Source organism: Streptomyces sp. NPDC058335 (assembly GCF_042723915.1).
Taxonomy (GTDB): Bacteria; Actinomycetota; Actinomycetes; order Streptomycetales; family Streptomycetaceae; genus Streptomyces.
Window position 1 is genome coordinate 57,672 of the sequence record NZ_JBHXHX010000014.1, and the last position, 44,822, is coordinate 102,493.

Here is a 44,822-nt window from a genome sequence, read left to right on the forward strand (position 1 = left end):
TGCCCTGCGAGGTGGGTCTCGGGCAGCTCTCCCCAGCGCAGCCCACCTCGCCCAGGCGCCTCCCCGACGTCCCGCTCGCCTTGCGTCCTGCCCGCGCCGCCCTGGTGCAGGGGCGACGCGGCCTCGTCAGCCTCCAGGCGGCGGCCAACGTCGCCGGGCGCGGCGCGGGCGGCGACCTCGTCCAACTGCTCACCGCACCCGTCGCGGTCGTCTGCGCGGCGGGCGGCCACCTCGTCTCCGCGCTCCAACTCCGCGCCGTACACCAGCAGAAGGGTGCCGTCCGGGCCGACCCCGTCGACGGGCGGCGGACCGAGGCCGGGGCGCCTCGTCCAGCCGGGCGACCGGCCGTTCGGCGAGACCGGCCACCTCACCGGCGGCGAGGTCACGGGCGGACTGGAGAAGCTCGGGGAGCCGGGAGAGACCGTCGGCCAGGATGCGGTCCCTGCGGCGAGCGTAGGCAGGGGGCGGGCCGCCGCACCCGGTCCGCTCGCGTGGAAGTGGACCGCCGGGGAAGTTCACCGTTTCGTCACAGTACGGTCTGCGCTACAACCGAAGCCCCGGGAGACGGGTCTAGTTGGTGGAGTCGCCGGAATCGGGCCAGGGAGAGGGCAGTGGCAGTCATGGGGGACATACGCAGACGAGGAGCCGTCGTGCTCGGGGTCACGGGGCTGATCGCGCCGCTGACGCTCGCGCTGGGCGCGGCGCCCGCACAGGCCGCGAGCTGCACCACGCAGGCCGGGCCGTACCAGAAGCAGGTCGAGAAGTTCCTCGGCCGGCCGGTCGACGGCAGGCAGTCGTCGACCGATTGCAAGGCCATCCAGGCCTTCCAGAACAAGCACGGCATCAGGCCGAACATCGGCTACGCGGGCCCCGTCACCTGGGGTGTGATGGATCTCATGAACAAGCAGAAGGCGGTGGGCAGCAAGCCCAACAAGGCCGGCAAGTGCCCGACCAACAAGGGCCGCATCGCCTGCGTCAACCTCACGCTCCAGATCAGCTGGATCCAGGACGGCAGCCGCCTCGTCTACGGGCCGGTCCCGGTCCGCACCGGACGCAACGGTTACGAGACCCGCACCGGCCTGAAGAAGGTCTACTGGCGCAACATCGACCACGTGTCGAGCATCTACGACGTGCCGATGCCGTACAGCCAGTTCTTCGACGGCGGCCAGGCCTTCCACTCGGTGGGCGTCAGCATGTGGAACCCGCCCGGCTCGCACGGCTGCGTCAACATGACGAAGACCGCCGCGAAGAAGTACTGGTCCCTGCTGAAGACCGGCGACGACGTCTTCGTGTACGGCCGCAAGCCGGGCACCTGACAGGGAGCAGGGCGAGCGGATACGGGCAAACGGACGTGATCAGTGACACGTCCGTTTTGTCTGTTTAGGGCGTGTATTACTCACGTCGCCTTCACCTCCGGCCCCGTAAGATTCACACCATGTCCACCACTGTTGAACCCCTCTCCGAGCGATCGGCCGCGGAGGTCAACGAGGAGATCCGGGCCCTGTGGCTCCGGTCGGGCGGGACACTGACGGGCGAGCAGCGCGAGGAGTACCGGCGGCTCGTCCTGGAGTGGGCCGCCGTGGCCCCGCACTCGGTCGAGGCGGCCTGACAGCCGTCCGGCCGCGGGGCCTCCCGCCTCGCAGCTCCGCCCCAGCAACTCCGTCCGGGCACCCCGCGTGGGTGCCCTTCTCGTTGTCCGGCGACACCACCGTGTCCGGCGTCACCTCATCCCCAGGTCGCCGAATAGCGCCGCTGGTACGCCTTGCGGTCCTGTTCCGCCCGGATGTACCGGGTGGCCACCAGCGCCACCAGACTGCCCGCGATCACCAGCAGGCCGGGGCCGATGTTGCGCGGATCGGTGAGCCGCGCCGCCAGTGACACGGCGCTCGTGCCGCCCGTCACCGGAGTCGTCGAGCCCGGCGTGACCGACCCCGGGGCCACCGCCGCCTGCGTCGGCGACGACGACGGCTGGGGGGCGCCCGAGGACGGCGCGGCCGAGGCGCCGTTCCGGGCGGCGTCGGAGGGCGCCGCCACGATCAGCTGTACCCCGAGCTGCGCCAGCGCCTTCGTCACCGGCTGGAAGAACGTCGTACCGCCCGTCGTGCAGTCGCCGCTGCCGCCCGAGGTGACGCCGAGCGCGACGCCCTCGGAGAACATCGGGCCGCCGCTGTCGCCGGACTCGGCGCAGACGTTCGTCTCGATCAGGCCCGAGACGGTGCCCTCCGGGTAGTTGACCGTCGCGTCGAGGCCGGTCACCTCGCCGTCGCGCAGTCCGGTGGTGCTGCCGCTGCGGAACACCCGCTGTCCCACGGCCGCGTCGCCCACTCCCGTGATCCGCACGCCGTTGCCGTCGCCGATGGCCACGATGTCCGCCCCCGCGCCGGCCTTCCCACCGGCGTACTGCACGAGCGAGAAGTCGGAGCCGGGGAACGTCGAGTTGACCGTCCGGCCCACCTGCTGGGCGCCCTGGTTGTCGGCGAACCAGTTGGATCCGGTGGGGCCGCAGTGCCCGGCGGTGAGGATGAAGTCGTTCGATCCGTTGGTCACGTTGAAGCCCGCCGAACAGCGCCCGCCGGTCGACAGGATGGGCTGCGCGCCGTTCAGCCGGGTGGTGAACGTGCCCTCGGTGCGCTCCATGCGGACGAAACTGCCGATGCCCGACGCCACGTCCGTCATCCGCCCCCAGTCGGAGGCGGACACCGTGCTGTCGCCGCGCACCACGACCTGATTGGACCTGTAGTCCGTCACCCATGCGGTCCCGGCCACCCGGGGCGCCGAACGCAGCGCCGCCGCGGCCGACTTCAGCTCGTTCATGCTGTGGCCGACGACCTTCGCCTCGGCGCCCGCCGCACGGACCGCCGCGGCCGAGTCCTCGTCGGTGACCGCGACGACCGGACGGCCCTCGGCGTCGACCCAGGCGCCCGCCGTCCGGGCGGTGCCGAGCCGCTTCACCAGGTCCGCACCCGTGCTCGCGACGGACTGCGCCGCACCGCCCGGCACGGTCTTCGTAGCGGGCGTCTCGCCCGCCATGGCGGCCTGCGTGACCATGACGCCTCCGAGGAGGAGCCCGCCGACGGCCGCCAGCCGTGTCGCTCGCCGGACGGTCCGTCGTCGTACGTGCCTCATGCATGGCTCCCGAAACAGCGAACGCGCGGTCCCAACACCGCGGGGTTCTCCCGTCGTTGAGAACCCTCACTCCCTTACGTGCCGGGACCCGGCCGCGTTCAGCCCGGAAACGATCACCTCACGGCTTGCGGGCCACCCCGCCGAACATGGCGACCTCCTCCGGCTCCGTCCCGTCGCCCTCCTCCGGGCGCCAGCGCGAGCACGACACCACGCCCGGCTCCAGCAGCTCCAGGCCGTCGAAGAACCGCGCCACGTCCTCGGGCGTGCGCTGGGTCAGCTTCGGCGTGCCGTGCTCGTTCCAGAACTTGACGGCCTCGTCCACGTCCGGCATCGACGGGCTGGTGATGGTGTGCGACAGCACCAGGTGGCTGCCCGCCGGCAGCCTGTCGACCAGTCGGCGCACCAGGGAGTACGGGTCCTCGTCGTCGCCGACGAAGATGACCACGCCGAGCAGGATCAGCGCCACCGGCTTGCTGAAGTCCAGGGTCTTCGCGGCGTGTTCCAGGATCGCCTCGACGTTGCGCAGGTCCTCGTCGAGATAGTCGGTACGGCCCTCGGGCGAGCTGGTGAGCAGGGCGCGGGCGTGCGCCAGGACCAGCGGGTCGTTGTCGACGTAGACGATCCGCGCCTCCGGGGCGGCGGCCTGGGCGACCTCGTGGGTGTTGTCCGCGGTGGGCAGACCGGTGCCGATGTCGAGGAACTGGCGTATGCCCACGTCGTGGACCAGGTGGCGCACGGCGCGGCCCAGGAAGAGACGGTCGGCGCGGGCGTACTCGCCGATGCCCGGGTGCAGTTGGCGGATCTGGTCGCCGGCCGCGCGGTCGACCTCGTAGTTGTCCTTGCCGCCCAGCCAGTAGTTCCAGATGCGGGCGGTGTGCGGCTGGCTGGTGCTGATGCGGTCGCGCAGTGACTGCGCCGCCTCGTCCACGGCCGGCGGGTTCTCGGTCACGGATCTGCTCCTGGGGGCCTGGTGCGTGCGATGTTTCGGGTCAAGGAGCAATCTAGACCCGTGAGTTGATCTCCGTGCGCCGTCCCCCGTTCTCCGCCGCCCTCCGGGGCGCCCGCCGCTGGCCCGTTCAGGTCGTCCCCGCTCACACCGCGGCCCCCTATCTTGTGGCCATGACCAGGATCCCGCACGACACGTCCGGTGAACCGAATCCGCTGCGCGCCCTCGGCCTCGACCGCCTCCGGCGCCGTACGAGCATGAAGTGGCGCACCTACCCCGACGACGTCCTGCCGCTGTGGGTCGCCGAGATGGACGTCCCCCTCGCCGAGCCCGTCGTCCGGGCGGTCGGTGACGCGCTGGCCCTGGGCGACACCGGCTATGCCGCCGGCACCGGGTACGCGGAGGCGCTGGCCGCGTTCGCCGCCAAGCGGTGGGGGTGGCACGGTCTCGCGGTCGAGCGGACGGCGATCGTGCCCGACGTGATGCTGGGCGTCGTCGAGATGCTCAAGCTGGTGACCGGGCCCGGCGATCCGGTCGTCGTCAACCCGCCGGTGTACCCGCCGTTCTTCCTGTTCGTCGAGCACATGGACCGGCGGATCGCCGAGGCGCCGCTCGGCGTGGACGGGCGGCTCGACCTCGACGTGCTGGAGGCGGCCTACCGGCGGGCCGTCGCGGGCGGCGGGCGGGCCGCGCACCTGCTGTGCAGCCCGCACAACCCGACCGGCACGGTCCACACCGCCGGGGAACTCGCCGCCGTGGCCGCCCTCGCCGACCGGTACGGCGTCCGCGTGGTCGCCGACGAGATCCACGCCCCGCTCACGGCCGGCGGCGTCGACTTCGTGCCGTACCTGAGCGTGCCCGGCGCGGACAGCGGCCTGTCGCTGATGTCGGCGTCGAAGGCGTGGAACCTGGCCGGTCTCAAGGCCGCCCTCGCCGTCGCGGGCCCCGCCGCCGAAGCCGACCTGGCCCTGCTGCCGGAGGAGGTCGGCCACGGCCCGAGCCACGTCGGCGTCATCGCCCACACCGCCGCCCTGCGTGACGGCACGGGCTGGCTGGACGCGCTGCTCAGCGGCCTCGACGACAACCGACGGCTGCTCGCCGATCTCCTCGCCGACGAACTGCCCGGCGTCGTGCACCGGCCCGGCGAGGCGACGTATCTGGCCTGGCTGGACTGCCGGGCGCTGGACCTCGGCGACGATCCGGCCCGCGCCTTCCTGGAGCGGGGCCGGGTCGCCCTCAGTCCCGGCCCGGATTTCGGCACCGGCGGCACCGGGCACGTACGGCTGAATCTCGCGACCTCGCCCGAGATCCTCGCGGAGGGGGTGCGACGGATGGCGTCCGCGCTGCGCTGACCCCGTGCACGGGTGCCTAGACTGCGGGGCATGGACGACAAGGCGCTCGACCGGCTCGGAGCAGGGAAGTACCTGCTGATCACCAGCTATCGGAAGAACGGGACCGGGGTCGCCACCCCCGTGTGGGTGGTGCGCGACGGGGACACGCTCGGGGCCTGGTCGGCCGCCGACGCCTGGAAGGTGAAGCGGATCCGGGCCCGCGGCGACGTCATGGTCGGGCCCTGCGACGTCCGAGGCAACCCCACCGGAGAGCAGATCCCGGCCACCGCCGAGATCTGCGACGCGGAGACCACCGCCCGCTACCGCACGCTGATCGCCCGCAAGTACGGCGTCGTCGGCCGCCTCACGCTGCTCGGCAGCAGGCTCCGGCGGGGCCTGACGGGGACGGTCGGCATCCGCGTGACCCTGTGAACGGACGAGGGGGCAGGGACCGTCCGGTCCCTGCCCCCTCACCGCACCTGTGCGGTCCACGACACCGGCACGCTACGACGCGTCCGTCACCGTTCCCGTCAGGACGGGGCGGCCGGGGAGCGGCTCGGCCTCGTCGTCGGTGAGCGCCAGGCGCACCGACTCGACCGGCTCCGCCACCTGGTCCGCCACCGTCACCACCGAGAAGTCGGCGGTGGTGGTCCCGGCGGGGATGCCGGTCCACGCCCACACGTTCGCCTCGGACAGCGGGCGCTCCGGATCGGGCAGGGTACCGGCTTGATCCAGCAGCCACTGCGGGTCGACGTCCTTGGTGGACAGCTCGGCGCCCCCGGTGGCCGGCAGCACCAGCACCGGCTGCCAGAACATCGTCTCGGCGGCCTCGGACAGGGAGATCCGCCAGGTCAGCGTCCCGCCCTCGGTCACCCGGTCCGTGACCGGGGTCAGGGTCACCTCGGGCGCGGGGTCGTCGTTCTGCGCGGTGACACCGCCCCGGTAGGAGCCGATGACGGCGCCGTGCACGGCCTTGGCGAGGACGTCGTGCTGTTCGTCGTAGCCGAAGCGGGTGTCGCCCTTCACCTCGACCGGGACGTCGACGGGGGTGGTGCCGGGCCGCACCGTGACCAGCTTGTCCACGGCCTGGCCGGTGTCCGGGTCCAGGACGGAGAAGCGGACCTCGCCGCTGCCGTGCCCGGAGACCCGCACCGGGACGTGGTAGGTCAGGTTCCCGGAGTCGCCCTCCTTGACCGTGAGGCGGCCGATGTCGACGCGCGGCAGAGCCGCCGCCGTCACCGCCGGGGTGCCGGGCGCCCAGCCCCAGGCGTCCATCAGCCAGGCCTGCCCGGACCCCGAACGCGGGGTCAGTTCCAGCGACTTGACGTGCCTGAGGTCGAGTCCGGCGCGGCTGGCCGCGGTCAGCGGGACGCGCACCTCGCGCGCCCAGTAGGAGGCGGTGCGCTCGCTGCCGGGCAGGCCGTCGACCGTGACCCGGCCGAGCCGGGCCCGGTGGCCGGCCGAGTCGGTGACGGAGACGTCCAGTTCGGTGCCGGTCGTGTTCGGCGGCACGAACACGCGCAGCGCCAGGCTCTTCGCGCCGGTGAGGGAGAGCGGCGCGGCCGGGCGGATGCGCGCCGCGGTGCCCGGTGCCGTCCAGTTCAGCGCGACCGCGCTGCGGCCGGCCTCCTTGTCGGTCTGCCACCAGGCGAAGTGGGGCGACGACCCCGTGGTCCCGGCGGGCAGACAGGCCTCGGCGGGGTCGGGGTCGATCGCCGCGCACAGCCTGCCGCCGGTCACCTGCACCCCGCCGTCGGGCAGGAACCCGGCCGTGCGACGGGCGCCGACGGCGTGGGTGAGCACCCGGGCCGGATCCGCGGACGGGGCGCGCCGCCCCGAGCCGTCGAGCAGCGGGCGCACCCGGTCGTCACCGGCGACGAACAGGCGGGCAGCGGCGGCGATGTAGGTGGCGCCGGCCTGGTGCTGCCGGTCGGCGGTCAGCCGGGTAGGGGCGCCCGCTGAGCACACCGGGTCGGGCTGCTCCGCGTCGTCCCAGAAGTCGTCGGAGGAGGGCGCCTCGGACAGGCCCGGCGTCCACTCCGAGTTGAAGTAGTTGTGGTTGGCGCCGACCACGTACACGGCGCTGTGCAGGGCGGTGCCGCGGCTGATGCCGCGCGTGCCGTCGACGTACACCTCGCCCTGGAGGTCGGACACGTCGCCGTCGCAGCCCGGCAGGATCGTCACGGACGGCACGTCGGCCACCGGATTCTGGCCGAAGATCGTCGGTCCGACGAGGACGGTGCCACGGATCTTCCAGCGCACCGGGCCGCGGTAGCCGTCCTGGGCGGCCGGCGGCGGGTACAGGCTGTCCATCGCGGCGCGGTTGACGCCCTCGCCGCCGCGCGAGTGCCCGACGAGCAGGACGCGGGACAGGTCGGCCCTCGGGGCGCCGCGTACGGCCGCGGGGGCGCTGCCCGGGTGGGCGGCCCAGCCGGCCCACTTCGCGAGATGCTGCCGCACGAGTGAGGAACGGGCCTGCGCGCCGCCGTCCTCGGCCTCCCAGTCCTGGCCGTTGATGCCGTTGGCGGAGATCGACACCGTCACATAGCCCTGCGAGGCGAGGAGTTGCTGGTCCTTGAGGTAGCCCTTGTGGCTCGGGATCGCCTTCATACCGGCCGGGCAGGGCCAGTCGCCGGTCACGTCGTCGCCGCCCGGCTGGTAGCAGGTGCCGTGCCGGCCGTGGAGGAAGAGTGCGAGCGGCCGCTTGCCGGTGACGCCCCTGGGCGCGACGACCACGGCCTCCATCTCGACCGGCTGGGCGAAGCCGGGCAGCTTCACCGGGTCGAGGCCGTACTCGCCGGTGACCGTGCGGTACGCGCCCGGTCTGCCGGGGTCCACGGAGTTGGCCGGGAGCGCGGCCGGGGGCTCGACGGCGGACAGCGCGTCGCGCCGTTCGCGCGCGGTGCCGCCGGCGGGCACGTCCAGCCGGCGTCCGCTCGACAGGACTTGGAGGTCCTTCAGGGGCGTGTCGCCGACGGCGCCGAGGGACAGCCGGAACGTACGGCCGTCGTTCTCCGCCTTCGGGGCGCCGAGCAACCGGTCGCCGGCGTGGAACTCCACGCGGGCGTCGCCCATGGGCACGGGCCGGGGCGAGCGCCACACCAGCTCGCGTCCGGCGCCCTCCCCGCCGATCTGCCAGCCGGGCGGCAGGGCACTGCCGGAGGATGTGGTCGACGGTCTTGTCTCGGACGGTTGCTGGGCTTGTGCCAGTCCCGGTGTTCCCGCCAGGGCCGCGAGCGCGGCCACGGCGGTGACACCTATTCGCCGGGCACGGATCAAGGGTCCACTCCTCAACGTTCGGAGCGCGGGAGCCCCGTCCGTATCCGGAGCCCCTCGCGTCACGAAGGAAGCGAAAAGGGACCTGTGGGTTGCCTGTGGTGACGGATCCGCGGCGGATTCTGCCCGCCCATGACAAGAATCCGGACACTGTCAACTGCCCTCGCCGTGTCCGGACTTGACCCGGCCGCAGGGGAGCGCCGCCGGGTCAGTGCCAGGCCCGGTACGGCTCGTCGATCAGCTGGAAGACCGGCTCGCCCCGCACCGGGTCCTTGGCCGTGGACAGCCGGACCCGGTCACCGCTGTGGATGCCGATGAGCGGGCCCATCACCCGGCCGCGCACCACGAAGCCCTCGGCCATCTCGACCAGGGACACATTGCGCGCGGAGGGGGTGTTGCGGTGCACCACCGTGGTGTGGCGGACCGTGCCGGTGCCCTCGCTGCGCTCGGTGCGCAGGTCGCTGCCCTGGCAGACCGGACACAGCAGCCGGTGGTACATGGCGGTGCCGCACCAGGTGCAGCGCTGGAAGAGCATCGCGTCCGTGTCCGTGGTGGCCCGGCGGTCGAGCAGACCCGCCGAGGAGCCCGCCGCCTGCTGAACGGCGCTTCCTGAGTGGTGGTACACGCTGGTCAACTCCCTGCACTTCGGCCGGAATCCCCCGTACGCGGCTCACCCGGGCACGGGCGTGCGCGGTTCGCCGTGCCACCGTGCACGCCCACAGAGTATGGCACTCAGTGCCACCCGTAAAGGTACTGCGTACCCCCAATCTGGCGGGAATGACGCAGGGGAGAACCCCGCCGCCTACTCGCGCCCGAGGGTCGTCTCGATCTCCTGCACCATCCGCCACAGCGGCGCTCCCCGCCGTGACACGACGACCACCACGTCATCGGGATGCTCCGGGCGTCCGGGGTGTCCGGGGTGTTCCTGGACCGGGGCGGCGGGCGGGGCGCCGAACGCGGACTGCACGTACCCCAGCGCGTGGTCCACCGTGGTGCTCGCGTCGCCCTTCCCGTCCGAGCGCAGCCACGAGCGCAGCGCGTTGTTGTGGGCGGCGACCACGGCGGCCGCGATCACGTCGGCCCGCAGCGTCCCGTCGGGCCGGCCGGCGAAGCGGCCCCGGAGGTACTCGGCGAGGGCGCGCTCGTAACGCCACACCACCGACAGTTCGTACGCGCGCAGTCCGGGCACCTGCTTGGTGAGGCGGTAACGCTGCACGGAGAAGGACGGGTTCTCGGCGTACATGCGCAGCACCAGCCGGGCCGCGTCGCACACCCGGGGCACCGGCTCGTGCCCTTCGTCGCTCGCGGCGAGGAAGGCGGTCATGTCGGCCAGGCAGCGCTCGTGGTCGGGGAAGACCACGTCCTCCTTGGAGGGGAAGTAGCGGAAGAAGGACCGCCGTCCCACGCCCGCGAGCGCCACGATGTCGTCGACGGTGGTCTGCTCGTAACCGCGCTCCAGGAAAAGCCGGAAGGCCGCCGCGACCAGGGCGTCCCGCATGGGCGGTTTGGCGCCGGCCGCCTCGGCGCTGTCACTGGAGCTCATGACAGGGAACGTAACACCCGACCGGCTGCGATGGCACTCAGTTCCCTCCTGCGGGGAACTGAGTGCAGCCGCCGGGGGAGCACCCTCAGAAGCGCTCGGCCGCCTCGACCACGTTGGTCAGCAGCATCGCCCGGGTCATCGGGCCCACCCCGCCGACCGGCGGCGCGAACGACCCCGCGACACCGCTCACGTCCGGGTGGACGTCCCCGAGGATGCCCTCGACGGTGCGCGTGAGGCCGACGGACAGCACGGTCGCGCCCGGCTTGATCCAGTCCGGCATGACCATGTGCGCGACACCGGCCGCCGCCACGACCACGTCCGCCACGCGCGCGTGTGCGGCGACGTCCTGCGTGGCCTCGTGGCACAGGGTCACGGTGGCGTGCTCGGAGCTGCGCGTCAGCATCAGGCCCAGCGGCCGGCCCACCGTGACACCGCAGCCGATGACGCAGAACTGCTGGCCGGTGATGGCCACGTGGTTGCGGCGCAACAGGTCGATGATGCCGCGCGGGGTGCAGGGCAGCGGCGCCGGTATGCCCAGCACCAGCCGGCCCAGGTTCGCCGGGTGCAGACCGTCGGCGTCCTTGACCGGGTCGATCAGCTCCAGCACGGCGTGCGTGTCGATGTGCGCGGGCAGCGGGAGCTGCACGATGAATCCCGTGCACGCCGGGTCGGCGTTGAGCCGGAGCACCGCCGCCTCGACATCGGCCTGCGAGGCGGTCACGGGCAGCTCGACACGGATCGACGCGATGCCGACCTGGGCGCAGTCGCGGTGCTTGCCGCCGACGTAGGAACGGCTGCCCGGATCGTCGCCGACGAGGATCGTGCCGAGCCCCGGCGTGATGCCGTGCTCCTTCAACGCCTGCACGCGCAGGGCGAGTTCGCTCTTGATGTCGGCCGCGGCGGCCTTGCCGTCCAGGAGTGTTGCGGTGGTCACGGGAGTCGCGAGCCCTTCGGGAGTACAGAACACGTACAGGAGAGACGACGGGGAGAGACGACGCTGTCCCGGACCGGTCGGACGATCCGATACCCGACCCTGTCATCGTACGTCCCGCCCGCCCCACGCCCGCCGCGCCCGGAACGCCGACGTAGGCTGCCGGCATCCCCACCGTCGTCGATCCGCACCGCCCGTACCGCCGAGGAGTCCCGCATGTCCGCCCGCCCCCGCCTCCTCTATGTCACCGACCTGGCCTACGAGGCCCGCGGGCGCCGCTACGGCGACGAGGACGTCTTCCTCGCCTCCCGGCTGCGCGCCCACTTCGACCTCGCCCTGTGCCACCCGCTGGACGCGGCCGCGCTGATGGACGCCTTCGACGCCGTCGTCATCCGCAACAGCGGACCCGTCCTCGGCCACCGCGAGGCGTACGACGCCTTCCGTGAGCGCGCGCTGAGCGCCGGCACCCGCGTCTACAACCCGCTCACGGGCCGTGCCGACATGGCGGGCAAGCAGTACCTCCTCGACCTGAGCGCCGCGGGCTTCCCGGTCATCCCCACCGTCGACCGCCCCGAGGACCTGCACCGGCTGCCCGCGTCCGACCGCTATGTGGTCAAGCCCAAGCTCGGCGCCGACTCCATAGGCCTGCGGATCGTCGCCCCGGACGCCCTGCCGGCCCTGGCCGACGGTGCCACCCTGATCCAGCCGTGCGTCGACTTCGCCCACGAGATCTCCTTCTACTTCGTGGACGACGACTTCCAGTACGCCCTCTACGCCCCGCACCCCGACCGCCGCTGGCAGCTGGAGCCGTACGACGCCACCGCGCGGGACCTGGAGTTCGCCCGCCGTTTCATCGACTGGAACGGCCTCGCGCACGGCATCCAGCGGGTGGACGCCTGCCGCGCCCCGGACGGCGAGCTGCTGCTGGTCGAGCTGGAGGACCTCAACCCGTACCTGTCCCTGGACCTGGTGGACGACAGGACGCGGGACGCCTTCGTCGCCGCCATGGCCCGGTCGCTGCACCGCTTCCTCGCGGGCTGAACCGCGCCGCCCCCGGGCCCGTATCTCTCCCCGGGGACCCAGGGATCCCGGTACCGAGGGAGAGCAGCGTGCCGACAGCGGACGAGCCCGGAAAGCCGCACGAGCGCCCGGTCCTGGAACCCGTCCGGGTCCTCAGGCCGCGCAACACCGACGCCCTCGCGGAGCTGTTCCGCGAGATGACCGAGCACACCGAGGACCCGGAGAACGCCGAGGGCTACGAGAGCGTCCCCCTGCCCACGCCTGAGGCGCGGACACAGGAACTCCCGCCGGTCCCGGCGGTGAAACGGCCCGCACGCCGTACCGGGCCCCGCCGGGGCGCCGTCGCCGCGGGCGCCGTGCTCACGGCGGCGCTCGTCGGCTTCGGCTGCGCCCTCCTGCTGCCGGACGGCGACCGGGAGAGCACCGCCCGGACCCTCCCGGCCACCCCGCCGGCCACCACCGCGTCCCCGGCCGACCCCGACGGATCCGGCACCCTCCGCGAGGGCGCCACCGGCCCCGAGGTCACCGACCTCCAGCAGCGCCTGCGACGCATCCCGGACGTCTACGACGACGGCGCCACCGACGGCCGCTACGACACCGTCCTCACCGAGGCCGTGGCCCGCTTCCAGCTCTGGTACGGCATCCGCGGCGACGAGAGCGGCGTCTACGGCCAGGACACCCGCCGCGACCTGGAGTCACGCACCGGCTGACGGGACCGCGCCGTCTACCGCGCGGCTTCCTCGCCCTCCGCGGGCACCCGGATGTCCAGCACGCACACGTCGTCCCGCCGCTCCGGCTCCAGCAGAGTGCCGAGCAGCCGGTCCAGCGGGGCCGCCCCGCCCGCGCCCGGTACCGCGGCGGCGCGGGCGAGCCGCTCCAGACCGCGGTCGATGCTCTCCGAGGGTTGCTCGACCAGGCCGTCGGTGTACAGCACCAGCCGGTCACCGGGCGCGAGGCGGCACTCCGCCTCCTCGTAGCGCGCGCTGTCGCCCGCGCCGAGCAGCATCCCGAAGGGCCGGTCGAGGTAGCGGGCCTTCCCGTCGCGCAGCAGCAGGGGCGGCGGATGGCCCGCCTGCGCCCACACCAGCCGGCGTTCGCGGGGGGTGTAGCGGGCCAGGACCATGGTCGCCGTGCCGTGCGGATCGCGGGAGTGCAGCAGCAGGGCGTTGAGCCGGCCGAGCGCGCCGGTCAGTGAGGAGCCGGTGATGACCATGCCCTTGGCGGTGAACCGCAGCAGGGCCATCGCTGCGACGGCGTCGATGCCGTGCCCGGCCACGTCGCCCACCACGAACAGGGCGTCGCCGTCGGGCAGTTCGATGGCGCTGAACCAGTCGCCGCCGACGTTGAGCCCCGACTGGGCGGGCAGGTAGGCGATGTCGACCCGCAGTCCCGCCAGCCGCACGGGCTGCTTCGGCAGGGGGAGCAGCGCGTCCTGGAGCCTGGCCGCGACCGTGCGCTCGGCCTGGAGCACCCCGTGCTGGGTGAGGACGGCCCGTTCGCTGGCGACCAGAGCGAGTTCGGCACTGCGCTGCGCGGTCACGTCCTGGACGAAGCCGTGCACCTCGACGGGGGTGCCCCGGTCGTCCGGCACGGCCTCGGCGACCGCCCGCAGATGCCTGATCCCGTCGCGTGCGACGACCCGGAACGGCACGTCGCACGGCCGGCCCTTCCGCATCAGCTCGGTGACGGCGCGGGCCAGCGCGGGCATGTCCTCGGGCAGTGCCAGGCCCGGCAGCCGCTCCAGCGGCACGGCGCCCTGCGCTGGATCGCGGTCGAAGATGGCGAAGACCTGGGAGGACCAGTTCACCTCGCCGCTGACCAGGTGCCAGTTGGCCCAGCCGAGGTTGCCCAGCCGCTGCACGTCCGCGAGGCGCTGCTCCTGCCGGTCCGAGGGATCGTGCCGGCTCCAGTTGACGACCAGTCCGTCGCCCAGCCGTGCCACCCGCGCCGAGTAGGTGGACAGCTCGCCGACCCCGGCCACGACGTGCTGCCGGGCGAAGGGCTCGCTCTCGTAGGGCCGTCCGGAGACCAGGGTGTCCAGGCAGCCCTGCCACAGCGGTTCGTCGGCCGGCACCGGCCAGCACTCGAGGAAGCGCAGACCGAGCAGTTGGCGGCCGCTGCGGCCGACGGCGTCGGAGGTGTCCGCGGTGGCGGCGTCGATGCGGAAGTCCTCGACGTCCCCGGACGGGTCGCGCAGCGGGGTGAGGAGGACCGCGGCTCCCGGCAGCCGTTCGAACACCGTCCGTACCGCCTCCGTCGCCGTGCCGACCGCGGTGTCCTGCCGGATGCCGAACATGCGCAGCGGGCCCGCGCACAACCGGGCCGCAGCCAGCAGGCGTCCACGGACCTCGGGGGTGAACGGTCCCCCGCGGCGCCGGAGTACGCCGACGGCGAAGTCGGCCGACTTCCCCGTGGCCACCGGCAACCAGGCGCGGGTCGGCCACTGTTCGGCGGGGTTCCCGATCAGCAGGTAGTGCCGCCGGTCCGCGCTGATGTCCTCCAGCCAGCGTGCCTCACCGGCGTCGAGGGCGTCGAGGGCGGCGATCCCGGTCAGCGGCGGCACCCGGCTCCACTGCTGGACGAGCAGGTCGTCGACGCCCGCGTGCCCGACGAGTTCGAGTCCGCCGGCGGGCAGCCGCGCGAAGATCAGGACGGCGTCGGCCCCGGTGTCCGGCGGGAGGTGGTCGAGCAGGCAGCGGGCGAGGTCCTGCGGTCCGCCGACCCGGACCAGCGCCCGGCCGAACCGGGCGAGCGCCTCGCCGTCGGGCTCCGCCGGGAACGGGGCGGACCGCGGCGGGCCGTCGGTGACCTCGTCGGCCGGGGACGGCTGCGCGACGGCACGGTCCTGCGAGCCGAGGCTCCCGAGGGTGATCCAGCACTCCTCGAGGAGCGTCCGCCGTCCCTCCTCGGCCCGCCGCTGGAGCTCCTCGTGGGCGGCGTCCGGGGGGCAGCCGGTGCGGGCCATCACGGCGCCCTTGGCGCGCTCCAGGACCACCGACGCGGCTGCCGCGTCCTGGAGCCGGTCGAGTTCGGCTCGCTGGCGGGCGACGACCTTGGTCAGGGCGGCCAGATCGGGTACGGCACCGGCCTCCGGGGGCTGGGCGGCTTCGCTCGTCACGCCTTGAGCATGGCACACCGGCCGTGGTCCCAGCACGGTCTTGCGTCATCGCTCCCGCCAGCGACGATGGCGGAGCGGAGGTGGAGCGGAGGGTGAGGTTCAGCGCCCGGGGCCGCTCTCCACGAGCGCCTCGGTGACCGTGCGGACGCTGCGGGCGATGTGCTGGAGCTGCAGCACCTCGGCGGCGTACATCTTGATCGTGTGCTCGATGACGGACTCGGGCAGGCCGAGGCGCGGCAGGTCGGCGCGGGCGGTCTGCAGAGCGGTGCGGGCCACCCGGATCTCGTGCTGGACCTGGATCTGCGCATGGCGGGCGAGCAGCACCGGGTGGCGCAGCAGCGCGGGGTAGCTCGCGTAGCGCGCGGGCACCAGCTCGCGCAGCCACTTGGCAGCGGAGCGCTCCCAGTCGTAGCTGCCGGGGGTCTTGACCTGGCACGGCCAGTCCGGGCTGATGCGCGTCGTCGTCAGGGGCATGATCATCGCTTCCGGGTGTGTGTCGTCGTGACGGGTGGTCCGACGGTTCTGGGCGGCCCCGGTCCAGGGGATGACCGGGGCCGCCACGGGCGCTCGCTCCGGCGAGGCCCCGAGCACCCTCGGCGCCGACGCGGGTAGGGGACGGCGGCTTCGGGTGCCCGTTCTGGTGCCCTTGGCGGGCGGGTGCGACCGTGAGCAGTATTTATATATGCCGTCTTCTTTGCAAGGCGTATGAAAACATTCATGCGCGATTTGTTCGCAATGATCCCTGTGCGTTTTCCAGGGACGGGGGTGCGGAGGAACCGGCGGCCGGCGGCGGGTCATTCACGCAGGAAGAACTGGTGCTGCTCGGCGATCTGCTCGTACTCCTCGAGCCGCGCCTGGGTGCGTTCGGGCCCCGCGTCCGTCATGGCCTGGAGCAGGGCCGCGGCCACCACGCCGGGGGCGGCGTAGGAGTCGAAGACCAGCCGGGAGCCGGTCCCGGTGGCGAAGGTGACGTCGGCCTCGTCCGCCACGGTCCCCAGCGCCAGGTCGGTGACCAGCGCGACCTTGAGGCCCGCACCGCGCGCGACCCGCACCGCGGTCAGCGTCTCCTGTGCGTGCCGGGGCATCGAGAACGCCAGCACCCACGTCCCGCCCGCCTCACGGGACTGCAGGAGAGCGTCGTAGGCGACGCTGCCGCCCCGCGTCACCAGCCGTACGTCCGGGTGGATACGGCGGGCCGCGTAGGCGAAGTACTCCGCCAGCGAGGCCGAGATGCGCAGGCCCAGGACGGTCAGCGGGGTGGAGGCCGACAGCAGCCGGCCGACATCGATGACCTGGTCGGGGTCGGCGAAGTCGCGGCGCAGGTTCTCCAGGTTCTCGATCTCCGCGTCGACCGCCGCCTGGAGTTCGTTGCTCCGGTTCTCCTCGGCCGCCGCCGGGCCGCCCGCGAGCGTGCCGAGCGCGATCGACTGGAGCCTCTCCCGCAGCGCCGGATAACCGCTGAACCCGACCGCCGCCGCGAACCGGGTCACCGAGGGCTGGCTGACCCCGACCCGGTCGGCGAGGTCGGTGATCGACAGGAACGCCGCCTCGGTGATGTGCTCGATCAGGTACTGGGCGATGCGCCGCTGCCCCGGGGACAGATGGGGCCCGTCGAAAAGCGCCCTGAGCCGGGAGGTCGCGGACACCTCCGCCTCCGGATCGGTCTTGCCCGAGGTGATCGTGGTCGCCTGTGCGCGTGCCTGCTGAGGCGATGGCACCGGTCCTCCTCCGTGTTCTCCCACGAAGCTCAACATAGCTCACGGACCGTGCCCGACCGGGTGCGCGAGAAGGCCGGTATGCGCCTGGTGGGAGGGCGGGGACAGGGGTACGCGGGGGAGCGATCCACCGGCGGGCGCGCGCCCGCCGGTGGATAGTTCCCGCCCGTCACGACGTCATCGCCGCACGAGGCGCACCGACAGACCGTCCGCCGTGTACACGGGCACGGCCCGCAGGCGGTCGGAGTTCAGCTCCACCCGGTCGAAGCGGCCGCGCAGCGCCGGAGCGTCGATCACGCGGACGGTACTGCCCATGGCCGGCGGGCGCTCCTCGTCCAGGCGCAGCGACAGCACGCTGTCCGCGCCCAGCACCACCCGGCGCGTCACGGTCAGGACCGCCTTGTGCCGGCCCGCGCGCAGGGTCGGCTCCAGCGTGCCCGACTCCTGGGCGAACAGGCCGTGCACCTGGACCGGTTCGTCGACGCGGACGGTCCCGCCCAGCACCCGCACGTCACCGTGGCCCAGCGCGTGCGCCGACGCCGACACCAGGACGCCGTCCGCCACGACGGTCCCGCCGGTGTAGCGGTTGTGGCCGGTCAGGGCGAGGGTGCCGGTGCCCTTCTTCGTCAGTCCGCCCCGGCCGCCGATGTCGTTGCGCCAGGCGTCGGCCGCCTGGAAGCCGCCGGCGGACCCGTCCAGCGTGACCGTCACGTCCGAGGCGAAGGAGCCGTAGCCGTCGGCCGCCCTGAACAGGTCGAGGCGGCCCCACTGCTCGAAGCCGTCCAGCAGGACGTACCCGGCGGGCAGCGCGGTCGTGCGCAGCACCTCGCGGCGCTGGGCCGCGCTCAGGTACGGCAGCCGCGTCTCCAGCAGCACCTCGGCGCCCTTGGGCACGGTGAGTGGCTCGTCGCGGCCCTCGCGGGTGAGCACATAGGTCAGCCGGGGCTCGACGGAACGGTAGTTGGCCCGACGGTCGGCGTAGCGGTCGCCGGCGTCGGAGTGCGCGTGGGCGTACAGGGTGTCGGCCGTGGTGCCGGTCCGCTCCGTGAAGTACGCCAGGGCCTGTGCCCGCGCCGCCTTCTTCAGCTCGGCGTTGGCCGGGTCGGCCAGCGCGGCCGCGGCGAGCGCGGTGGCCATGATGCGCCCGCCCATGACGTCGACGGTGGAGTGCATGCCGGACACGATCCGGGTGTGGCTCAGCTCGAAGGCGCGCGTCACCAGCTCCTGGAACCGCTCGGGCACCGCGTGCGCGAACGCCAGGGCCGCCAGGTGGAAGGCGTTGGTGTGCCCGCTGGGGAAACCGCCGTCGTCGACGGGGGAGGTGCTGCGCTGGCGCAGCAACTGGGTGACGACGACCACCTCCGAGTCGTAGACCGGGTAGCCGAGGGCGTCCGTGCGACCGGTGTCGACGACCTCGCTGTTCTCGTTCATGCGCCACGGGCGCGGGTACTGGAACGCGTACTTGCCGGGGTTGCCGGACGCGAACGGGCCGCGCACGGTGTCGACCAGCTTGGCGACCTGTCCGAGGTCCGAGGTGTACGACCCGGCGCCGAGCGCGGAACCGGCCGGGGCGTCGGCCGGAACGGCGTCGCTGATCGTGGTCGGGGGAGTGGTGTCGGGGGCGGTGGTGATCGAGGTGACCGCCTTGGCTCCCGCGCGGTAGAGGTCGGCGAGCGGGCCCAGGGCGCCGATCATCGCGTAGCTCTGGTGCTGGCGGTCGTGGACGAACGCCTCCCTGGCCTGCGCCTCCGTGCGCGCGGTGGTGACGCGGGCGCAGTAACGCATGTTGGCGCGCAGTATGTCGGGCCGCAGCGCGGTGCCGGTGTTCCAGGCCGCGCCGGTCTTCCAGACCTCCGCCATGCCGCCGAGGGCGCGCACCACGGCGTTGCTCTCGGGCGTGAGGTTCGCCATGACGTTGGTCTTGTAGTCGTCGACGAACGCGAGCGGAGCCGTGGCGGCCTTCGCGTCGGCGGCGGCCAGCCAGGAGACCAGCGTGGGCGCGGCGACCAGCGCGGCGGAGCCGCCCAGGGACGCCTTCAGGAAGCCTCTTCGGTTCACGGCGGTTGACGGCATGGAGGTGCCTCTCTCGAGTTGGGCGGCTTGTGCGGCTGGTGCGGTCGGCGGTCGGCGAGGTCGTGCGATCGAGTGCGACTCTGAACGGTTTTGACGATCCGTGAGCCGAATGGTGCGTACGTGCGAAGATCTACGGCCGTGTCGTGTCCCACCGGCGAGGGTCCGGCGACCGGGGCGTGTCCTGCGGGTGAACGGGGTGCCGTGGCTCGGGACGGGGCGGGCGCGCCCGTGCCGCCGGCAGGGCGCGGGATGCGGTGGTGACCGTCGCCAGCCGGCGGTGGCCGCGCCCGTGTCGTCGGCGGCGGGTGGGCGGACGCCGGTTTCCGGCCGTCGGGCTGTCGGCGGCTCCCGGCCACCGGTGTTCGCGGCGCCCCGGTGCGTGCGCGGACGCCACGTCACCGCCCCGCCCGCGCCACCGTCCCCCGGCTGCCGACCAGGCACCGGCCCCGGTGGGCGCCCCCTCACACCAGCCCCCGCGCCAGGGCGATCGCGCCCTGCACCGGCGGGACGCGCAGCGCCCTGGCCCGTGCCCCCGGCAGGGCCCGCGCGAGTGCCGTGGTGAACGCCTCGTACAGCGCGGGCTGGGCGAGCACCGTGCCGCCCGCGACCACGACGTCGTCCACGGGGACCCCGCGGGCGGCGAGCCGGGCGACGAGTGCGGCGAGCGCCTCGCCCGCCCCGGTGATCACGGTCCCGGCGAGCGCGGAGCCGTCGGCGGCGGCCGCGAAGACGGCGGGGGCGTGCCGGCCCCACTCGGCGGACAGGTCCGCGGCGCCTTCCAGGGCCGCGCCGAGCGCCGGCACCTCGGGCACTTCCAGCGAGTCGAGCAGCCCGAGCGCGAGGCGGTCGGGCCGCTCCCCACGGTCGTGCGCGGCCCATACCGCGCGGGCCGCCTCCCGGACCAGACCGGCTGCGCCGCCCTCGTCGCCGAGGACCGCACCCCAGCCGCCCACCTGGACGGGAGAGCCGTCGGGCAGCCGGCCCACGGCCACCGAGCCGGTGCCGGCGACCAGGCCGACGCCCTTGTCGAGGCCCGCGGCGGGGACGAGGAGTTCGGCGTCGCCCACGATCCGGGCGGGCACGTCGAGGAGGGCGGTGACGGCGGAGCCGATCGCGGCGCCCTGGCGCGGGGTCTCGCAGGCGTGCGCGCCGACGGCGAGGGCGGCGGGGCGAGCGCCGGTGGGCAGTGCGTCACGCACCAGGGCGGCCAGCCAGCCGGCGGCGGCAGCGGGGTCGTGCGGCCGCCAGCCGCCGCTGGCACGGACGTGGTCGGCGATGAGATCGCCCCCCGCGAGCGCGCGGAGGTGCGTCTTGGTGCCGCCCACGTCGATGCCGACCAGCAGGGGGCACGTGGGAGGAGAGTCCTGCACGGATCCTCTTTCGTCGTTGCGCTGGGCTGCGACGGCGGGCGAACCGTGTCCTGGGGACCAGGGGAAACAGGAGGGGGAGGAGGTGAACGAAGCCCCGGGACGGGCCTCTGACGGAGCACGGCAGGCGAGTACCGTGGTGTTCGTTAGGAAGTTAACTAACGAAGTACAGTGCGTCAAGAGTCGTCGCGCACTCGGCCCCGAGCGCGTTTCGGCCGGGCCGGGAACGTGCGGGAAACGCTTGACGCCGGCCCTTCCGTCGCCGTATTCCGCAGAGCTGATCGGCGGAGCCGGTCGCCGCGTGAGTGCGGCCCGTGACCTGAGTGGGGGAACCGTGGAAGACGTCGTGGCAAGAGCCCCCCGCCTGACCGAGAGCGCGGGGGCGGTGTTCGCCGTGCTGGCCGAGGCGGGCAGCGCCACCCGGCCACAGCTCGCGACCATGGCGGGCCTGTCCAAACCGACGGTGTCCTCCGCCGTCGCGGAGCTGGAGGGCGTCCGCCTCGCGGCCCACTCCGGCACCTCCTCCGGCGGGACGGGCCGGTCGGCGGCCGTGTACCGTCTCGGTCCCGCCGCCGGGACCGTACTCGCCGTCGATCTCGGCCCCGCCCTCACCCGGGTGCACGGCTGCGCCCTGGACGGCACGCTGCTCGCCGAGGCCACCGGCTCGCGGGCGGGGGCCGCCGACGTCGTACGGGAGGCGCTCGACGCGCTGCCGGACGATGCCCCGCTGCGGACCATCGTCGTCGCCGTGGGTGACGTCACCGCGCCGGGGGAGCGGGGCCCCGGCGTGCGCCCGGCGACCGCGAAGGCCGGTCCCGTGTTCGACGCCGTGGCCGTCGCGCTGCCGCCCGGCGTGCCGGTCCACCTGGAGAACAACGTGAACTGCGCCGCGCTGGCCGAGCTGCACCAGGGCGCGGCGCGGGGCCGGAACACCTTCGGCTATCTGCGGATCGGCGTGGGCATCGGCCTCGGCATCGTCGTCGGCGGGCGGGTGCTGCGCGGGGCGAACGGCGCGGCCGGAGAGCTGGCCCGGCTGCCCTACCCCTGGGCCGACGGCCGCGAGCCCCGGCACGAGGCCCTGGAGGACTACATGGGCGCCCGTTCCCTGCTGCGCCGCGCCGCCGAGGTCTGGCAGAAGGCCGACGGGCCGTGCCCGCGCACCACGGACCGGCTGCTCGCCCTGGCAGGGAAGGGCAGCGCCCCGGCCCGTGCCGTCCTGGAGCGTCATGCCGTGGACGTGGGCCGGCTCGCCGCCGCCGTGATCGCCGTACTGGATCCGGGGCTGGTCGTGCTGGGCGGCAGCACCGGCGCCGATCCGCGGCTGCTGCCCGGTGTGCGGGCCGAGGTGGAGCGGCTGAGCTGGCCCACCGAGGTGGTCAGCAGCACCGTCGGTGACCTGGGCACCGTCGTCGGCGCGGCCCGGCTCGCGGTGGCCCGGGGAGTCCAAACCGTGACCGAGGCGGCGCGGGCGAAGGATTGACGGCCTCGGACTCGGTCTGCCAATGTCCGGACAAGCGCTTTCTAAGTCGGCCGGGACGTCGACTTGGGGCAGGCGTCCCGCCCGTACCCGAGGTACGGCAGCCGCACGAGGGCGTGCTCGTGTGACGACGGCCATGGCGGCCGGGGATCCGTACCCGTCAGGATGGCGCGGCCGGGCGAGGCCGCTCCACCGGAAGGCGCCATCCAGAACAGCATCCCCGTGCCGCATCGACCGGCCGGGAATTCCGTCACGCACCTCAGGGAGGACCCGGTGGGTCACCACATCTCGCGCAGAACCCTCTTCCGCACCGCGAGCGGTCTCGCCGTAGCCGGCGCGCTCGGCAGCTCGCTCGCGGCCTGCTCCGGCGGTACCGGGGCCGGCAGCACCAGCAGCAAGCTGACCATGACCTGGTGGGGCAGCGACGAGCGTCACGCGGCCTACAAGAAAGCGCTTGCGACGTTCCAGAAGGACAACCCGAAGATCGAGATCCAGCAGACCTACTCCGGGTACGACGGGTACTTCGACAAGTTCAACACCAACGTCGCCGGCGGCAGCGCGCCCGACCTCATGCAGATGGACACCGCGCTCGTCGCCCAGTACGCCCGCAAGGGGGTCCTGGCCCCGCTCGACGAGTACGTCGGCAAGAGCCTCGACCTCACCGGCTTCGCCAAGACGCTCCTGGCGAACGGCACCGTCGACGGCAAGCTGTACGGCGTCCCGTCCGGCATCGGCGTCAACCAGCTCACCGTCAACCGCAGCGGCCTGGAGGCCCTCGGCCTGAAACTGCCCGACCGCGAGTGGACCTGGGCCGACCTCAAGTCGATCGCCCAGGAGGTCTACAAGAAGAGCGGCGGCAAGACCTACGGCGTCGACGACGGCGGCGGCGGTACCCTCCAGTGCTTCGAGATCTTCGCCCGGGAGAAGGGCCAGACCTTCTTCTCCGAGGACGGCAAGAAGGTCGGCTTCACCGCAGACACCCTCCAGGAGTGGTGGGAGTACTGGGCCGAGATGCGCAAGCTGAACGCCGCCCCGCCGCCGGCCATCACCTCCGCCGCGCACAACGACCTCACCAAGAACGCGGTCGTCATCGGCAAGTCGCTGTTCACCTTCGACTCCGGCGTCTACGGCGCGGGCGGCTCGATCACCGACGCGCAGCTGGACTTCCTGCCCACCCCGCAGGGCGACTGGTCGGGGGCCCGCGAGGGCAACTTCGTCAACGGCGGAGTGCTGCTGAGCGCGACGAAGAAGAGCAAGAGGATCGCCGACTCCGTCAAGATCATCTCGTTCATCGCGCAGAACGACAGTGCGATCAAGGACTTCCAGCTGCTGCGCGGCATCCCGCCGACGGACAAGGCCCGCAACCTGATCTCGGCCGGCCTGTCCGAGACGGACAAGCTGAACATGGCGAACGCCGACTACATCTCCCAGCGCGTGGGGAAGGCGACGAACGCGCTGCCCAACCCGGTACCCCCGCCGCAGGGCGCCGACCAGGTCTGGGACCTGCTGTTCCAGTCCAACCTGGCCGTGGCCTTCGGCAAGAAGTCCATCAAGGCGCAGCTCAGCGCGTTCTTCGACCAGGCGGCAGGAATTCTGTCCGCGTAACGCGCGGCGCACGTGGAAACACCGGGAGAGGCCAGGGAGATGAGTATGACCACCGCGAAGACCGACGAGGTCGTGAAGGAGGCGCCGGCTCCGGCGTCCCCGTCCGACCAGCGGGAGCGCGATCGTATGCGGCGCCGCCTCGCCAGAAAGCGGGGCGGAGGCTGGTGGCCGTACGTCTTCCTGGCCCCCTGGTTCGTCGGCCTGTTCGGCCTGACGATCTATCCGATGCTCGATTCGCTGTACCTGTCCTTCACCAACTTCGACCTGCTCACGCCCCCGGAGTGGGTCGGCACGAAGAACTACGAGCACATGTTCGCCGAGGACCCGGTCTTCTGGGACACGGTGCACGCGACGCTCCTGTACGTCGCCGTGTCCGTGCCGCTGAAGCTCGCGCTCGCGCTCGGCGTGGCGATGCTGCTCAACCGGGACCTCAAGGGCATCGGCCTCTACCGGGCCGCCTTCTACCTTCCCTCGCTGCTCGGCGGCGCGGTGGCCGTCGCCATCGTGTGGCGCCAGGTCTTCGGCGGCGACGGTCTGTTCAACGACTTCCTCAGCTGGTTCGGCATCAAGGGCCAGGACTGGATCTCCAGCCCCGACACGGCGATCTACACGCTGATCCTGCTGGCCGTCTGGCAGTTCGGCACCCCGATGGTCATCTTCCTCGCCGGCCTGAAGCAGCTGCCCAGGGACGTGTACGAGGCGGCGGCGATCGACGGCGCCGGCCCGGCCACCCGCTTCTTCAAGATCACCCTGCCGCTGCTGACCCCCATCGTCTTCTTCAACGTCGTCCTCCAGATCATCGACGCGTTCAAGACGTTCACCCCCGCCTTCGTCATCAGCAACGGCACCGGCGGACCGCTCAACTCGACGATGCTGTACTCCCTCTACCTGTACAAGAAGGGCTTCACCGACCTCCAGATGGGATACGCCTCGGCCATGGCCTGGGTGCTGTTCCTGGTCATCGCAGGCTTCACGGCGGTCAACTTCATCGCCAGCCGTTACTGGGTCCACTACGACGACTGACGCCTGACATCCGAGCGAGGAGTCCTTCCCACCATGTCCGCCATCACCCCCAACCCGTCGCCGTTGCAGAAGCTCCGCTCGGCCACCGGCCCCCGCCGCATCTTCATCCACACCGTGCTGATCGGCGTGGCGGTCGTCATGCTGTATCCGCTGCTGTGGATGCTGAGCAGCTCGCTCAAGCCCGACACCGAGATCTTCACCCACCCCGGACTCATCCCGAGCGAACTGCGCCCGGAGAACTACTCCGAGGGCTGGAGCGGCTCCGGCAACTCCTTCTCCCTCTACATCACCAACTCGCTGATCGTCACGATCGGCGCGGTGATCGGCAACGTCATCTCCTGCTCGCTGGCCGCCTACGCCTTCGCGCGCTTCGAGTTCCGCGGCAAGAAGATCTGGTTCGGCCTGATGCTCGGCACGCTGATGCTGCCCACCCAGGCCGTCCTCATCCCGCAGTACACGATCTTCTACAACCTGACCTGGATCAACACCTACCTCCCGCTGATCGTGCCGAAGTTCCTCGCGGTGGACGCCTTCTTCATCTTCCTGATGGTCCAGTTCATCCGCTCCATCCCGCGCGAGCTGGACCACGCGGCCATGATGGACGGCGCCAACCCCTGGCAGATCTACTGGAAGATCATCCTGCCGCTGATGAAGCCGGCCCTGATCACCACCACCATCTTCACCTTCATCTGGACGTACGACGACTTCCTGCACCAGCTCGTCTACCTCCAGCAGAACGACAAGTTCACCGTTCCCCTCGGCCTGACCCTGTTCCTGGACCAGACCAGCGGCTCGTCCTACGGCCCCATGTTCGCCATGTCGACCCTCGCCCTCCTGCCGACCCTCATCTGCTTCCTCATCTTCCAGAAGAGGCTGGTCGAGGGCCTGGCGACCTCCGGCATGAAGGGCTGAGCAGACGTGTACCTCCCGCACCAGCGCGGCCCGCTGCACGACCTCGCGGACACCCCGGAGGCCTACGACGCCGTGCTCGCCGACGTCACCGAACAGGCCCTGGCCCGGCTGACGCCCGAGGGCAGCCTCGAACACCCCGACTGCGTCGACGACATCGGCGACACCTCCCTCGGCATCACCTCCCTGCTGGCCCTGGCCTGGGAGCGCTCCGGGGACCCGCGCCTGCCGGAGGCCGTACGCCGCAGCGTGGACTTCCATCTGCGCGAGCGCGTCTACCGCGAGGACAACCCGGGCTACCCGAACCTGCGCGTCCGCGACTCCGGTCTGCCGTACGCGCGTTACACCCTCGCGCCGGGCGCGCACCCGATCGGGGACTGGCCGAGCACGGTCTGGGCGCTGCTCCAGATCGTCAACGTGACCGAGACCGCGACGAACCTGCTCGACGACGAACTCCGCCACGAGATGCTCCAGGTCGCCCACGGCTACTGGCGCTGGCTGACCGAGGCGACCTTCTTCAACCCGCAGGAGGCCGGCAACCAGGCCATCGGCTGCGTCGTCGGCGGCCTGATGCTGGCCCGCCAACTCCACGGGCCGGACGGCGAGTCCGTGCGCGCACGGGCCATGAGCCTGTACGAGGAGGAGATCCGCGCCCACCGCGTGCGCGACCGCGGCGCCCTCCTGCCCCCCGAGCACGGCGGCGCCTACGACAACAACTACGGCCCGATCTCCCTGTCCTTCCTCGCCCAGGCCCACCGGGTCAGCGGTGAGGAGGTCTTCGCCCGGGACGGCGACGTGCTCGCCCGGTACATCGACGCCCGGCTGACCAACGGCGGCTTCGACAACGGCGGCCCCCGCTACAGCGAGCAGCACTCCGGCTTCGAGTCGGTCCTCGGCCTGCGCTACTTCGGCCACCGGATCGGCTCCGACCTCGGCCGCTACCGGGGCGACAGCCGCTGGGGCCGGCACGCGGTGAAGGCCGACGGCGGCGTCGACGGCCACTTCGCGTGGATGCTGGTCTGGCAGATCCAGGACACCACCCGCTGGCACCGCGAGCCCGCCGGGCGCCCGGCCCGCCACCAACTGCGCGCCGGCACCGTCTCGGTGGCCTTCGACGACCGGATGACCCCCTCGGTGATCGAGGCGTGCGGCACCTACTATCTGCCCGCCGCCGTCAGCCGGCAGCACGGCTTCGGCCCGGTCACCGACGGCTTCCTCCTCTGCCGCCCCATGGGCGAGGTCCGCGTCCGCGACCTCCGCACCGGCGGCCTGACGGCCAAGCTGGTCACCAAGCCCGTCGTCGGCCGCGACCACGTCCTGCGCTCCGTCCGCTCCCTGTACGTCACCGACGGCACCCGGCTGTGGACGACGGTGGCCGTCGAACGCCTCGCCGGCACGCCGTACCTGCTGGCAGGCATGCCGTACGCCGAGGACGACGGCGACCGGGTGCGGCGTACGGCACGCGGCGAGGCCGTCTCGGCCGGCACCCTCCGCCTGACCCATCCGGCGGCCGAGGGCGCGGAGCACTTCGACGCCCGAGCCGAAGTCACCCAGGAACAGGCCGCGTTCGCCCTCGCCGCCGACCCGCGCGGGTACGGCGACCCCGACGGGGGCTGGCGCCACCTGGTCAGTTCGACCGCCCTGGAGGCGGGGCCCGTCCCGGACGCCCCCGAGGACCTGCATGTCTTCGCGGTGCGGTACGGCTCGCCGGACCCGCTGACCGTGTCCGTCACCCGGGACGGGAGCGACCTCGTGATCCGCACGGCCGCCTTCACGGCCGTACTCGGGGACGACGACGCCCACGGGGAACCGGAGTTGACCCTGCGCGCGGCCTGAACGCGCGCGGGTCACCGCCGAGCGTCATCCGCGGCGTGCCGCGCACCGCGTAGGCCGGCAGCCGCGACTCGCCCAGGTACCTCCGCGGGAGGCACAGCCCGAACCGCCGCTCCAGGACGCCCAGGCCGCGGCGGTAACCGGTCCTGTAGTCCTCGTCCTCCGGCGGGAGGTACGTCTTTCCGCCGGGGTCGAGGACTCCGGCCGCGACGAGGTCGGGTGCAGCCGAGGGCGTCGGGGAACTCGTACCGCCCGCTCCAGGACGCCCGCGGCGACGCGGGGGTCATCCGGCCCACCTCCGGTGGCGTCCCACGGCAGGTCCTCGGGGCAGGCCGCCTCGTACCGCAGATCCTGCCGCTCGGCCCTCGGAGTCCGCTCCAACTCCCGCCGGTCCAGCGCCAGTACGGTGATGTCCAAGCCCATCCCGCCACCCTACGGGCCCCGCACCACCAGATCCGCGCGGTCCCGCGTCGCCGCCACCAGGTCGGCATTGCGCTGGTCCGTGCCCCGGACCCAGGCCACCGCCTGCGCGCGCGCCTTGCCGAACTCCTCGTGCCGGGCGACGAGCCGGCGGAGGCGTTCGTCCTCGTCCACCTCGCAGAACCACACCTCGTCCAGCTCGGACCGCACGCGTGCCCACGCACCCGTGCCCAGCAGCAGATAGTTGCCCTCCGTCACCACGAGGCGGGCGGCCGGCGGTACCGGGACGGCGCCCGCGAGGGGCTGTTCCAGATCCCGCTCGAAGCCGGGCGCGTACACGATGTCGTCGCCGTCGGCCTCCTGTCGCAGCCGGCGCAGCAGGGCCGCGTACCCGGCCGCGTCGAAGGTGTCGGGCGCGCCCTTGCGGTCCCGGCGGCCCAGCCGGTCGAGTTCGGCGTCGGCGAGGTGGAAGCCGTCCATCGGCACATGCGCCACCCAGGGCGCCCCGGTGCCGTTCAGCTCCCGCACCAGGTGCTCCGCGAGGGTCGTCTTGCCCGCGCCGGGCGCACCGGCGATGCCGAGGATCGCGCGGCGCCCCCTCCGGGCGAGGGAACGCGCGCGGGGCAGCAGATCGTCGTAGGTCGGCACACAGCAGAGTGTCGCAGTCTTGAAGGGAACCCGGAGGGGACCGGACGGTGAGCGGAGGAGGACCAGGACGTGTCGGAGGACGAGAGGCGGATCCGCGCGCTGATCACGCGCTGGGCCGACGCGGTGCACCGCGGCGACCTGGAGGCCGTCCTCGCCGACCACGCCGAGGACCTGCACCTGTACCACGTGACCCCGCCCCACGAGGGCCTCCGCGGCCTCGCCGCCTACCGGGCGCTCTGGCCGCCGTTCTTCGCGTGGCAGGCGCAGGGCGCACTGTTCGAGATCGACGTCCTCGACGTCGCCTCCGGCCCGGAGGTCGCCTTCGCGCACGCCCTGCTGCGCTGCGGCACGCCCGAGGAACTTGCCGAGCGGCCCACCCTGCGGCTGCGGCTGACGTTCGGCCTGCGCAAGCGGCGCGGCCGCTGGCTGATCACCCACGAGCACCACTCGTTCCCGCACGACTGACGGCACGCCGCGGCCATGTGGCGCGCGCCACCCGGTGGGGATCCCGCGGACGGGGAACGGATCCAGTATGACGACGACGCTCGGTCTCCCGGACACCATCCAGGCCTGCCTCTTCGACCTCGACGGGGTCGTCACCCGGACGGCCGTGGTGCACGCGGCCGCCTGGAAGGAGATGTTCGACGCCTTCCTGCGCGAACGCGACGGCGCGGAGTACCGGCCGTTCGACTCCTCCCACGACTACGACGAGTACGTCGACGGCCGCCCGCGCGCCGACGGCGTCCGCACCTTCCTCGCCTCGCGGGGCATCCACCTGCCCGAGGGCGGGCCCGACGATCCGCCGGACGCGGCGACGGTCCACGGGCTCGGCAACCGCAAGAACGAACTGCTGCTGGCGAAGATCCGCACCGACGGCGTCGAGGCCTACGACAGCACCCTGACCTATCTGCGGGCCGTCCGCGCGCGGGGTCTGCGCACGGCGGTCGTCTCCTCCAGCGCCAACACCCGTGACGTGCTGCGTTCGATCGGTGCCGAAGATCTGTTCGAGGTGCGCGTCGACGGCGTGGTGGCCGCCGAGCGCGGTCTGCCCGGCAAGCCGCACCCCGACACCTTCCTCGCCGCCGCCCGCGACCTCGGCGTCGCACCGGACCGGGCCGCCGTCTTCGAGGACGCGCTGGCCGGCATGGACGCGGGCCGCGCCGGGCACTTCGGGTACGTCGTGGGCGTTGACCGGGTGGGGCAGAGCGACGCCCTGTACGCCCACGGCGCGGACGTCGTCGTCGAAGACCTGGCCGAACTGGGGGAACACGAGTGATCACCGACCGGTCCTACGCCGTCGAGCCCTGGTGCGTGCGCGAGACGCGCCTCAACCTCGACGTCCTCGCCCAGAGCGAGTCGGTGTTCGCCCTGTCCAACGGGCACATCGGCTGGCGCGGCAACCTCGACGAGGGCGAACCCCACGGCCTGCCCGGCACCTACCTCAACGGCGTCCACGAACTGCACCCCCTGCCCTACGCGGAAGCGGGGTACGGCTATCCGGAGTCCGGCCAGACCGTCATCAACGTCACCAACGGCAAGATCCTGCGGCTGCTGGTCGACGACGAGCCGTTCGACCTGCGCTACGGCCGGCTCGTCTCCCACGAACGCGTCCTGGACCTGCGCCGCGGTGTTCTGGAACGCACCTGCGAATGGACCTCGCCGGCCGGCTCGACGGTCCGGGTGCGCTCCACCCGGCTGGTCTCCCTCACCCAGCGCGCCATCGCCGCCATCGCCTACGAGGTGGAGGCCGTCGGCAGCCGCTCCCGCGTCGTCATCCAGTCCGAACTCGTGGCCAACGAGAGCCTGCCCGGCCCCGACGCCGACCCGCGCGCCGCACGCGCGCTGAAGTCGCCGCTGGAACCGGAGGAGGACGTCGCCGTCGGACAGCGGCTGCGGCTCGTGCACCGCACCCGGCGCAGCGGACTGCGCGTCGCCGTAGCCGCCGACCACACCGTCACCGGCCCCGAGCGCACCACCACCGGCAGCGAGAGCAATGTGGACGTGGCCCGTCTCACCGTCACCTCCGTGCTGGAGCCCGGCGAGACGCTCCGGGTGGAGAAGCTGGTCGCGCACGGCTGGTCCGGCGCCCGCTCCCGGCCGGCGATGAGCGACCAGGTGGAAGCGGCCCTGGCGGCGGCCGGACACAGCGGCTGGCAGGGCCTCCTCGACGACCAGCAGGCCTACCTCGACGACTTCTGGGCCGGCGCGGACGTGGAGGTCGACGGCGACGAGGAGATCCAGCAGGCGGTCCGCTTCGCCCTGTTCCACGTCCTCCAGGCCGGCGCCCGCGCCGAGCGGCGCGCCATCCCCGCCAAGGGCCTCACCGGCTCGGGCTACGACGGCCACGCCTTCTGGGACACCGAGACCTTCGTCCTGCCCGTCCTCACCTACACGGCGCCCGGCGCCGTCGCCGAGGCCCTGCGCTGGCGGCAGGGCACCCTGGACGCCGCCCGCGAGCGCGCCGCCCAGCTCGGACTGAGCGGCGCCGCGTTCCCCTGGCGCACCATCGAGGGCTCGGAAGGATCGGCGTACTGGCCGGCCGGCACCGCCGCCTTCCACGTCAACGCGGACATCGCCGACGCCGTCGTCCGCTACGTCGCGGCGACCGGCGACACCGACTTCGAGCGGGACGCGGGCGTCGAACTGCTGGTGGAGACCGCCCGCCTGTGGCGCTCCCTCGGCCACCACGACGCGCACGGCGTCTTCCACATCGACGGTGTCACCGGCCCCGACGAGTACAGCGCGGTCGCCGACGACAACACGTACACCAACCTGATGGCGCGGGCGAACCTGCTGTCCGCCGCCGAGGCGGTCGAGCGGCACCCCGAGGAGGCCGCCCGGCTCGGCGTCGACGAGGAGGAGTCCGCGGCCTGGCGGGACGCCGCCGCGGCCGTGCACATCCCGTACAACGAGGAACTGGGCGTGCACGAACAGCACGCCGGCTTCACCCGCTACCAGCGCTGGGACTTCGACGGCACCCGCCCCGACCAGTACCCCCTGCTGCTGCACTTCCCCTACTTCGACCTCTACCGCAAACAGGTCGTCAAACAGGCCGACCTGGTGCTGGCCATGTACACCTGCGGCGACTTCTTCGACGAGGAGCAGGTCGCCCGCAACTTCGCCTACTACGAGCCGCTCACCGTCCGCGACTCCTCCCTCTCGGCGTGCTGCCAGGCCGTCGTCGCCGCCCAGGCGGGTCATCTGCGGCTGGCCTACGCCTATACGGCCGAGGCCGCCCTGATGGACCTGGCCGACCTGGAGCAGAACACCCGCGACGGACTGCACATCGCCTCGCTGGCCGGTACCTGGATGGCGCTGGTCGCCGGGTTCGGCGGGCTGCGCCGGGACGGCGACCAGACCCTGTACTTCTCGCCCCGCCTGCCGGAGGCCTTCAGCCGCCTCGCCTTCTCCCTCCAGTTCCACGGCCGCCGTCTGCATGTGGAGGTCGGCCCCGACAAGGCCACGTACACCCTGCTGTCCGGGCCGCCGCTGACGATCGGTCACCACGGGACGCCGGTCCACCTCAACGGCGACGGACCCGCGGTGCGGCCCGTCCCGGCCGCACCCGCGCGCCCCGAGCCGGAGCAGCCGAGGCACCGGCACCCCCACGTCCGCTGACCGCCCGCTCACGCAGCTGGCCGTATATCACCCTGCGTGCCCGGCCCGCACGCGTTAGTTTGGCCATGTTTTTCCGCTTACGGGGCAAGGGGTGGACCATGGCCGACGGTATGAACGCCACGCTCGTCGGCGCGCGGAGTGGCGCGCCGACGACCGTGCCAGGCGCGTCCTGGCGGGCGCACGGCTCCTGGCTGCTCGCGGCCGTCGCCGCCGCCTTCACCGTGGCACAACTCGTCCTGGTCGGGCCGGGCCTGGGCCTCGGCTGGGACGAGACGGTGTACGTCAGCCAGATCTCCGCCCAGGCCCCGCCCGCCTTCTTCAGCGCGCCGCGTGCCCGCGGTGTCTCCCTGCTCGTCGCGCCGGTCACCTCCTGGTCGACGTCGACCGAACTGCTGCGCGTCTACCTGGCCGTCCTGTCCGGCCTCGGCCTCTACCTGGCCCTGCGGGTGTGGCGCACCTTCTTCCCGCCCCGCGTCCTGGCCGCCGCGGGCGCCCTCTTCGCGTCCCTGTGGGTGACGCTGTTCTACGGCCCGGCGGCCATGCCCAATTACTGGGTCGCGCTCGGTGCCCTGGTCTGCGTCGGCTGCTTCCTGCGGGTCCGCGCCGACCGGGCCGACCGGGCCGCCCTGTGGGGTGTCGCGGCGGGCTCCGCCCTCATGGCCTGGATGCGCCCCACCGACGCCGTCTGGATCACCCTGCCCCTCCTCGTCCTGCTGGTCCCGGCCCGCAACGTCCGCCTGGCCCTCGCCCTCCTGGCGGGCCTCGCGACCGGCGGCGGCCAGTGGATCATCGAGGCGTACCTCAGCCACGGAGGCCTCGGCGAACGGCTCTCCGAGGCCTCCCGCATCCAGGGCGGCCTCGGCTGGAACCTGGCCTTCGACGACCAGCTGCGCAGCCTGGTGGGCCGGACCCTGTGCCGCCCCTGCACCGCCGAGATGCCCCACCCGGTGATCACGGCCTGGTGGTTCGCGCTGCCGCTGCTGGCCGTCGCGGGCCTCGCGGTGGCGGCCAGGGCCCGCCGCACCACGCCCACGCTGGTGCCCCTGGCCTGCGCCGCGACGGCCGCCGTGCCGTACCTCCTCCTGATCGGCTACGCGGCCCCGCGCTTCCTGCTGCCCGTCTACGCGCTGCTCGCCCTCCCGGTCGCCGACGCGCTGTGCCACCTGGTCACCGCGCCGCGCGGCCGCCTGCGCGCGGCCGCCGCCGCGGTGGTCGCGCTCGGCCTCGCCGGACATCTGGCGGTGCAGTACGTCGTCCTGGACCGCACCGTGGACCGCACCGCCGCCGACCGCCGCGACTGGACCCGCACCGCCGCCGACCTGCACCGGCTCGGCGTACGCCCGCCCTGTCTGCTCACCGGTACGGAGGCCATCCCCGTCGGCTACTACGCCGGCTGCTCCTCGGCCAACCCGCGCGGCCACAACGCCAACATCACCGAGGCGGGCATCCGGCGCACCGCCGGCCGCGTCCCGACCGCCGCCCTCTCCCTGCCGGGCGCCCCGCCGCCGCCGTACGCCCGCGGCTGGCGGACCCATCCGTCCGCCGGATTCGACCTGCACCTCGCGCCGTCACCGCCCGGGGACGGGACGCGATGACGGCCGAGCGGGTCACCGTCGGGGCCGGCCGCGGCAGCGGCACCTACTGGCGGACCGCGCTCAGCCTCGCCGTCCTGGTCGCCGCCGTGTGGCTCGCCCACCGGCACTGGCCCGTCCTGCACACCGGAGCCGTGCGGCTCGCCGGGGCCGACCGGCGCTGGCTGTTCGCCGGGGCGGTGGCGGCGTCCGGGACCTGGCTGTGCGCGGCCGTCGCCCAGCAGGGCTCCGTCGTCCCACGGCTGCCGCCGGGGCCGCTGGTGGCCGTGCAGTTCGCCGCGTCCGCCGCCAACCACCTGCTGCCGGCCGGGCTCGGCGCGGGCGCCGTCAACGTGCGCTTCCTGATGCGCCGCGGACTGACCGCGGGACGCGCGGCGACCGCCGTCGCCGTCAAGGCCACGGCCGGCGCGGTGACGCGCGCCGCCCTCCTCGCCGTGCTCGCCGCGGCCTGTCCGGGCCTGCTGCGGCTCCCGTCGGGCTGGGGCGGCTGGGCCGCCGTCGCGGCCGTGGCCGTCGGCGCGGCCCTGCTGGCGGCCCTCCGGCACCACGCGCGCTGCCGGAGCGCGCTCACGGCCGTATGGGCCGACGTCAAGGCCGTGCACGCCCTTCCGCGACGGGCCGCGGCCCTGTGGGGCGGCTCGCTGGCGTTCGCCGCGCTGCACGCCTGCGCGCTCATCGCCGTCACCCGGGCCGTGGCCCTGCCGTTGCCCGCGCCGGAGGTGGCGCTGCTCTATCTCGCCGCGAGCGGTGCCGCCGCCCTGCTGCCCACACCGGGCGGCATCGGCTCCCTCGACGCGGCCCTCGGACTCGCCCTGGTCACGGCCGGGGCACCGGCCGAGGGGGCCGCCTCCGCCGTGCTCGGCTACCGCCTTCTGACGCTGTGGCTGCCGCTCCTGCCAGGCCTGCTGGTGCTCGGCATCCTGGTGCGGCGCAGGACCCTCTGATCGCCCTCGGGCGTTTCCCGCGCGCCCGCACCTGGTAGGACTCGGACGGGGGCAGCCCGGCGGACGAGGGGGAGTGCCATGACGTGGAACGGCGACGGCGGACGGCTGGGGGCGGAGTTCTTCACTCCCGGCACCGCGTCCTTCACGGAATTCCTGGCGGCCCACCGCCCCGAACTGCTCAGCACCCGCAGCGTCCTCCCCGACGGCGTACGCGCCGCGCCCGGCCAGGTCCCGCACGGCACCACCGTGCTGGCGCTCACCTTCCGCGACGGCGTCCTGATCGCCGGTGACCGCCGGGCCACCATGGGCAACGTGATCGCCCAGCGCGACCTGGAGAAGGTGCACCCGGCCGACGACCACACGGCCGTCGCCTTCGCCGGCACCGTCGGACTCGCGCTCGACCTGGTGAAGCTCTACCAGGTCGAGCTGGCGCACTTCGAGAAGATCGAGGGCACCGCGATGAGCCTCGACGCGAAGGCGCGCCGCCTGGCCGGCATGATCCGCGGGAACCTGGGTCAGGCCATGCAGGGCCTCGCCGTGGTCCCGCTCCTCACGGGGTACGACGCTTCGGCGCCCGAGGGCCGCAGGGGCCGCATCTTCAGCTACGACGTCGTCGGCGGCCTGTACGAGAAGCGGCACTTCCATGCGGAGGGCTCCGGATCGCCGTACGCCGGTGGAGCGTTGAAGAAGCTGTTCCGGCCGGGCATGGACCGGCGCGAGGCCGCGCTGGCCGCCCTTCAGGCGCTGTACGACGCGGCGGACGACGACTCCGCGACCGGCGGCCCGGACCTCAACCGCCGGATCTTCCCCATCGTGTCGGTCATCACCGAGGACGGGTTCGGGCGCCTCCCCGAGTCGGAGACGGCGGCGCTGAGCCACGAGATGGTCGAGCAGCGGCGGAGCCTGCCGGACGGCCCCCGCACGACCCCCTGACCTGGTCTCTCACGTCGTGACGGGCACCTCGGAGGTGCCGCCCAGGCCGTCCGCTTCCACCCGGTGCACACGGGCGGCCGCCGTCCGGCCGATCGTCTCCGTCAGTGTGCCGTCGGTGAACAGGGCGCCTACGCCGTCGTCCAGGGCCCAGCCGCCGGGCAGGGCGCCCGAGGCGACCGCCCGGCGGTAGGAGGGGCGGCGGGCCGGCTCGCTGTCGTAGTGCGGGCAGACCGAACCGGGCAGCAGGCCCAGGCCGTCGGGGAGGTGGGCCGGCGGTCCGAAGGAGTCGCTGTGGGAGCCCTCGGCCCAGCAGTTGGCGCCTGCGCTGATACCGCAGAGCAGGGTGCCACGGCCGTACGCCTCGGTGAGCAGCCGGTCCACCCCGTGTGTGCGCCACACCGCCAGCAGGTTCGCCGTGTTGCCCCCACCCACATAGACGACGTCCTGCTCCAGGAGGAACGCGCGCAGTGAGGCGTCGCCCGCTTCGCGGCGGAACAGACGCAGGACGGACGGCTCGCAGTCGAGCGCGCCGAACGCCGTCAGGAACCGGTCGACGTATCCCTCGGCGTCGCCGCTCGCCGTCGGCACGAAGCAGACCTTCGGTCGCGCGGCGCGGGCGTGCCCGAGCACCCACGCGTCGAGCACTCCGTCGGCGTCGGTGGAGAAACCGCCCCCGAGGAGGGCGATACGGCGTGGGCCGCCGGGCAGGTCGCAAACGTCTGGGTCGGAAAGGGGCATGGCCCATGGTGGCTCGCAGGCCAGGGAGTTGCTCAGGCGCGCGGCCCCCACTGCGCACGCCGGCGCACGATCTGCTGCACCGGATCCCCGGTGTACGACCACGGGGTGCGGGTGAAGCGGCGGCCCAGCATCCGCAGCAGCGGGGCCGCCACCTCCTCCGCGCCCGCCAGACAGGCCGCGTGCGTCAGGTAGTTGACGTCGCGCAGCTCGCCGGGGGCCACCTCGGAACCGGCGCGGCCCATGATCCAGCGTTCCCAGGTGCGGCGGACGTCACCGAGGGCGCCGTCGTGGTTCCAGTGCCGGCCCAGACTCACCGACGTGGCGCTGCCGCCCGCCGTGTCGAGGGCGTGCCGGTACTCCTCCACGCGCGCGTACTGCACCAGCACCGGCAGCGGGCAGCCCGCCGGGGCCGCCCCCGCCGCGTCCCGCGCGAAGTCGTACATCAGGCCGTGCGTGCCGTGCCAGCGCGCCGAGTAGTAGTGCAGCACCTGGAGGTGGCCCTCCATGCTGTGCGGGTCGCGCCGGTGCAACTCGTCCCACCAGCGGGCCAGTTCCTGCCGTCGTACGCCCGACGGGTACAGCCGCGCCACCGAGATCAGCGAGATCCAGGGCGTCGGATCGTCCGGGTGGGCCTCGGCCGCGGCGAGGCAGGCCAGCACCGCGGCGTCCACCCGGTGCTGGCCGATCGGCACGCCCCGGCCCGCCGCGATGGCCACGTTGAACGCGCGGGTGGTCTCGGTGGCCGCGCGCAGCACCAGGGCGTCCGCGCTGTGCGGCTCGGCCGCCAGCCAGGTCTCCACCGTCGAACTGCCCGCGCAGGCCTGTGCGAGCGACCGCACCCGGTGCCCGCGGGCCGTCCGGTCGGGGCCGGTGGCCCGGAGGAGTTCCCGCAGGCCCTGCCAGCGTCCGATGACGATGTCCTGCCGGGCGGAGGAGAGGGCCGTGTCCCCGCAGTCGGGGTCGAAGTCGGGAGCGAAGCGGTCTCGCGCCATGGGGTCCCCCTCTAGAAGTCGGTGGGGAGACCCTCATGGGCGGCGGAGTGCGCGGGCACGGTGCCTCCCGGCACGTAGTCGGCCCGGACGGTCCGTGAGGCGTCCAGCCGCGCCGGCCGGTAGTAGTCACTGCCCTTGCGCCAGTACCAGAGCATCGGCACCAGGCCCACCGCGAGCCCGCCGAGGCCGATCGTGATCGCCGCCGTGCTCAGCTCGCCCAGCGACTCCACGAAGATCCAGAACATGAACAGGGCGCCGCCCAGCGGCCACAGCCCGCCGAAGAGGAAGGCGGCCGGCGACTTCAGCAGCGTCCTGCGGTAGGCGACGACGACCGCGAGCCCGGCCAGGCCGTAGTAGACGGCGATCTGGAGTCCGATCGCCGAGATCGCGTCGGCCAGGATGTCGCCCACCGAACCCAGCGCGTTGGAGGCGACGAACATGCCCAGCGCCACCGCGCCGACCACGGCGATCGCCACCCACGGCGTGTTCCAGGTGCCGTGCACCCGGCCCAGCGCGGCCGGCATCGTCCGGTCGCGGCCCATCGCGAACAGGGAGCGGGTGACCTGGATGAGGGTGGTCTCCAGGGTGGCGACGGTGGACAGCAGCACGGCCACGACCAGCAGCTTGCCGCCCCAGCCGGGCCACACCTCCTCACCGAGCACCGCGAGCACGTTCGCGCCGTTCTCCTCGACCTGGCGCGCGCTGAGGATGACGTTCACCGCGATGGTGAACACCTCGAAGAGGAGGAAGACGATGCCCACCCCGATCAGGCCCGCGAGCCCCGCCGTGCGCCGGCTGTCGCGGGTCTCCTCGCTGAGGTTGCTGGTCACGTCCCAGCCCCAGTAGTAGAACGCGGCCACGAGGGCGCCCGACGCGAACCCCGACACGCCGTCGAACTGGCCGAGACCCAGCCAGGACCAGTCGAAGGCGCGGGCGTGCTCGGTGTGGAAGACCGCGAGGACGGCGAACAGCGCGAGGATCGCCAGCTCCACCCCCGACATGACGAGCTGTGCCCGCACCGTGAGCCGGGCGCCGCCCAGCACCACGCCCAGCATCAGCAGGAACCAGGCGGCGCCCACCACGGTGGACAGCGCCGTGTTGTCGGCCAGGCCCTCGTCGAACAGGGCGAGGGTCATCGATCCGGCCGGCAGCGAACCCGCCACCATGAAGATCGTCGCGGACATCACCAGCGCCCAGCCGCTGACGAAGCCGAGGAACGGGTGGAGCGTGCGCCCCACCCAGGAGTAGCTGGCCCCCGCGTTGACGTCGATCCGGCCGAGATAGCGGAACGCCAGCGCGATGCCCAGCATCGGTATCGCGCAGTACAGCAGCGCCGCCGGACCCGCCACTCCCACCGCTCCGGCCAGGACCGCGGTGGTGGCGGCGATCGAGTACGCGGGTGCGCTGCCCGCGACCGCCATCACCACCGTGTCGAACGTGCCGAGGGCGTTCGCCTGGAGCCCTCTGCCGTTGTTGTTCATGGTCGTGCCGCTTTCCGTCGTGCACACCGACGGGGCGGGGGACGGCCCGGCGGCGTAGAGGGGGTGGGGGGTGGTGCACCGCCGCGCACCGGCGGGGGATGGCCTCGCGGTGCGGGCGGGAGGGGGCGTGGTGGATACCGTCCCACCTGTGCGTCGGGGGCCGGTCACACGGAGTGTGCGAGTGATGATAGCCCCACCGTTTGAGCTTTCAAGATTGACGGATGGGTAACGTCCGTATCCGCTCGTGCGGTTGGCATGTGCCACGGTTGGGGCGCGCGCGACGGGATACGCGGACGGGGACAGAGCAGCCGGAACAGCCCCCCGGGAGGCATCCATGGGTTCGGAGCCCGAGACGACCGCCGACGACGCCTACCAGCCCACCGGCGGCAACGAGGAGCAGGAGGACGCCGCGCCGCTCGACCTCCAGGACGCGCTCGACGAACGGACCTACGACGACATCCTGGACGAGGGCTACTCCCCGCCGGAGAAGCCGCTCGGTGTCACGAAGCACGGCACCACGGCGGGCGAACAGCACGAGGGGGAGACCCTCGACCAGCGCCTGGCGCAGGAGGTCCCGGACGTGTCCGAGCCCGCCGGGGACGGCGTCGGCGATCTTCCGCAGGGGGAGGGTGAACCGGTCGACCCGGAGGCGGGCGAGGAGCGGGCCGGCCGCCTGGTCGCCCCCGACGAGGGCGTGCGTCCGGACGCCACCAAGGAGGAGGTCGCCGAGGACGTCGGCATCGACGGCGGCGCCGCGGGCGCGGAGGAGGCCGCCGTCCACGTGGTGGACGACGACAACCTTCCCTAGGAGCCCGTGAGTCAGTCCCCGATCCGGTCCAACTGCCGCAGTCGGTTGGTGGCGTCCAGGGCGGCGACCTTGTACGACTCGGCGAGCGTCGGGTAGTTGAAGACCGCGTCGACCAGGTAGTCGACGGTGCCGCCGAGGCCCATCACGGACTGGCCGATGTGGATCAGCTCGGTCGCCCCGGAGCCGAAGCAGTGCACCCCCAGCAGGGTGCGGTCCTCGGGGGACACCAGCAGTTTCAGCATGCCGTGCGCGTCGCCGATGATCTGCCCGCGGGCCAGCTCGCGGTAGCGGGCGACGCCCACCTCGAACGGCACCCGGTCCTGGGTGAGCTGGTCCTCGGTCCGGCCGATGAAGCTGATCTCCGGAATGGTGTAGATGCCGATCGGCTGGAGCCGGTGCATCTGCCCCACCGGCTCGCCGCACGCGTGGTAGGCGGCCGCCCGGCCCTGCTCCATCGAGGTCGCGGCCAGTGCCGGGTAGCCGATCACGTCACCGACGGCGTAGATGTGCGGCACCTGCGTGCGGTAGTGCTCGTCCACCGCGATCCGCCCGCGCGCGTCCGCCGCCAGACCGGCCTTCTCCAGCTCCAGTGCGTCGGTCAGGCCCTGCCGGCCCGCGGAGTACATCACCGCGTCCGCGGGGATCTTCTTGCCGCTCTCCAGCACGGTGAGGGTGCCCCGCGGATGCCGCTCGACGGCGGCCACGGTCTCCCCGAAGCGGAAGGTGACCGCGAGGTCGCGCAGGTGGTATTTGAGCGACTCGATGACCTCGACGTCGCACATGTCGAGCATCCCGGCCCGCCGCTCCACCACCGTGACCTTGCTGCCGAGGGCGGCGAACATGCACGCGTACTCCATGCCGATGACCCCGGCGCCCACGATCACCATCGACCGCGGCACCCGCTCGATGGTGAGGACGTTGTCGGAGTCCAGGATCGTCCGGCCGTCGAACTCCACGCTCTCCGGCCGCGCCGGACGGGTGCCGGTGGCGATCACGATGTGCCCGGCGCTCAGCAGCCGCTCCTGGCCGCCCGCCTCCCGCAGGGCGATCGTGTGGTCGTCGACGAACCGGCCGGTGCCGGAGTACAGGGCGACGTGGTTGCGGGACAACTGGCTGCGGATGACGTCGGTCTCCCGGCTCACCACATGCTGGGTGCGCGCGGTCAGGTCGGCGACGGTGATGTCCTCCTTGAGGCGGTAGCTCTGCCCGTAGAGGTCGCGCTGGGTGAGGCCGGTGAGATAGAGCACCGCCTCACGCAGGGTCTTGGAGGGGATGGTGCCGGTGTGGAGGGAGACACCGCCCAGCATGTCGGGGCGGTCGACCACGGCGACGCGGCGGCCGAGCTTGGCCGCGGCGATGGCGGCCTTCTGGCCGCCGGGGCCGGATCCGAGGACGAGCATGTCGAAGTCGGGCACCTCCGGAGTCTGTCAGCCCGGAGGGCACCTCCGAAAGCGAAAGGGTGAACCGGCCACGACCCGCCACCGGTTCGGAACCGGTTCACCCCGGGGTCCAGGAGGTGCACGGGGTGCAGGGGGTCCAGGGGGTCCAGGGGTCCACGAGGTCAGGGAAGCATCTTCTCGATGCTGTCCGGCCCCTCCTCCTCCAGCTTGCGCCGCGCCCACTCGAGGTTGCGCGGGGTGAGGTCCCGGCCGGCGACCAGGACCATGTCCTCGGGCGACACCTCGGTGCCGGTGCGGGTGTGGAGCAGATTGTCCGGGGTGGCGCGCTCGGGGAGCGGCAGGGAGGGATCGGGCTCTGAGATCGACATGGTCACGGCTCCTCGGCTCGGAGGGCTGCTGCGGGCCCGGTGCTGTCATGGGCCCACTAACACCATTCACCATTCATCGGGGGAGCGCACCCTGCATCCCGGGGGCTCCCTGAGAAAGGAGTACCGCTTCGGGCCGGGACGTAACGTCGCCCCGGTCGCCGGGGCGGAGCCCCGGGTCGGGCCGGGACGGGAGGGGACGGCGGGGGGGGCGAGGAACCGGCCCCCGCCCCCCGCCCCTCGGATGACAAGCTGTCCCGCGGTGGGACCGGACGCGGACGACGGAGGCGTGATGGGGTTCGACGGCGAGATCTGGTACGTGCGGCACGGCGAGGAACAGGTCGGCGAGATCGCCATCGACGACGCCGACTTCCCGTGGCTCTCGGGCCGCTTCAGTCCCGGCCCGGCCTACGACGCCGTCGAGCCCCTCTTCACCCGCGAACTCGCCCTCGTGGAGGGCGACCTGGACCGGAACATCGAGGAGTGGGAAACCGTCTACGCCGAGATCGGCAGGCGTGTCGCACTGCACTCGCCCGACGGCCCGGTGGCCGAGTTCCTGCTGCATATCCGGGGCGACCGGGCCTGGTTCCGGTGGAGCGACGAACCGTTCGAAGAAGGCTGACGCGCCCTTGACAGGTTTGCGTCCCCACTCTCCGTGCATTCGGAAGACGTACACGCTTTCCGACGGAGATGGGAGGAACCGTGGGCATCATTGCCTGGATTCTGATAGGCCTGCTCGCCGGGGCCGTTGCGAAGATGCTGCTGCCGGGGAAGGACCCGGGCGGCATCATCATCACCATGCTGATCGGTGTCGCGGGCGGTCTGCTCGGCGGCTGGCTCGGCAAGGTGATCTTCGGGGTGGACTCGATCGACGGCTTCTTCGACCTGTCCACCTGGATCGCCGCGATCATCGGCTCGCTCATCCTGCTGCTCCTCTACCGGGTCGTCACCGGCAACAAGCGCACGCACCGGCACGCCTGACCAGGCAGCGGCCGGAGTGATCTCAGCCGGCGCCGGAGGCCAGCAGGCCCTCGGCCTCGGCGAGGATCTCGGTGACCCGCAGACCGAACGCGGCGTCGCAGGGATGCGGCCGCCCGTCACGGGCCGCGGCGCACAGCGCGTCCGCGGCCCGGACGAGCGCGCTCGCGGCGTCCGCGGCACTCTCCGGGAGACGCGCCACCCCGGCCTCGCCGCGGACCTCCACGCCCGAACCGGACGCCGCCGACGGGGCCGTCAGGCTGAGCGTCAGCGTGCTGGAGGCACCGTCGGCATGGTCCAGGACCAGGTGCACGGTGTCGCCGGGTCCCGCCGCCGCGGCAGCCACCCGGCGGACGTCGCCGAGGACCGGCAGCAGCACGGACAGGGCGTGCGGGCCGACGTCCCACAGGGCGCCCTTCTCCCGCCGCCACGGCGTGGCGAACGGATGGTCCTCACCCGTGAACACCGACCCCAGCCACTGCGCGTGACCCGTGAACCAGCCGCCGGCCTCCGCCTGTTCGGCGATCCACGCCTCGGGCTCGGGGAGGAAACGGGTGGTGAAGAAGACCACTGACGCGACCCGCGCCTCCGTCACGGCGCGCACCACGTCACGCGCCCCCGCCACCGTCGCGGCGAGGGGCTTGTCCAGCAGCAGATGACGACCGGCCCCGGCGGCCCGGACCGCGAGGTCCGCCTGCACGTCCGGCGGTACGGCCACCGCCACCGCGTCCACCTCCGCGAGCAGTTCGTCCACGTCGTCGAAGGCCCGGGTGCCGTGACGGTCCGCCAGTTCCTTCGCGGCGGCGGGGCGCCTGCCCCACACCCCGACGAAGTCGAGACCCTCGTGTGCGGCCAGGACGGGCGCGTGGACCATCTGCGCCCAGGGGCCGGTGCCGAACAGACCGATACGCATGTCGCTGACTCTCCCTGCTGCCGGTCGGGTGACGTGGGGCGCCGGGGCGCCGTCCGTGGCGAGCCTCGCACACGAACGGCGCCGAGGTGCACCCCCGGGCGCTCGTTCCAGCCGGTGGAGGCCGGTGAAGGCGGCCGGAAGCCGGTCAGGCGGCCCGGGGCTCGGCGCCGGCCTCGTCGGCTTCCGGTTCCGGGCCCTCGGAGGTGCCCCGGACCAGGCGCAGATGCCTCCTGCGCCCGGCATGCCGCCGCCGGGCTCGGGCGGGGGCGGCGGGGGAGAGCAAACGGTCCTCCACGCGGTCCATGACCACCAGCAGGACGGACAACATCGGCAGCAGCAGTACGGCGACCCACAGCACGGCGGTTCTCCTCGTCCGGCGACCCGGTCCGGGTGCACCGAATTGCGCCGTTGATGCCGGGAATCACAGGAGAGAACGCCCTCAGGGAGGCGGCACCCGCCCCGGCGCGTCCGCCGTGGTGAGCGCCTGCGCGCGGGACCGCTCCGCACGAGACCGGTGACATTGCCGGTCCCCCGGCGGTGGCCGCGCCCCGACAGTGGCACGGCCAGCCCGTCCACGGGCCCGCCCGGCCGGGCGGGCCGTCACGACAGAGAGGACGACTCGTCGTGCAGCAACAAGCGCGTACCGGTGCCGCCCACCGGGTGCCCACCGGTTCCCCCCACCGCCGATTCGCCCGGTTCGCCGGCCTGGCGACGGCGATCGCCGCGGTCGTCGGCCTCACCACCCTCAACGGGGCCGGGGCACAGGCCGCGGACAACCCCTACGAGCGCGGACCGGCGCCGACCACCTCGAGCATCGAGGCGGCCAGGGGCCCGTACGCCGTCTCGCAGACCTCCGTCTCCTCCCTCGCCGTCACCGGCTTCGGCGGGGGCACGATCTACTACCCGACCAGCACCGCCGACGGCACCTTCGGAGCGGTCGCCGTCTCGCCCGGCTACACCGGCACCCAGTCGACCATGGCCTGGCTGGGCCCGCGGCTGGCCTCGCAGGGCTTCGTCGTCTTCACCATCGACACGAACACCACGCTCGACCAGCCCGACTCGCGCGGACGGCAGTTGCTCGCCGCCCTGGACTACCTCACCGAGCGCAGCTCGGTCCGGGGCCGTGTCGACAGCACCCGGCTCGGCGTGATGGGCCACTCGATGGGCGGCGGCGGCAGCCTCGAGGCCGCCAAGACCCGGCCCTCCCTCCAGGCGGCGATCCCGCTGACGCCGTGGAACACCGACAAGACCTGGCCGGAGATCAGCACACCCACCCTGATCTTCGGCGCCGACGGCGACACCATCGCCTCCGTGACGAGCCACGCCGAGCCCTTCTACTCCTCCCTGCCGTCCTCCCTGGACCGCGCCTATCTGGAGCTGAACGGCGCCTCGCACCTCACTCCGATCTCCTCGAACACGACCATCGCGAAGTACAGCATTTCGTGGCTGAAGCGGTTCATCGACAACGACACCCGCTACGAGCAGTTCCTGTGCCCGCTGCCGCGCCCGAGCACGACCATCGAGGAGTACCGGGGCAACTGCCCGCACACCTCCTGACGCCTCACACGGCACATCACGCACCCCACGCCCCACGACACCGGCGGCGGGCGGGCCCCCCCCCGCGCCCCCCCCCCCCGCTTTTCCCCCCAACGCCGCGCCCCCGGGGGGCTGGGGGAACCCCCAAACCCACCACACCCCC

At 73.0% G+C, this 44,822-nt stretch carries 40 protein-coding genes; 21 read left to right on the plus strand and 19 right to left on the minus strand.

Translation table 11 applies throughout. The annotated features are described in order from the left end of the window. The first annotated feature begins 620 nt into the window (after nucleotides 1–620). Entirely contained in the window at nucleotides 621–1,316 is a 696-nt protein-coding gene (locus tag ACFWJX_RS26315; protein ID WP_383248212.1) for a L,D-transpeptidase, read from the plus strand. Nucleotides 1,317–1,435: 119 nt separating this feature from the next. Next, nucleotides 1,436–1,609 (plus strand): hypothetical protein, encoded by a 174-nt coding sequence (locus tag ACFWJX_RS26320; protein WP_355913265.1) that lies wholly within the window; start codon nucleotides 1,436–1,438, stop codon nucleotides 1,607–1,609. Nucleotides 1,610–1,725: 116 nt separating this feature from the next. Here the strand turns inward: ACFWJX_RS26320 and ACFWJX_RS26325 are convergent, their stop codons facing one another. Together ACFWJX_RS26325 and ACFWJX_RS26330 are read right to left on the minus strand one after the other, a co-directional pair. Continuing rightward, complete coding sequence (locus tag ACFWJX_RS26325) at nucleotides 1,726–3,126, minus strand: S1 family peptidase (RefSeq protein ID WP_383247864.1); 1,401 nt, start codon at nucleotides 3,124–3,126, stop codon at nucleotides 1,726–1,728. A 118-nt stretch (nucleotides 3,127–3,244) separates the two neighbouring features. Beyond that, on the minus strand, nucleotides 3,245–4,075 hold the full coding sequence (locus ACFWJX_RS26330; protein WP_383247867.1) for an SAM-dependent methyltransferase: 831 nt from the start codon (nucleotides 4,073–4,075) through the stop codon (nucleotides 3,245–3,247). Between the two features lie 170 nt (nucleotides 4,076–4,245). Here ACFWJX_RS26330 and ACFWJX_RS26335 point away from each other — a divergent pair, with 170 nt between their 5' ends. Further along, complete coding sequence (locus tag ACFWJX_RS26335; RefSeq protein ID WP_383247870.1) at nucleotides 4,246–5,424, plus strand: MalY/PatB family protein; 1,179 nt, start codon at nucleotides 4,246–4,248, stop codon at nucleotides 5,422–5,424. Nucleotides 5,425–5,454: 30 nt separating this feature from the next. Next, on the plus strand, nucleotides 5,455–5,835 hold the full coding sequence (locus ACFWJX_RS26340) for a PPOX class F420-dependent oxidoreductase (RefSeq protein WP_383247873.1): 381 nt from the start codon (nucleotides 5,455–5,457) through the stop codon (nucleotides 5,833–5,835). A gap of 72 nt (nucleotides 5,836–5,907) precedes the next feature. Here ACFWJX_RS26340 and ACFWJX_RS26345 read toward each other — a convergent pair whose 3' ends face one another. The 4 genes from ACFWJX_RS26345 to ACFWJX_RS26360 form a co-directional block, all read right to left on the minus strand. Beyond that, complete coding sequence (locus ACFWJX_RS26345; RefSeq protein WP_383247876.1) at nucleotides 5,908–8,682, minus strand: alpha/beta hydrolase family protein; 2,775 nt, start codon at nucleotides 8,680–8,682, stop codon at nucleotides 5,908–5,910. Between the two features lie 205 nt (nucleotides 8,683–8,887). After that, complete coding sequence (locus ACFWJX_RS26350) at nucleotides 8,888–9,304, minus strand: Zn-ribbon domain-containing OB-fold protein (RefSeq protein WP_383247879.1); 417 nt, start codon at nucleotides 9,302–9,304, stop codon at nucleotides 8,888–8,890. A 177-nt stretch (nucleotides 9,305–9,481) separates the two neighbouring features. Beyond that, entirely contained in the window at nucleotides 9,482–10,177 is a 696-nt protein-coding gene (locus ACFWJX_RS26355) for a TetR family transcriptional regulator (protein WP_383248214.1), read from the minus strand. A gap of 130 nt (nucleotides 10,178–10,307) precedes the next feature. Continuing rightward, nucleotides 10,308–11,156 (minus strand): bifunctional methylenetetrahydrofolate dehydrogenase/methenyltetrahydrofolate cyclohydrolase, encoded by an 849-nt coding sequence (locus tag ACFWJX_RS26360; RefSeq protein WP_383247882.1) that lies wholly within the window; start codon nucleotides 11,154–11,156, stop codon nucleotides 10,308–10,310. A 213-nt stretch (nucleotides 11,157–11,369) separates the two neighbouring features. Between ACFWJX_RS26360 and ACFWJX_RS26365 the strand changes: the two genes are divergently transcribed. Further along, nucleotides 11,370–12,194: a hypothetical protein gene (locus ACFWJX_RS26365; RefSeq protein ID WP_383247885.1), complete on the plus strand. Its 825-nt coding sequence runs from the start codon at nucleotides 11,370–11,372 to the stop codon at nucleotides 12,192–12,194. Between the two features lie 68 nt (nucleotides 12,195–12,262). Further along, complete coding sequence (locus ACFWJX_RS26370; protein WP_383247888.1) at nucleotides 12,263–12,883, plus strand: peptidoglycan-binding protein; 621 nt, start codon at nucleotides 12,263–12,265, stop codon at nucleotides 12,881–12,883. 14 nt (nucleotides 12,884–12,897) lie between these two features. Here the strand turns inward: ACFWJX_RS26370 and ACFWJX_RS26375 are convergent, their stop codons facing one another. The 5 genes from ACFWJX_RS26375 to ACFWJX_RS26395 form a co-directional block, all read right to left on the minus strand. Further along, nucleotides 12,898–15,291 carry a SpoIIE family protein phosphatase gene (locus tag ACFWJX_RS26375; protein ID WP_383247891.1) on the minus strand — a complete coding sequence of 798 codons (2,394 nt, stop codon included), beginning with the start codon at nucleotides 15,289–15,291 and terminating at the stop codon, nucleotides 12,898–12,900. A 99-nt stretch (nucleotides 15,292–15,390) separates the two neighbouring features. Next, nucleotides 15,391–15,771: a hypothetical protein gene (locus ACFWJX_RS26380; protein WP_383247893.1), complete on the minus strand. Its 381-nt coding sequence runs from the start codon at nucleotides 15,769–15,771 to the stop codon at nucleotides 15,391–15,393. Nucleotides 15,772–16,085: 314 nt separating this feature from the next. Further along, nucleotides 16,086–17,009 carry a MurR/RpiR family transcriptional regulator gene (locus ACFWJX_RS26385; protein ID WP_383247896.1) on the minus strand — a complete coding sequence of 308 codons (924 nt, stop codon included), beginning with the start codon at nucleotides 17,007–17,009 and terminating at the stop codon, nucleotides 16,086–16,088. 174 nt (nucleotides 17,010–17,183) lie between these two features. Further along, a complete protein-coding gene (locus ACFWJX_RS26390) occupies nucleotides 17,184–19,079 on the minus strand; it encodes a phosphatase PAP2 family protein (RefSeq protein WP_383247899.1) in 1,896 nt (631 codons plus the stop codon). Between the two features lie 461 nt (nucleotides 19,080–19,540). Beyond that, nucleotides 19,541–20,449, minus strand: coding sequence for a BadF/BadG/BcrA/BcrD ATPase family protein (locus tag ACFWJX_RS26395; RefSeq protein ID WP_383247902.1), 909 nt, complete (start codon nucleotides 20,447–20,449; stop codon nucleotides 19,541–19,543). Between the two features lie 343 nt (nucleotides 20,450–20,792). On the opposite strand from ACFWJX_RS26395, the gene ACFWJX_RS26400 reads away from it, so the two are divergent. The 5 genes from ACFWJX_RS26400 to ACFWJX_RS26420 all read left to right on the plus strand — a co-directional run bounded on the left by ACFWJX_RS26400 (nucleotide 20,793) and on the right by ACFWJX_RS26420 (nucleotide 27,296). Further along, nucleotides 20,793–21,926, plus strand: coding sequence for an ROK family protein (locus ACFWJX_RS26400; RefSeq protein ID WP_383247905.1), 1,134 nt, complete (start codon nucleotides 20,793–20,795; stop codon nucleotides 21,924–21,926). A gap of 270 nt (nucleotides 21,927–22,196) precedes the next feature. Then, nucleotides 22,197–23,528: an ABC transporter substrate-binding protein gene (locus ACFWJX_RS26405; protein WP_383247908.1), complete on the plus strand. Its 1,332-nt coding sequence runs from the start codon at nucleotides 22,197–22,199 to the stop codon at nucleotides 23,526–23,528. Nucleotides 23,529–23,573: 45 nt separating this feature from the next. Continuing rightward, the gene (locus ACFWJX_RS26410) at nucleotides 23,574–24,551 is read left to right on the plus strand and encodes a carbohydrate ABC transporter permease (RefSeq protein ID WP_383247911.1); all 978 of its coding nucleotides are present in this window, start codon (nucleotides 23,574–23,576) and stop codon (nucleotides 24,549–24,551) included. Nucleotides 24,552–24,584: 33 nt separating this feature from the next. Continuing rightward, nucleotides 24,585–25,463, plus strand: a complete 879-nt coding sequence (locus ACFWJX_RS26415) for a carbohydrate ABC transporter permease (protein WP_383247914.1) — start codon at nucleotides 24,585–24,587, stop codon at nucleotides 25,461–25,463. 6 nt (nucleotides 25,464–25,469) lie between these two features. Further along, nucleotides 25,470–27,296: a hypothetical protein gene (locus ACFWJX_RS26420; protein WP_383247916.1), complete on the plus strand. Its 1,827-nt coding sequence runs from the start codon at nucleotides 25,470–25,472 to the stop codon at nucleotides 27,294–27,296. A 429-nt stretch (nucleotides 27,297–27,725) separates the two neighbouring features. Here ACFWJX_RS26420 and ACFWJX_RS26425 read toward each other — a convergent pair whose 3' ends face one another. Next, on the minus strand, nucleotides 27,726–28,361 hold the full coding sequence (locus ACFWJX_RS26425; protein WP_383247919.1) for a nucleoside/nucleotide kinase family protein: 636 nt from the start codon (nucleotides 28,359–28,361) through the stop codon (nucleotides 27,726–27,728). 69 nt (nucleotides 28,362–28,430) lie between these two features. Here ACFWJX_RS26425 and ACFWJX_RS26430 point away from each other — a divergent pair, with 69 nt between their 5' ends. From ACFWJX_RS26430 to prcB, 6 genes are all read left to right on the plus strand, one after another. Then, complete coding sequence (locus ACFWJX_RS26430; protein ID WP_073496557.1) at nucleotides 28,431–28,826, plus strand: nuclear transport factor 2 family protein; 396 nt, start codon at nucleotides 28,431–28,433, stop codon at nucleotides 28,824–28,826. A gap of 67 nt (nucleotides 28,827–28,893) precedes the next feature. After that, the gene (locus tag ACFWJX_RS26435; RefSeq protein WP_383247923.1) at nucleotides 28,894–29,637 is read left to right on the plus strand and encodes a beta-phosphoglucomutase family hydrolase; all 744 of its coding nucleotides are present in this window, start codon (nucleotides 28,894–28,896) and stop codon (nucleotides 29,635–29,637) included. After that, complete coding sequence (locus ACFWJX_RS26440; RefSeq protein ID WP_383247926.1) at nucleotides 29,634–31,979, plus strand: glycoside hydrolase family 65 protein; 2,346 nt, start codon at nucleotides 29,634–29,636, stop codon at nucleotides 31,977–31,979. Before ACFWJX_RS26435 ends, ACFWJX_RS26440 begins: the two co-directional genes overlap by 4 nt. A gap of 98 nt (nucleotides 31,980–32,077) precedes the next feature. Then, nucleotides 32,078–33,574, plus strand: a complete 1,497-nt coding sequence (locus ACFWJX_RS26445) for a hypothetical protein (protein WP_383247929.1) — start codon at nucleotides 32,078–32,080, stop codon at nucleotides 33,572–33,574. After that, nucleotides 33,571–34,515: a lysylphosphatidylglycerol synthase domain-containing protein gene (locus tag ACFWJX_RS26450; protein WP_383247932.1), complete on the plus strand. Its 945-nt coding sequence runs from the start codon at nucleotides 33,571–33,573 to the stop codon at nucleotides 34,513–34,515. Before ACFWJX_RS26445 ends, ACFWJX_RS26450 begins: the two co-directional genes overlap by 4 nt. Nucleotides 34,516–34,593: 78 nt before the next feature. Further along, a complete protein-coding gene (gene prcB, locus ACFWJX_RS26455) occupies nucleotides 34,594–35,448 on the plus strand; it encodes a proteasome subunit beta (protein ID WP_383247935.1) in 855 nt (284 codons plus the stop codon). A 9-nt stretch (nucleotides 35,449–35,457) separates the two neighbouring features. Here the strand turns inward: prcB and ACFWJX_RS26460 are convergent, their stop codons facing one another. From ACFWJX_RS26460 to ACFWJX_RS26470, 3 genes are read right to left on the minus strand one after another with little or no spacing between them, the layout of a single operon-like run. Continuing rightward, nucleotides 35,458–36,186 carry a Type 1 glutamine amidotransferase-like domain-containing protein gene (locus ACFWJX_RS26460; RefSeq protein ID WP_383247938.1) on the minus strand — a complete coding sequence of 243 codons (729 nt, stop codon included), beginning with the start codon at nucleotides 36,184–36,186 and terminating at the stop codon, nucleotides 35,458–35,460. 32 nt (nucleotides 36,187–36,218) lie between these two features. Continuing rightward, nucleotides 36,219–37,178 carry a hypothetical protein gene (locus ACFWJX_RS26465; protein WP_383247941.1) on the minus strand — a complete coding sequence of 320 codons (960 nt, stop codon included), beginning with the start codon at nucleotides 37,176–37,178 and terminating at the stop codon, nucleotides 36,219–36,221. Nucleotides 37,179–37,189: 11 nt separating this feature from the next. Further along, nucleotides 37,190–38,659, minus strand: a complete 1,470-nt coding sequence (locus ACFWJX_RS26470; protein WP_383247944.1) for an APC family permease — start codon at nucleotides 38,657–38,659, stop codon at nucleotides 37,190–37,192. A 334-nt stretch (nucleotides 38,660–38,993) separates the two neighbouring features. Between ACFWJX_RS26470 and ACFWJX_RS26475 the strand changes: the two genes are divergently transcribed. After that, nucleotides 38,994–39,467 (plus strand): DUF5709 domain-containing protein, encoded by a 474-nt coding sequence (locus tag ACFWJX_RS26475; protein WP_383247947.1) that lies wholly within the window; start codon nucleotides 38,994–38,996, stop codon nucleotides 39,465–39,467. An 11-nt stretch (nucleotides 39,468–39,478) separates the two neighbouring features. Here ACFWJX_RS26475 and sthA read toward each other — a convergent pair whose 3' ends face one another. Beyond that, nucleotides 39,479–40,882 (minus strand): Si-specific NAD(P)(+) transhydrogenase, encoded by a 1,404-nt coding sequence (gene sthA, locus ACFWJX_RS26480; protein ID WP_383247950.1) that lies wholly within the window; start codon nucleotides 40,880–40,882, stop codon nucleotides 39,479–39,481. 146 nt (nucleotides 40,883–41,028) lie between these two features. Further along, a complete protein-coding gene (locus ACFWJX_RS26485) occupies nucleotides 41,029–41,235 on the minus strand; it encodes a hypothetical protein (RefSeq protein ID WP_383247952.1) in 207 nt (68 codons plus the stop codon). Between the two features lie 289 nt (nucleotides 41,236–41,524). Here ACFWJX_RS26485 and ACFWJX_RS26490 point away from each other — a divergent pair, with 289 nt between their 5' ends. Together ACFWJX_RS26490 and ACFWJX_RS26495 are read left to right on the plus strand one after the other, a co-directional pair. Then, a complete protein-coding gene (locus ACFWJX_RS26490; protein ID WP_383247955.1) occupies nucleotides 41,525–41,854 on the plus strand; it encodes a hypothetical protein in 330 nt (109 codons plus the stop codon). A gap of 80 nt (nucleotides 41,855–41,934) precedes the next feature. Then, nucleotides 41,935–42,213 carry a GlsB/YeaQ/YmgE family stress response membrane protein gene (locus tag ACFWJX_RS26495; protein ID WP_383247958.1) on the plus strand — a complete coding sequence of 93 codons (279 nt, stop codon included), beginning with the start codon at nucleotides 41,935–41,937 and terminating at the stop codon, nucleotides 42,211–42,213. A 22-nt stretch (nucleotides 42,214–42,235) separates the two neighbouring features. Here the strand turns inward: ACFWJX_RS26495 and ACFWJX_RS26500 are convergent, their stop codons facing one another. Together ACFWJX_RS26500 and ACFWJX_RS26505 are read right to left on the minus strand one after the other, a co-directional pair. Further along, the gene (locus ACFWJX_RS26500) at nucleotides 42,236–43,123 is read right to left on the minus strand and encodes a Gfo/Idh/MocA family protein (protein ID WP_383247961.1); all 888 of its coding nucleotides are present in this window, start codon (nucleotides 43,121–43,123) and stop codon (nucleotides 42,236–42,238) included. A 145-nt stretch (nucleotides 43,124–43,268) separates the two neighbouring features. After that, nucleotides 43,269–43,481: a hypothetical protein gene (locus tag ACFWJX_RS26505; protein ID WP_383247963.1), complete on the minus strand. Its 213-nt coding sequence runs from the start codon at nucleotides 43,479–43,481 to the stop codon at nucleotides 43,269–43,271. Nucleotides 43,482–43,747: 266 nt separating this feature from the next. Between ACFWJX_RS26505 and ACFWJX_RS26510 the strand changes: the two genes are divergently transcribed. Further along, entirely contained in the window at nucleotides 43,748–44,680 is a 933-nt protein-coding gene (locus tag ACFWJX_RS26510) for a dienelactone hydrolase family protein (RefSeq protein ID WP_383247966.1), read from the plus strand. Nucleotides 44,681–44,822 lie beyond the last annotated feature (142 nt).

Excerpts from the sequence above, each read along its gene's own strand:
- ACFWJX_RS26390 (WP_383247899.1), bottom strand. The coding sequence starts at position 19,079 with ATGCCGTCAACCGCCGTGAACCGAAGAGGCTTCCTGAAGGCGTCCCTG.
- ACFWJX_RS26325 (WP_383247864.1), bottom strand. The coding sequence starts at position 3,126 with ATGAGGCACGTACGACGACGGACCGTCCGGCGAGCGACACGGCTGGCG.
- ACFWJX_RS26445 (WP_383247929.1), top strand. The coding sequence starts at position 32,078 with ATGGCCGACGGTATGAACGCCACGCTCGTCGGCGCGCGGAGTGGCGCG.
- ACFWJX_RS26365 (WP_383247885.1), top strand. The coding sequence starts at position 11,370 with ATGTCCGCCCGCCCCCGCCTCCTCTATGTCACCGACCTGGCCTACGAG.
- ACFWJX_RS26475 (WP_383247947.1), top strand. The coding sequence starts at position 38,994 with ATGGGTTCGGAGCCCGAGACGACCGCCGACGACGCCTACCAGCCCACC.
- ACFWJX_RS26435 (WP_383247923.1), top strand. The coding sequence starts at position 28,894 with ATGACGACGACGCTCGGTCTCCCGGACACCATCCAGGCCTGCCTCTTC.
- ACFWJX_RS26450 (WP_383247932.1), top strand. The coding sequence starts at position 33,571 with ATGACGGCCGAGCGGGTCACCGTCGGGGCCGGCCGCGGCAGCGGCACC.
- ACFWJX_RS26355 (WP_383248214.1), bottom strand. The coding sequence starts at position 10,177 with ATGCGGGACGCCCTGGTCGCGGCGGCCTTCCGGCTTTTCCTGGAGCGC.
- ACFWJX_RS26500 (WP_383247961.1), bottom strand. The coding sequence starts at position 43,123 with ATGCGTATCGGTCTGTTCGGCACCGGCCCCTGGGCGCAGATGGTCCAC.
- ACFWJX_RS26485 (WP_383247952.1), bottom strand. The coding sequence starts at position 41,235 with ATGTCGATCTCAGAGCCCGATCCCTCCCTGCCGCTCCCCGAGCGCGCC.
- ACFWJX_RS26415 (WP_383247914.1), top strand. The coding sequence starts at position 24,585 with ATGTCCGCCATCACCCCCAACCCGTCGCCGTTGCAGAAGCTCCGCTCG.
- ACFWJX_RS26490 (WP_383247955.1), top strand. The coding sequence starts at position 41,525 with ATGGGGTTCGACGGCGAGATCTGGTACGTGCGGCACGGCGAGGAACAG.
- ACFWJX_RS26340 (WP_383247873.1), top strand. The coding sequence starts at position 5,455 with ATGGACGACAAGGCGCTCGACCGGCTCGGAGCAGGGAAGTACCTGCTG.
- ACFWJX_RS26320 (WP_355913265.1), top strand. The coding sequence starts at position 1,436 with ATGTCCACCACTGTTGAACCCCTCTCCGAGCGATCGGCCGCGGAGGTC.
- ACFWJX_RS26315 (WP_383248212.1), top strand. The coding sequence starts at position 621 with ATGGGGGACATACGCAGACGAGGAGCCGTCGTGCTCGGGGTCACGGGG.
- ACFWJX_RS26410 (WP_383247911.1), top strand. The coding sequence starts at position 23,574 with ATGACCACCGCGAAGACCGACGAGGTCGTGAAGGAGGCGCCGGCTCCG.
- prcB (WP_383247935.1), top strand. The coding sequence starts at position 34,594 with ATGACGTGGAACGGCGACGGCGGACGGCTGGGGGCGGAGTTCTTCACT.
- ACFWJX_RS26380 (WP_383247893.1), bottom strand. The coding sequence starts at position 15,771 with ATGATCATGCCCCTGACGACGACGCGCATCAGCCCGGACTGGCCGTGC.
- ACFWJX_RS26470 (WP_383247944.1), bottom strand. The coding sequence starts at position 38,659 with ATGAACAACAACGGCAGAGGGCTCCAGGCGAACGCCCTCGGCACGTTC.
- ACFWJX_RS26335 (WP_383247870.1), top strand. The coding sequence starts at position 4,246 with ATGACCAGGATCCCGCACGACACGTCCGGTGAACCGAATCCGCTGCGC.
- ACFWJX_RS26465 (WP_383247941.1), bottom strand. The coding sequence starts at position 37,178 with ATGGCGCGAGACCGCTTCGCTCCCGACTTCGACCCCGACTGCGGGGAC.
- ACFWJX_RS26460 (WP_383247938.1), bottom strand. The coding sequence starts at position 36,186 with ATGCCCCTTTCCGACCCAGACGTTTGCGACCTGCCCGGCGGCCCACGC.